Source organism: Roseomonas gilardii, from assembly GCF_001941945.1.
GTDB lineage: Bacteria > Pseudomonadota > Alphaproteobacteria > Acetobacterales > Acetobacteraceae > Roseomonas.
Window position 1 is genome coordinate 1,804,652 of the sequence record NZ_CP015583.1, and the last position, 56,027, is coordinate 1,860,678.

The window sequence follows — 56,027 nt, forward strand, 5'->3', positions numbered from 1 at the left end:
CCTGCGGCACCGGCTGGCGGTCTTCGGCCTCGCCGTGATCGTGCTCTTCGTGCTGGCGGCCCTGCTGGCGCCGCTGGTCGCGCCCTATGACCCGGCCGCGACCTCCTGGTCGCTGATCCGCAAGCCGCCCTCGCTGGCGCACTGGTTCGGCACGGACGAGAACGGGCGCGACGTGCTCTCCCGGGTTCTCTGGGGCGCGCGGGCCTCGCTGATGGCGGGCGGGCTTTCCGTGGCGGCGGCGCTGATGGTGGGCGTGCCGCTGGGGATGCTGGCCGGGCTCGCGGGCGGCTGGGTCGATGCGCTGATCTCCCGCATCACCGATGCGATGCTCTCGGTGCCCTTCCTGATCCTGGCCATCGCGCTCGCAGCCTTTCTCGGCCCGGCGCTGGAGAACGCGATGCTGGCCATCGCCATCTCCGCCGCGCCGATCTTCGTGCGGCTGGCCCGCGGCATGGCGATGGAGGCGAAGGCCACCGAATGGGTGGAGGCGGCGCGCGCCCTGGGCAACCCGCCCTGGCGCACGGCGGTGGTGCATGTGCTGCCGAACATCGTGCCGCCGCTGCTGGTGCAGGCGACGCTGGCCATCGCGGAGGCCATCATCGCCGAGGCCTCGCTCTCCTTCCTGGGCCTGGGGCAGCAGCCGCCGGCGCCCTCCTGGGGCTCCATGCTGAACGCGGCGCAGCGCTTCCTGAGCCAGGCGCCCTGGATGGCGGTCTATCCCGGGCTGGCGATCTTCCTGGTGGTGCTGAGCTTCAACCTGCTGGGCGACGGGCTGCGCGACGCGCTGGACCCGCGGGCGCAGCGGCGTTGAAGGCGCCGGTCACCGCTTGAAGACAGGGGCAGGGGTCCGCATCTTTTCCGCTGAAATGACCCCGAACCGCCCACTCCCGGCCGTCAGGCCCTTCCAGGTTCCCGCCCGCCGGATCGCCGGGGCGGCGCTGATGCTGGCCAGCCTGGGGCTTGTGTCGGTGCTGACCCTGGTCCAGGCCATCATCCGCATCTTCCACTGACGGCGCCCCGCTGATGCTCCCCGAGACCTATCGCAAGGCCCTGCGTGGCCTCGCCCTGCCGGTCATGGCGCTGCCCATGCTGCCGGCGCTGCTGCTGGCCCTGGCGAGCGGCCAGTCGCGGACCATCCTGGGCCTGCTCGCCGGGCTGGCGGGCACCGGGGTGACCGTGGCCCTGCTGCGCCGGGCGAAGCATGGCGACCGGCGCCGGGCCATGGCCGCGCTGGGGCTGGGCACCGGCTTCGCGGCGGCGCTGGCGGGCGGCACGGGCAATGTGGGGGCCGTCCTGCTGGGGCTGGCGGCGGCCTATGGGCTGCGCCTCGCCTATGAGGGGCTGCGCGAGGAGCCACCCGAGCCCTATCTGGGCGATGCCGGGCTGGAACCCTTCGCCCGCCGCCTTGCCGTGCTGGAAGGCACTGATACCCGCCTCGCCGGAGCGGTCCTGGCGCTGCGCGGGCTGCTGCGCGAGATGGCGCTGCGGCCCAGCCTGGCGGGGCAGGCGCGTGGCCTGCTGGTGCTGGGGCTGGACGGGCTGGAGCGCATCGCCCAAAGGCTTTCCGCCGGCGCCGTCGCGCCGCGCGAGCTGACGGCGGCCATGACGGACGTGGAGCGGGCCGCGGCGCAGGCGGCGGATCGGCTGCGTGCCTCCGAGACCGAGGCGCTGGACGTGCAGTTGACCGTGCTGCGGCAGAGGCTGCGGGAGGAGGGGGTGGCATGAGCGATCCATCGGAGGCGCAGCAGCGCACGGTTCCGGCGCGGGCGGCGGAGCTGGCGCGCCAGATCGACCTGGCCGATCCTTCCTCCATCCTTCGCTTTGGGCAGGAGGCGCAGCGGCAGGCCACGGTGGCGGCGGATGCCATGCTCGGCGCCTCCCGCAACGACGCGACCGGGCAGGCGGGCGATGCGCTGTCCGGCCTGCTGTCGCATCTGCGCGGCTTCGATCCCGGTGGCGGGGAGGAGAGGCCGGGGCTGCTGTCCCGTCTGATGGGGCGGGCGAGCAGCGGCACGGTCGGCATCCTGCAACGCTATGAGAGCGTGCGCGGACAGGTCGAGGCGGCGGGCGACCTGCTGCAGGGCCACCGCACCCGGCTGATGGAGGATGTGGAGCGGCTGGAGCGGCTCTATGGCGCCACGCTGGAATGGTTCCACTCGCTCGCGGAGCATATCGAGGCTGGCGAGCAGGTGTTGCACCGCACGGATACCGAGACCGTGCCGAAGGCCGAATGGGAGGCGGAGGTCGCCAAGGACCCACTGGCGCCGCAGCGCCTCCGCGACCTGCGCGCGGCGCGGGACGAGCTGGACCGGCGCATCCACGACCTGCGGCTGACGCGGCAGATCGCGATGCAGGCCCTGCCGGGTATCCGGCTGATCCAGGAAAACGACAAGGCGCTGGCCTCGAAGATCCATTCGGTGCTCGCCAACACGGTGCCGCTCTGGCGGGCGCAACTCGCCCAGGCGCTGGCGATCCAGCGGATGCGGGAGGCTGGCGGGGCGCTCCAGGCGGCGACCGACCTGACCAACAAGCTCCTCACTGCGAATGCCGAGGCGCTGCGCCAGGGCAATGCCCAGGTGCGGGGCGAGATCGAGCGCGGCGTGGTGGACATGGATTCGCTGAAGCAGGCGAATGCGGCGCTGATCGGCACGATCGAGGATTCGCTGCGGATCGCCGAGGAGGGACGCAACCGGCGCCTCTCGGCGGCGGCCGAGCTGGAGAAGGCCGAGGCCGAGATCCGCCGTGCGCTGATCGCCGCGAAGGTGCCGCCCAGGAACGGTGGTTCACCATCTTCCGACGACGCCGTGCCGCAGGGGAATCCGCGGCACGGGTGAGGGGGCCGGGCCGGCTGGCCGCTCGGAAGACCCGTTCAGCCGCCGCGCTGGCCGCCCAGCACCGAGCGCAGGAGGCCGCCCACGATATCACCGGCCGAGCTGCCTTGCCCGGCGGTACCCTGAGGGCCGCTCTGGGGATGGCTGGAGGTGGAGCCGCCCCCCAACCCGCCCAGGATGCTGCTGAAGATGCTGCCCAGGCCGCCTTGCAGCCCGCCCTGGGGCATCTCGGCCTCGCTGGTCGGCACGCTGCCTTTCGGGGTGAGGTAGTTCAGGATCATCGGCAGCGCCATCACCAGAAGGGAGACGAGCTGCTGGTGCGTCATCCCGAAGCGGGAGGCGACATTGTCGATGGTAGAGCTGCCGAAGGCCCGTTCGATGGAGCTGCCGTCGGCGGGCTGGTTCTCGCCCGTTCCGACCCAGGATTCCACCTGGCTGTGCATGCCGCCCTGGCGCAGGCGGTCCACGAGATCCTGCACGCCGGCGCTGTCCGTTCGTCCGCCCATGAGGGAGGACATGATCTCGTGGATCTGGGAGATGCCGGCACCGCCAGCCGGGGTGTCGCTAGGCGTCGTTCCACTCATGGCCGTCCTCCTGGAAACCGATGTGCCGGCAACATCGTGGCCGGCGCGAAGGTTTCCCGAGGATAGGCCCGCAGGGAGAGGAAGGCGAAACTTTAAAGGAGGAGCGTCGGCCGCCGCTCAGCGGCCGGTGTTGCGCACCGTGATGTCCAACGGGCGGTTCGAGGCGGGCGCCTCGGCCACTTCCTCGAAGCCCTGGGAACGGGCGTAGTTGATGCGGGGGGAGGCGCCGATCGGGCGGTTGTGGATGAAGCCGTAGGTCGGATAGACGCGGCCGAAGCTCTCGTCGCTGCGGCCGACCTGCACCCGCACGGCGGTCCAGTCATTGCGCGGAGAAACGTCGATCACCGAGACGTTGCGCATCACCGTGCCCTTGCGGATGCCGGGGCCTTCCCAGTTCGCGTGCTCGATCTCGATCTCGCGCCCGTTCACGATCCGCTGCACCACCGCCACATGGCCGAGGCGCATGCCGCCGGAGGAGCGGAAGGCCAGGACAGAGCCGGGCTCGGGGCGCTGGCCGCGCTCGTAGAGGCCCGCCGCATTGCCCCACCATTGGTAGCCGTTCCCGGTGACCTGGATGCCCGACACCATCCGGGCATAGGGGACGCAGGAGATGCTGCCGGTGAACATGGCGTTGCGGACCGTGCCCTCATGGACACGGGAGGAACGCGCCTTCAGCGACGTGTTGCGGAAGTTCGGGGTGACATTCAGGGTCTTGGCGACATGCGCCGTGGTGCCGTGGCGGGCGGCTTTCGCGCCCTTCTGCTGTGCCGCTTCCGCACCACCCGGAAGGGTGAGGGCCAACGCTCCGCAGAGTGCCGTGACAGTAATCGCCGAAGACCTGAACCGCATGACCCCCCCACGGATTGGCCCGACGGGCCGGTAACCCATTGCTAATCCTGGCCCCACCCAGGAACCGGCATCACGGATGCCGGTGCGGAGCCGGTACCGGAGGGTTGCGTCCTCGCCAATCCGTGACAGCAATGTGTGTGCGGAATTGGTGTGATTTGTCATGAGCATAGCTGGCAAGCGGTGCCGATAGAGAAGATAGTCCTATACGTTCCATGGCAACGCTGCCAAAGTCACACTGTGGCGGTTGTGCCGCCACAGCGATTCACACAGCCGGAACGCCGCGCCGCCGCTTCAGCGGCAGGCTGTGATCATGATCTCCACGAGATGGCGCGGGTCGGCCATGTTGGCTTCCACGCAGGCGCGGACCGGTGCGCCGCCTTCCGGCAGCCACGACACCCACTCCTTGTTCAGGGCATCGCGGTCGCGAATGTCCTTCAGCCACACCTGGGCCTGAAGCAGGCGGGTCTTGTCGGTGCCGTACACTTCCAGCAGCTCGTCGATCCGGGCCAGGATCTGCTTGGTCTGTCCGACCACGTCCTGGGAAAGGTCATCGGCGGTGACGCCGGCCAGGAACACGAAGTTGTGGTACTCGACGGCGTTGGACAGCACCGGGTTGTTGCCGTGGCGGTTGATCTTGCTCATCGCGGAGCCTTCTCCTCGTCTCATGGTCGGGACGGAGGGTGTCCTAGAGCAGATCGGCGGCCAGGGGAATCACGCCAGGGGCGCACAGCCGGGAATCATATCGAGGAATCGCCGCGGCGCGTGCCCGTCGCCGGAGGCGGGGCAGGCCGCAGCGGCACACCCCCGGGCCGGGATCAGCGTGTGGCGGGCGCCGCGCCTGACGGGCTCCCGGCGGCACCGGCCGCATCCGGCGCGTTGTCGCGGGCACAGGCAGCGGCCATCCGGTTGCGCTCGAAGGTGGCGCCCAGGCGGTCCGTCTGGTTGCGGATGCCGAGATAGCTCTGCACCCCGGAACTCGCATCCAGCTCGTCACTGCGCATGGTCTGGCCCCGGTCGCGGAACAGGATGGCCCGCTCGGCATCGCGACGGCAGGCGGCCAGCCTCGCCTCGTCCTGGCGCTGGTCGCTGCTGCGTTCGGGCGCGCTGGCACAGGCTCCCAGGATGGGGAGGAGGAAGGCAAGGGCGAGGAATCGGTAATTCATGAACGGGCTCCGGCCGGCAGCCGCGAGAGTCGGCGCCGCAGGCTGGTTTCGTCCAGTCTGGCGGCCGGGTCCAGGGGGAGCTCGGCCGCCGCCCCGAGGAGCGCGGGGTGGAGCTCGGCCTCGCCGGCGCTGATCTCGAACATGCCCCGCAGCCAGGGCAGGCGCCCCATGGCATCCAGCAGCGCCAGCAGCCGCAGCAGCACCGCCATGCCGGAAACCGTGCCGAGGCCGAGGGTCAGGTCGATCGCCTCCGCCCAGCAGCGCGCATCGGGATCGGACAGGTCCAGCCGCACCGAATCCGGCGCCGCCCGGTCCCCGGCGGCGAAAAACAACGCGCGTTCGGGGCCACGCAACCCGAGGGCGGCACCCTCCCGCGCGCTGTCCCAGGCCGCCAGCAGCACGCGGGGCGGGACGGGCGGGATCGAGGCGGGGGTGAAGGGAAGCGCATGGGCCACCCGGCCATCCGGCCCCAGTGCCCGTTCGACGAATGTGCTCACCTTGTGAAGATGGTGTCTGCCGTGAAGCGGCGTAAGCCCCTGGCGGCGTCGGGCGTTGGAGGGTGATGCGGCCGGCGCGCTCTTGATGTTTTCCGAACGACGCCCAAAACGACAGGACTTCCGCCGTCGATGCGTCACCGCGGGGCTGGCCAACCGGGAACCTGTCGGAGACGACCGGGCCTTTCGTGAAGGGTGAGACAGGGTGGGAACGACTGCGGCACGGCCGAGGATCTGCGTATGCCTTAGCGGCCAGATGCGGCGTTTCGAGGGTGGGCTCGGCTGGCTGCATGCCTTGCGGGAGCAGGCGGAGGTGAGCGTGGTCGTCGCCACCTGGCGCGAGCGCGGGGCCAAGGTCAGCGGCCCGATGAATGCCAGCCGCCTGGATCTCGTCCTGCCGCCGGGCCTGCTTCGCGCCCTCCCGGCGGAATGGAAGTCGCAGCGCTTCTTCGAGGTGTTTCCCGCGCTGCGCCGTCATCTGGCCGAACGGGCGGAAAGCGAGACCGTGACGCGGGAGGCGATCGAGGCGGCGGTCGGCCCGGCGCGCATCCATATCGAGGATGCCTTTCCCTTCGGATTCTACGAGAACCGCCAGCGCCACCCGGATGGCGCGCCGCATGGCACCGACCCCTATACGCTGCGGCAGTTCTACAAGGTCTTCCAGGCGGGGGTGATGAAGCGCGACCTGGAGCAGGAGCAGGGCGTGCGCTTCGACGCCGTGCTGCGCCTCCGCCCGGACAAGGCGCTGCACCGGGCGGACCTGCCGCTCCTTCTCTCCGCCGGGCCACGCGACCTTTTCACCGACCATTTCCGCGAGGGCGCCGCGGGCGACCAGCTCGCCGCGGGTTCGAGCCTGGCCCTGGATGTCTATGCGGAGTTCTTTCTGCACGCCTTCCGCAAGGCGACAGAGGGAAGCTGGCGCGAGGTCCATGGCGAGCTGCATGACTGGCTGGTCGGGGCGGGGCTGACGGTCCGGCCCATGACCTCCCAGCTCGGCCTTGCGCCCGATGGGCTGCTGTCGGCGGAGGAGGTGATGGCGGTGCTGCGTGAGGCCGCCGCCGGCCCGGCGCCGCTCGGCCCCCAGGCCGCCTATGTGCTGCGGACGCTGGAGGCGGACGAGGCACTCCAGGCCGGGGATACGCGCCGCGCCCTGGCCCTGGCGCGGCAGGACCTGCCGGCGCCCGAGGGGATCGGCATGAGCGGGCGGCTGCTGCTCATGGGACGGGCCTTGCAGGCGCTGGGCAACCGGCGCGCCTCCTTCCTGGCCGCGGCGCTGAGCCTGGTCGGCCAGCCGGAGAACGCGCTGATCTGGCAGGGGCCCGGCAGCGCCAACGAGGAACTGAACCTTCTGCTGGAGAACGCGCCGGGGCTGCTGCGGCCGGGCATCCAGCCCTGGTCCGTGGTGACCGACGTCGCCGCCGAGATCACACGCCATGGCGGCGAACTCCTGCCGCTCGCGGCGCTGCTGGACGAGCCGGGCTTCCGCCGGGAGGCCGAGGCGGCGCTGGCGGATGCCATGACCCGCGCCGCCCGGAATGGTGGGCTCCAGGCGCATCTCAGCCGGCTCTTCGAGGAAGGGGGCTGCCCGGTGGAGGCGGAACTGGCCTGTGCCGCCGCGGTGGAGCTGCTGCCGCACGACATGGCGCTGCGGCAGCGGCTGGAAAGCCTGCGCGAAGGCTGAGGCCTCCCCGGGGGGGGGAGGCTCCCTCGGGAGGTGTTCCGGCTTCAGTCCTGCTTCAGGAAGGCCAGCACATCCTCGCGGCGTGGCATCGGGGCGACTGCGCCATAGCCGGTGGTGGAGAGCGCTGCCGCCGCGTTGGCATAGCGCGTCGCCTCCTCCGGCCCGTCGCCGGCCAGGAGCCGCGCCAGGACATTGCCGGCGAAGGTATCGCCCGCGCCGGTGGCGTCCACGGCCTTCACCGGCCGTCCGGGGACGCGGGTCCGGCCGTCCCGCGTCGCGACGATGGAGCCGTCCTTGCCGAGCTTCAGCAGCACCAGCGGGCAGAGCTTCAGGTAGAAATCCGCGATGGCGTCCGGATCCTCCAGCCCGGTGAGATGCGTCGCATCGTCATAGGAGGGCAGGGCGATGTCGGCCCGCTCGATGGCGGCGTGGATGATCGCCGTGGCACGGGCCAGTGGCCAGAGGCGCAAGCGGAGGTTGGTGTCCACCGAGACCTTCACCCCGGCCTCCCGTGCGATCTCGGCGGCCTGCAGCGCCGCGTCGCAGGCGCTGGACGAGATCGCCAGGCTGATGCCGGTCAGGTGCAGGATCTTCGCGGCGCGGATCGCCTGCTCCGGAAGGTCCTCCGGGCGGTAGCGGGCGGAGGCGGAACCGCTGCGGTAATAGGTGAACTCGTGTCCCGTCTCGCCATGCGTGACGATGTAGAGGCCGGTCGGCGCCTCGGGGCTGCGCAGCACCGTGGAGGTGTCGATGCCCTCGCCCTGCCAGAGCGCCATGAAGCTGTCGCCCGGGCGGTCCTGGCCGATGGCACCCAGGAAGCCCACCGAGGCACCGGCGCGCGCGGCCGCGATGGCGGCGTTGGAGGCATCGCCGCCATGGCCTTCCAGATAGAGCGGGCGGCCGTCGGTGGCCTTGGATTGCTGGTTGAGCTCCCACATCGGCTCGCCCAGGCAGAGGAGTTCGGCGGCCATGGGCGTCAGGCCTGGATGATGCCGAGCGCGGCGCGGGCGGCGTCCTGCACCGCCGCACGATCGCCCTTGGCGATCAGGGACTCGTCCACGAGCTTTCCGCCCATGCCCACGAAGGCCGCGCCGGCCGCCAGATAGTCCGGCGCGTTTCGGGCATCGACACCGCCGGTCGGGCAGAAGGTGACCTGCGGGAAGACGGAGCGCAGCGCCTTCACATGGCCGGGGCCGCCCGAGGAGGCCGCAGGGAAGACCTTCACCACATCCGTCCCGGCGGCCAGGGCGGCGCGCACCTCGGTCGGCGTCACCGCGCCCAGCATCAGGCAGGCGCCGGCCTCGCGGCAGGGCGGGGCGAGGCTGGAATCGACCCAGGGCGCCACGATGAAGCGTGCCCCGGCGGCGAGGCAGGCCTCGGCCGTGGCGGCATCGGGCACCGTGCCGGCGCCGACCAGCAGGCCGGGTTCCGCCGAGAGCTCGCGGATCAGGTCCACGGCGCCGGGGACGGTCATGGTGATCTCGAAGACGGTGATGCCCGTCTCCCGCAGCCAGGCGACTGCCGTGGCCGCGTGGGCGGTGTCGCGGGTGCGCACCACGGGCACGATCCGGGCGGCTTCGAGCTGGGCGATCAGGGGATGGCTCATGGCGGGGGCACACCTCGTGGGACAACGCTTCCACCAACGAGATAGGCCCAGGGCGGGATCGAGTCATCCCTGCCTGGAGGGCCACGCGCCGCCAGGGCGTCATTTCACGCCGCAGGCGGGGTTCCGGAGGGCATGCGATCCAGCCCTTCCAGGCTGGCAGGACCGGTTCTCAGAGGCGTCCGGCGGTGTGTTCCAGCGTCAGGGCCGCGGCATGGGCGCGCCGGGCCTCCTGGCCGAGCTGCCGCAACTCCTCGTCGAAGTCCCGGACGCTTTCGCGCAACAGGGTGGCCTGGGTGCGGAGCTGGGACACGGAGTCCTGGAAGGCCTGGACAGCCCGGCGCTGTTCCTCCTGGGCCTTGACCAGGTTCTGCATGGCGTTTTCGAGGCGCCGCATCGGGGTGACAGGGAAGGGGATCACCTCGGCATCCGGCATGGGACCTCCAAAGGAGCGAAGCGGACAGGAACCATGCTATAGACGTTTAAAATTATGGAATCAATCTCATAATAGAAGCAGCGCGCCGAAGAGGAGCGAGGCCGAGGCGCCGATCGACAGCAGCCAGCGCAACCGGAGCCAGCTTCGCGGCGCGATGGCATGGAAGCGCGCCGCCCAGGATTCCACGATCACCGTGAGCATCAGGCCGAGGATAAGGAGGAGGGCCATCCAGTAGGGCGGCAGCAGCAGCGCGATCCAGGCCAGCAGCGGCGGCAGGACCCCGAGGGTCAGGCGTGGCCAGTCCCACCCCGCCTCGCTCTCGGGGGCCCGCAGGGTGGCACCCCAATGGATGGCGCCGAGGAAGGACAGGATGGTGGCGCCGTAAAAGAGCAGCGGTGGCCGCGCCCAGGCCTCGCCGGACAGCGAGAGCATGGCCAGCCCGAAGAAGGGCACGAGACCGGCCAGCCCGAGAATCCGGGCGGCCGGCGGAGCCCGCCAGCCGCCCGATGTACGTATCCTTGGCCTATTCAGCCGCTGTGCGGGCAACGGCATGGCCGGCCGTGGAGGTGGCTGCGAGGGCGCCCGGCACGCCCTGCACCCGGGCGGGAGAGGGCAGGGCGGCCACCGCCGCCATGGAGACGGCGGCCAGATAGGGCACCGACTGCACCAGCAGGATCACGGTCCACAGCACGGCCTCCCAGGTTCCGCCACGATGCACCAGGGTAACGCCCAGCGCGGCGGTCCAGAGCAGGCCCATCAGGATCAACTCTTCCCGCGCGGTGGCGAAGGCCTGCACCAGTGCCGGGGCGTTTTCCATCTTCGGCGTGCGGGCGAAATGGGCGCGGCGCTTGAAGAGCCCCTGCCAGACCGCCTTGCCGATGGTGTGGGTCAGCGCAAGTCCGCCCAGCGCCGCCGCCAGCCGGTCGCCCGCGCCGCAGGCGACGCGCGCGGCATAGAGCGTCCAGATCTGGAACAGCTTGAAGGCGAAGAGCCCCAGGCTCGGCAGCATGAAGAGCAGGATCGGGAACTCGTTGGACAGGCCCACTCCCTGCAGCACCGCCCGCAGCGCCAGCCAGAAGCCCTCGCCCAGGCCGAGATGCTGCAGCACCCAGGCATGCAGGCCCGCATAGTGCAGCTCGTTGGTCAGGGGCAGCAGGGTCAGGCCGAGCGACCAGAACAGCCCGCCGATCACGAAGGCCAGGCCCAGCGCGTCGCCGAACCAGGGCATCCAGCCCATCACGAAGTGGAAGCGCTGGCCCTGGGTCAGCGAGCGGTCGAAGGGGTTCAGCAGGGCGCGCCAGTGGCCCTTCACGATCTGCACCGCGCCGAAGGCCCAGCGATGGCGCTGCTTGCGGTAGGCGGCGAAGTCGTCCGGCATCACGCCGCGGCCCATGCTGTCGGGCACGTAGACGGCCTCCCAGCCCTGGCGCATCAGCCTGAGGCCGAGTTCGCTGTCCTCGCAGATGCACCACTCCGCCCAGGCCTTGCCGTCCACCGCCGCGCCTTCCAGCGCCGCGCGGCGGATCAGCGTCATGGTGCCGTGCTGGATGATGGCATTGCGCTCGTTGCGCGTGACCATGCCCGCCTTGAAGAAACCGGCATACTCCCAGAACATGATCCGCTTGAACCAGCCCTCATGCCCGTCGCGGTAGTCCTGCGGCGACTGGGTGAAGCCGACCTCCGGCCGGTCGAAGAAGGGCACCATGCGCCGCAGCCAGTCGGGGCGGACGAGGTAGTCGCTGTCCAGCACGCCGATCACCGCGGCATCGGGCGCGGTCTCGCGCAGGGCGAAGTTCAGCGCGCCGGCCTTGAAGCCCGGCCAGCGGCCGAGATGGAAGAAGCGGAACTTCGGGCCGAGGCGCGCGCAGTGCTCGGCCACCGGCTCCCACACCGCCGGATCGGTGGTGTTGTTGTCCACCACCAGCACCTCGAAATTCTCGTAGTCGAGCGCCGCCAGGGCATCGAGGGTCTGGCGCACCATCTGCGGCGGCTCGTTGCAGATCGGCAGGTGTAGCGAGACCTTGGGCATCCGGCTGGTATCGGCGGCCGGCAGGGCGGGCCACTGGCGCTTCGCGACGCGGCCGAACACCGTCTCGGCCAGCTCGAAGCTGTCGGAAAGCAGCAGGGCGAGCAGCAGGAGCTGGCCCAGGATCAACGCGCCCCAGACCGCGGCGGCGGCGGGGGAGAGATAGGTCTCCGACATGGCCAGCACCACCGCGACCACGCCGGTCACGGCGAGCTGGGCGAGGCCGGCCATCATCAGCTTGCCGGCGGGGCGGATGTCCGGGCGGCGGGCGAGGAAGAAGAAGCTGGCAAGGAAGGCGGCGAGGCTGCCGCCCAGTGCCCAGCCGGCCCAGCCGGGATTCTCCTGCACCGCGCCGGTCAGCGGCCACTTCGCCTGCCGGTCGAGGTCCAGCATGCCCCAGTAGCCGGCGGCCCGGCCCTCGAAGCTGGCCTTCCAGGGCTGGTCGAAGGCCTCCATGACGAAGTAGTCGAGGTTCTCGCGATCGGCGATGCGGAAGAACTTGCGCATGAACATCGCCTGGTTCACCCGGCTCGCCCGCGCCGCGCCCTGGGCCACGCCGTCGGACGGCCAGCCGATCTCGCCGATCAGCACCGGCTTGTTCGGGAACATCGCCTTCACCTGCCGGTACTTCTCCATGGAGAAGCGCAGCGCGTCATCGACCGGCAGGCCCTCCCAGTAGGGCAGCAGGTGGATGGTGATGAAGTCCACGGCCTGGCCCAGCTCCGGATGGTCCACCCAGACATGCCAGGGCTCGGCGGTGGAGACGGGCTGGCGCACCTGCCGCTTCACCTGCCGGATATAGCCGGTGAGTTGCGGCACGGTCAGGTCGCCGCGCAGGATGGATTCGTTGCCCACCAGCACGCGGTCCACGTTGCGGGCCTCGCGCGCCGTCTGGACGAGGTTGCGGATCTCGGTGGCGTTGCGGTCCAGGCGCTTGTCCAGCCAGGAGCCCATGGTGACGCGCAGGTCGAGCCCGGCCTGCCAGGCGAGGTCGGGGATGCGCTCCAGCCCGTTCGAGGCGGCATAGCTGCGGATGCGGTCCGTCATCGGGGCGACGCGCCGCAGGTCGCGCAGGATGTCGGCGGCGCTGGGCTGGTTGTCGCCCTCGGCGCTCTGGCCGCGCTGGTAGGGGGCGAAGGCGAAGCCTTCCACCCGCCCGGTGAAGTCCGGCATGGCGACCGGCCGGTTCCAGGCCCACCAGGCGCCCAGATGCGCGACCGCCACCAGGGCGAGCACGACCAGCGTGGTGGCCTGCCGTGACAGGAAGGGGTGGGGCGGGCGCTGCCGCACCGGGGTGGCGGTGGAAGCGGGCGGGGTGACCGGGCGGGGTGGCCAGTCCTGTCCCATCGGGCTCGCGTTCATGCTGTGTCCGGCGTCTTGCGGCCCCCGTCCCGGGCGACGCGCCGCCCGGCCGTTCCGGGCGGCGCGGCCGAATCCGGGGCCGCGTCTCGCCGACCATGAAGGGCCGCCCCTGCGGCGCGGGTCGGCCGCAAATAGGGCATTTTCGCGGCGGAACAAATGGGAGCCGGAACGGCATGGCGCTATCGCTGGCCCCGATCCTCCCCTACAAGATGCGCCATCATGTCCGTCCTGATCGAAATCGGCATCATCATCCTGCTGGTGCTGCTGAATGGCGTCTTCGCGATGGGCGAGCTCGCGGTGGTATCCTCCCGCCGGGCGCGCCTGCAGGGGCTGCAGAAGAACGGGGTGAAGGGGGCCGCCACCGCCCTTTCCCTGGCCGAGAACCCGGAGCGGATGCTGCCCACGGTGCAGATCGGCATCACGCTGGTGGGCATCCTGGCCGGTGCCTTCGGCGGCGCCCGGCTCGCCTCCACGGCGGAGCCGCTGGTGGCGAAGGTGCCCCTCCTGGCGCCCTATGCGGACGACATCGCCTTCGGCGTGGTGGTGCTGCTCATCACCTATCTCTCGCTGATTCTGGGCGAGCTGGTGCCCAAGACCCTGGCGCTGCGGAACCCGGAGGTCGTCGCGAGCCGCCTTGCCGCGCCGCTGCTGCTGATCTCGCGCATCGCCTCGCCCGCCGTCTGGCTGCTCTCCTCCTCCTCCGCCCTGGTGCTGAGGATGCTCGGCGCCTCCCAGGCCACCGATACCTCCGTGACGGAGGAGGAGGTGAAGGCCGTGGTGGCGGAGGGCGCCGAGGCCGGGGCGCTGGAGCGCGAGGAGCGCCAGATGATCGAGCGTGTGCTGCGCCTCGCCGACAAGCCGGTCCGCGCGCTGATGACGCCGCGCAACGAGGTCATCTGGCTGGACCGCAGCGAGACACCGGAGGAGCTACGGACCCGCGTGCGCGAGGGCGGTGTCTCCCGCTACGTCGTGGCCGATGGCCGCGTGGACAACGTGGTCGGCGTGGTCGCGGTGAAGGATCTGCTGGACGAGCTGCTGGCCGGCCATGCGCTCTCGCTGTCCGAGGCGATGCGCCAGCCGCTGGTCCTGCCCGACTCCCTGCCGGCGCTGGATGCGCTGGAGCGCATGCGTACCGACAAGATCGGCATGGCGCTGGTGATGGACGAATACGGCTCCTTCGAGGGTATTGTCACCGATTCGGACCTGCTGGAGGCGATCGTCGGCGAACTGGGCGAGCCCGAGCCGGAGCCGGCCGAGGGTGCGGTCGAACGCCATGACGGATCGCTGCTGGTGGACGGCATGATGCCGTCGGACGAACTGAAGGCGCGGCTGGACCTGCCGACCCTGCCGCAGGAAGGCAGCTACCACACCGTTGCCGGGCTGCTGCTGGCGCTGCTGCAGCGCGTGCCGAAGGAGGGCGACCGGATCGCCTGGTCCGGCTGGCAGTTCGAGGTGGTGGATATGGACGGTCGGCGCGTGGACAAGGTGCTGGTCTCGCCCGAGACCGTCGCCGGCTAACGATCCCGGCCGCGAAGCATCCTTCGCGGCCGGAAGCGGGATCAGGCCGAGCGCATGTAGCGCACGGCGCGCAGCCGGGGCGTGGCGATCAGCCCGAGGTGATAGGCCGACTTCATCAGGCTCTGGCCCTGGCGGTAGTAGCGGGAGAAGAAGATGTGCAGCGCCTTCTTCCGCCGCCGGCCCATGGCATGCTCCACCACGGATTCGGCTGCGATCTGGTGCATCAGCCGGTCCCGTGCCGCCATCTCGGCGGGCGAAAGGTTGGGCAGGGCCTCCAGCACGTCGTAGATCTTGCTGCTGACATTCGCCCCCGTTTCCCGTAGCCCTTCCGGGGAGAGGCGGTAGAGCGAGGTCTTGCGGTCCAGGAAGTAGAAGGCCTTGCCGGGGAAGGCCTGCGACAGGCGGATGCCGAAATCCGTGTCGAGCTGAAGCCCCACCAGTTCCATGCTGCGGTAGCCGATCTGCCGCGCCGCCTGGGTGTCGATCAGGAAGCCGTCGCAGGGAACCTGCCGCCACAGGGCGCGCACCAGAAGGTCATAGTGCAGGCCGCTATACTCGGACGTCCGGTTGCCGACCTTGCTATGGGTCTCCGTGTCCTTCGGCGAGACCATGCCGAAGGGGGTGATGCATTCCTGGATGCCATAGGCGCAGATCACGTCGGGCGAGGAGCGGTAGGCTGCGTCCAGCGCCTCGATAGCCCCGGGCAGCAGGGCGTCGTCGTCGTGCAGCACCAGGATCCGCTCGCCGCGCGCCTCGGCGAAGAGCTTGTTGATGTTGCCCACGAGGTTCGAGGCGGGGACGTTCCGCCAGTAGCGGATGGTGATCCCTTCCGGTGGCGTCAGGTCGGCGATCAGCTGCTCCGCCTCGTCGGTGGAGGAGTTGTCGCTGACATCGATCTCCAGCGGTCGGTAGTCCTGCTGGAAGACGGAGTGCAGGCACTGCAGCAGCAGGGATGGGCGCCGGTAAGTGGGGACCGAAACGGTGATCAGGGGGGCGACCATTGCTCTCCTTTTCGTGTCTTCCTTGGGGGAGGGGAAGGTCGCAGGACCGTCCCTCAGCCCGTTTTCCATCGTGGATTGGGGCTATAGCGGATGCTTACCCGGCAACGATACACAAGAACTATCCATCTTATGAGATAATTTTTAAACTCACGGAAATTTTTGATACGAATTGGCGCGACATGAGAGATCGCCGAGCCCGCTCCGGAGGGTCCGCGAAGCCATGAACGCGGAAGGCGGGCCCGCGAACGGACCCGCCTTCCGGGAACGGATCTGGAAGGAGACGGCGTGAGAGGCCGGTAGCCGGTTCAGCCCTTCGCGCTCTTGGCGATGGGGGCCACGAACTGCGGCTCGGTGTCCCAGGGGAAGAGGATCCAGGTGTCCTGGCTCACCTCGGTCACGAAGGTGTCCACCAGAGGCTTGCCGGCCGGCTTGGCATAGATCGTCGCGAAATGCGCCTTGGGCAGCATGCCGCGCACCACCCGGGCGGTGGTGCCGGTGTCCACGAGGTCGTCGAGGATCAGCCAGCCATCGCCGTCGCCCGCCGCCTCCGGCATCTTCACGACGCTTGGCTTGCCGCGCTCCTCCTCGTCATAGGTGACGATGGAGACGCTCTCGATCAGCCGGCAGTCCAGCTCGCGGGCCACGATGGCGGCGGGGATCAGCCCGCCGCGCGTGATGGCGACGATGCCGTTCCAGGGGCCGCCCTTCGGCCCCTTGTCCACGAGGCGCCAGGCCAGGGCCTTGCCGTCGCGATGAAGCTGGTCCCAGGAGACGGTGTAGTAACGGGGGGCGGCCATGGACCGGTTCCTCAGAACATGCGCGCCCCGTCCGGCACGGGCGTGTCGGGGCGCAGGAGAACGACATCGCCATTCTCGTCCGGCACGCCGAGCACGAGAACCTCGCTGGCGAAGCCGCCGATGCGGCGGGGTGGGAAGTTGACGACGGCGATGACCTGACGCCCGGCCAGGCCGTTGGGATCGTAGTTCACGGTGATCTGGGCGGAGCTCTGCTTCACCCCGAGCTCCGGGCCGAAATCGACCCAGAGCTTGATCGCGGGCTTGCGGGCCTCCGGGAAGGCTTCCGCCCTGGCGATGGTGCCGGTGCGGATGTCGAGCTTCGTGAAGTCGTCGATCGTCGCCGTTGCGTCCATGCCCCCGTGCCTAGCCGAGCCTGTCCGGCAGCGAAAGAGGCCGCGGCACGCCGGCTGCATGGTTGCCGTCGCGCGGGGGCCATGCCAGCGTCCGCCGCGACACGCGCGGCCGCATCCCGGCGGCCGGCTGCCAGGAGTGTTCCCCGCCGTGATCCGTGACTTCCATCGCCCCGGCCGCAGCCCGGCCATCGCCACCCACGGGATGGCGGCCACCTCGATGCCCGCCGCCACCCTGGCGGCGATCGATATCCTGCGGGCGGGCGGCAATGCGATGGACGCGGCCATCGCGGCCCATGCGGTGCTGGCGGTGATCGAGCCGCAGAGCACCGGTATCGGCGGTGACTGCTTCTGCCTCTATGCCCCGGCTGGCACCGGCAAGGTCGTGGCGTTGAACGGCTCGGGCCGCGCTCCGGCCGGCGCGACGCCGGAGGCGCTGCGCGCCGCCGGGCTGACGGCGATGGTCAACACCTCCGCCCATTCGGTGACGGTGCCCGGCGCGATCTCCGCCTGGGACCTGCTCTCTCGCACCCATGGCCGCATGGGACTCGATGCGGTGCTGCAACCGGCGATCCGGTGGGCGGAGGAAGGGCATCCGGTCACGCCGCGCGTGGCCCATGACTGGGAGCTGGGCACCGAGAAGCTGAGCAAGCAGCCGGCCACGGCACGGCGCTTCCTGAAGGATGGCCGGCCCTATAGCGTGGGCGACGTGTTCCGCCAGCCGGAGCTTGCCGAGACGCTGCGCGTGATCGCGCGGCAGGGCGCGGCCGGGTTCTACACCGGTGCGGTGGCGGCCGACATGGTGGCCGTGCTGCGCGAGGCCGGCGGCACACATACGGAGGAGGATTTCGCCGCCGGGCAGACGGTGGCGGAGTTCGTCGAGCCGATCCGCACGAGCTGGCGCGGCATGGATGTCTATCAGTGCCCGCCCAACGGCTCCGGCATGCTGGTGCTGATGATGCTGAACATCCTGGGCGGCTTCGAGACGCCGGCCGGCGGCCCGCTCTCGGCGGAGCGCATGCACCGGCATATCGAGGCGGCGCGCTTCGCCTATCGCGACCGCGACGCCTTCCTGGCCGATCCCTCCCAGGTCGAGGTGCCGGTCGGGCACCTGACCTCGCAGGCCTATGCCGACGCGATCCGGGCACAGATCCGCGACGACCGCGCCCTGCCGGAACTGCCTCCCCCGGGCGAGGCGGACTGGGCGAAGCACAAGGATACGGTCTATCTCTGCGTGGTGGACAAGGACGGCAATGCCTGCTCCTTCATCAACTCGCTCTTCGAGGGCTTCGGCTCCGGAATCCTGGCGGAGAAGAGCGGTGTGATGCTGCAGAACCGGGGCTTCGGCTTCCGGCTGCAGGAAGGCCACCCGAACTGCATCGCGCCGCGCAAGCGCCCGATGCACACGATCATCCCCGGCATGGTGATGAAGGATGGCCGCGCAATCATGCCCTATGGCGTGATGGGCGGGCATTTCCAGCCGATGGGCCAGACGCTGTTCCTGTCCAACCACTTCGAGTTCGGGCTGAACCCGCAGGATGCGCTGGACCTGCCGCGCCTTTTCCCATTGGGCGGCAAGGTGCAGGTGGAGCGAGGCATTCCCATGGAGCTGGTGGAGAGGCTGCAGCGCATGGGCCATTCCTGCTGCCCGATCCACAGCCCGCATGGCGGCGGCCAGGCGATCCTGATCGACCATGAGCGCGGGCTGCTGATCGGTGGCTCCGACCCGCGCAAGGACGGCATCGCGCTGGGGTACTGAGGGCCGGACCGCCAGGGGAGGTCATCGCCTTCCCCTGGCATCGTTCCGGTTACTTGCTTCCGGGCGTCCGGGTCAGTGCGCCGTGGCCAGGGCGCCGTGGCCAGGGCGCCGCGGCGGGAGGTGCCGGCCCCGGTCCGCGTGAGCAGGCCGGTCACCGAGAAGGGCGCGATCCCGGCATAGCAGAGGGCCGGCACCAGGAAGGCGATGTTCGGGCCCGCGCGGTCCGCCAGCAGGCCGGTCGCCAGCGGCACGCGACCGACCAGCAGCGCGGCGGGCAGGGAGACGGCACCATAGGCCAGGAAGAAGGCGAACTGCGTCAGCATCGCCTCGGTGAAGCTAAGCGAGAAGACCGAGCGCACCATCGGCACGAGCGTGTCGATGATCGAGGTTGCGAAACCCCAGGCGAAGAAGAGCGTCGTGACAGAGACCAGGGCGGGAAGGCTGGTCCGCCCGCTGGATGAGGATAGCGGGGAAGCTGTGCTCATAAGGGTCTCTCGGTTGGTTCCGCCAGCGGAGGACGGACCGCCGGGCATCGTATCAGCCGAGGTGCCCGGCCTCATCTCGCAGTGCAGCAAAAAACGCTGACATTTGGTGAAGTTTGACGCGCGGTCAGGGCCGGCCCCCGGGGCGGCCGTCGGCCAATGGGAGGACGAGATGGGCATGCGGGCGGAACAGGGGGACATCACCACCTTGGCGGTGGATGCGATCGTGAACGCGGCCAACAGCGCGCTCGCCGGGGGCGGTGGGGTGGATGGGGCGATCCATCGCGCCGCCGGGCCGGAACTGGTTCGTGCCTCCCGCGCCCAGGCGCCCTGTCCGGCCGGCGAGGCGCGGATCACCCCCGGCTTCCGCCTGCCGGCCCGCCACGTGATCCATACGGTCGGCCCTGTCTGGCATGGCGGGGGTCAGGGGGAGGCTGCGTTGCTGGCAGCCTGCTACCGGAACTCGCTCGCCCTGTTGCGGCAGGCGGGCGGGCACAGCATCGCCTTCCCGGCGATCTCCACCGGCATCTACGGCTATCCGCCGGGCCCGGCTGCCCGCATCGCCGTGGCCACGGTCCGTCAGGCACTGGAGGAAGGCGATCTGGAAGTCGTCTTCGCCTGCTTCGACACGGCCACCCTGGAACTCTACCGCCGCGAGCTGGCCGGCTGAACCGGGCGGCCTCTCAGGCCGAGAAGGCGTTGAAGGTCTGGATCGTATAGGTGTCCTTCACCCCCGGAACGGTCTGCACGCGATCCACCACGAAGAGGCCGATATCCTGGTCGGGCTCCAGGTAGAACTTGCCCAGCAGGTCATACTGCCCGGAGGTCGAATGCATCTCCGACAGTTCCGGGATGCCGTCCACCATCTCCCGCGCCACGCGGTAGGACTGTCCCATCTCGCATTTGATCATCACAAAGATCGCGCGCATCGCACCCTCCGTCGCGCCGGAAGATGAACGCCATGGCGCGCGGCGGGAAGGGTGGAGGCGCGGGAAAACACTTTATGCTCATATGCTCGCGGCAGGGACAGTTGATCCTGGTTTAGGCATGACGGTCGGTTTTTACTCGGTGAAGCACCATCTATGGGCATTATGGCGCTCTGGGTCTATGTGGAGCCGAAGGATGCCCTTTCGTTGGGCAATCCTCCGTTCTGCGAGGGAAGAAGAGCAATGCAGCGTCGGGATCTTCTGAAGGGCACGGGAGCGGTTATGGCCACCGCCATGCTCGCCATGCCACGCATCGCGCGCGCCCAGGGCAGCGGTGGAGGCGGGACGCTCCGCTTCGTGCCCCAGGCCGATCTGCCGAACCTGGACGCCGTGGCCGGCACCCAGCTCGTGGTGCGCAACGGCGCGCTGATGGTGTTCGACATGCTCTACGGCCTGGGCGCGGACCTGCAGCCGAAGCCACAGATGTGCGAGGGGCACGAGGTTGCGGACGGTTTCAGGACCTGGACCTTCCGCCTCCGCCCCGGCCTGAAGTTCCATGACGGGGAGCCCGTGCGCAGCGCCGACGTGGTCGCCAGCGTGAACCGCTGGATGGCGCGCGACACGATGGGCCAGATGATCAAGGCCCGGCTGGACGCACTGGAGGCGGTGGACGACCGGACCTTCCGCTTCCGGCTGAACAAGCCCTTCCCGAAGCTGCTCTTCGCCCTGGGCAAGAGCAACACGCCGCTGCTGGTGATCATGCCGGAACGGATTGCGAAGACGGATCCGTTCCAGCAGATCAAGGACTATGTCGGCTCCGGGCCATTCCGCTTCAAGCGCGATGAATGGATGGCCGGGTCGAAGGCGGTCTTCGAGCGCAACCCTGACTACCAGCCGCGCGAGGAGCCGTCCGACTGGCTGGCCGGCGGCAAGAAGGTGCTGCTCGACCGGGTGGAGTGGATGACCATGCCTGACCCGGGCACCGCCGCCGGTGCCTTGCAGAGCGGCGAGATCGATTGGTGGGAGAACCCGATCGCCGACCTCGTGCCGGTGCTCAAGGGCGTGCGCGGCCTGAGCGTCGAGATCGCCGATCCGCTCGGCAATATCGGCGCCATGCGGATCAACCACCTGCAGCCGCCCTTCGACGATGTGCGCGTGCGTCACGCCTTGCAGATGGCGGTGGACCAGGAGGACTACATGCGCGCCATCGTCGGTGACGACGAGGCGCTGTGGAAGCGCCTGCCAAGCTTCTTCACCCCCGGCACGCCGCTTTACACCGAGGCCGGAGCGGAACGGCTGAAGGGGCCGCGCCAGATCGAGGCGGCGAGGAAGCTGATCGCCGAGGCGGGCCATGCCGGAGCCAGGGTGACGATGCTGGTGGCCTCCGACGTGCCGATCACCAAGGCCCAGGGCGACGTGACGGCGGAGGTGCTGAAGAAGCTGGGCTTCCAGGTGGACTACCAGGCGCTGGACTGGGGCACGGTCGGCTCCCGCCGCACCAGCAAGGCGCCGCCGTCCCAGGGCGGCTGGAACATCTTCTTCTCCTGGCATTCCGGCGTCGATTGCATCAACCCGGCGCCCTACAAGGGCGTGGATGCCAGCGGCGACGGTGCCTGGTTCGGCTGGCCGAAGTCGGACAAGGTGCAGGCCGACATCGCGCGCTGGTTCGACGCACCGGACCTGGCTGCCGAGAAGCAGGCGATGGATGCCATCAATGCCGGCTCCATGGACCTCGTGACCTATGTCCCAACCGGCTTCTTCCTGGGCTACTCCGCCTGGCGGGGCGGGTTGAAGGGCGTGGCCAAGGCGCCGTTCCCGCTCTTCTGGGGCGTGAGCAAGGCCTGAGGACATGAAAAGGGCCGGCGGAGCTTCCTCCGCCGGCCCTCTCCCGGTTCACGGTCCGGGGCGGGTTTCCGCCCCGGCCGGATCGCGTCAGCCCTTGGCCAGGGTCGCGTTGATCGACTGCAGCCGCAGCTCGTCGTAGCGGCCCTTTTCCACCGGCTGGGCATTCGCCTGTCCCAGGTCGTTCATGTGGATACGGTAGGTCTCGCGGGCGCTGTAGGCGGCGATGGCCGCGATGGCGGTGATGCCCAGGGTGACCGCCCCGATGGTCAGCGGGATATTGGCCGAGCCCGGGGGCGCGATGGTGGCGAAGAGCGCGGGCAGCAGCGCGGTGATGGTGGTGCCGACATTCTGCGAAATCGCCATCGCCGAAACGCGGGTGCGGGTCGGGAAGAGCTCCGGGAAGAAGCTCGGGAAGATGGCGTTGTAGCCCTGGTAGACCAGGCCCCACATCAGCAGCGACATGATGATCGCCATCGGCACGTTGTGGATGCTGATGGCATAGAGGTAGCCGAAGGACAGCAGCCCGGCGCCGAGCGAACCGACGATGATCGGCGGACGGCGGCCGATCCTGTCGGACAGGTTGCCGATGAAGGGGATCACCAGCACCGCCAGGATGTTCCCGAGCACGGGGATCCACAGATAGACATCCGCGTGGAAGCCGATGCCGTAGGCGGCCTGCACCGCATAGGCGCCGCCGAAGACCGTGGCCACGACGGGGATCACGTTCATCAGCGCCATGCAGACGACGCGGATCATGTCGGGCCAGTTCTCGCGGAAAGCCTCCTTGATCGGCGCACGGGGGGCACCGGTCTTGCTCTCCTCCTCGGTGAAGGCCGGGGTTTCCTCGACCTCGCGCCGGATGATGAAGCCGACCACGATCACGAAGAAGCTGAGCAGGAAGGGAATGCGCCAGCCCCAGCTCTGGAAGGCCTCGGTCGGCATGTAGTGGGCGAGCGGCAGGAACACGGCGGCGGCCAGGATCTGCCCCGCCTGCACGCCCTGCAGGGTGAAGCTGCCGTAGAAGCCACGGCGGCCGAAGGGCGCGTGCTCCAGGATCATGGAGCTGGCGCCCGAGATCTCGCCGGCCACGGCGAAGCCCTGGACGAGACGCAGGATCACCAGCAGCACCGGGGCGAGGATGCCGACCTGATGATAGGTGGGCAGCAGGCCAACCAGCATGGTCGAGATGCCCATCAGGAACATGCAGAAGATCAGGACGCGCTTGCGGCCGATGGTGTCGCCCATGTGGCCGAGCACGAAGGCACCGATCGGGCGCGCGACATAGCCGACGCCATAGGTGGCGAGCGAGGCGACGATGGCTACGGTCGGGTTACCGGCCGGGAAGAAGATCTGCGGAAAGATCAGCGCCGCGGCGGTGGCATAGATGAAGAAGTCATAATATTCGAGCGCCGAGCCGATCCAGCCGCTGGCCGCCGCTTTCTTGGATTGATGCCGGCCATGCGGCTCGTGTTCTTGAGTCCCGCTCATTCTTGTTTCCTCTCGACTGGTCCGTCGGCTCATGGCCTGGGCGCCACTACTCGCAGTGGCGTCCGGTAGGGTCAGGGTGATGTCGACAGGCCGGCGCCTGCGCGATGGCGATATGGGCGAAGGGATCGAACGGGACGGATCGGCGGCACGGAATGCCGCTGTGCGGTGCGGCCTTGCCCGTCTGCCGGACAGGTGGGCCCGCCCCAGATGACGCCCGGACGTCCAGGCCCATGGAATCCCGCCATCCTGTCCTCCCTCAACACCTGTTGAATCGGGTGCTCGTTGCGCAAGCACTCTATGCGGCTCTTTAGACCTACCGTACGGTAGATTTAAAGAGTTATTTTTTACATGACCGGGTGACGAAGCATGGTCCGGTGACGGGCCCCGGTTGCGCTAAACCTTGCGGGAGGAACGTCGATGGAGCTCGTCTTGGAAAAGCCCCCGCGGCCCCGCGGCCGGTCGGCCGGATCGCAGCGGACGCGGCAGAACATCCTCGACGCCGCGCGCGCCATCTTCGCCGAGAAAGGCTACAGCGGCGCCAATGTGGGGGAGATCGTCGCCCTGGCACGGACGACCAAGCCGATGGTCTATTACCATTTCGGCAGCAAGGAGGAGCTCTTCTCCGCCGTGCTGGAGGAGGTCTATGCCGAGATGCGGAGCATCGAGCAGGCCGTGGCCCCCTCGGCCCTGCCTCCGCTGGAAGCGATCCGCCGATTGGTGGAGGTCACCTTCGACTATCACAACGAGAACCCCGACTGGAGCCGGCTGATCTCGGTGGCCAATATCTATGCCGCCCAGCACGTCTCCTCCTCGCCCACCATCGCCTCGCGCAGCTCGGTGGTGCTGGGCCTGCTGGAGGAGGTGCTGGCGCGCGGCGTGCGGGAAGGGGTGTTCCGCGGGGATGTGGACCCGCTGCACCTGCACCTGCTGATCGTCTCGACCTGCTTTTACCGGATCTCCAACCGCCACACCTGGAAGGCGATCTTCGGCCGTGCCCTGGACGACCCTGCCGACGCGGCGGCGCAGCGGCGCATGGTGACGGAGGCCGTGCTCGCCTATCTCCAGCCCGAAACTCCCGCGCCCTGACGCAGCCGCTTCGACATGCGGCATGGAGATTGCGTCACATTTGCATGCTGATCCGGAGACGCGATTTTCCATGACAACCCGCCGCAGATTTGCCCGTGGCCTGGCCTGCATTGCCGTCGGCGCGGGCAGCGGCCTCGCCACCCCCTTCATCGGCCGCGCCTGGGCGCAGGGCAGCGGCGGCGCCGGCACGGCGCCGAACGTGACGCGTGGCCACTACCTGATCCGCGGCGGCGCCGTCATCACCGTCGATCCGGCGCTCGGGACGCTGCCGCGCGGCGACGTGCTGGTGCGGGACGGCGCCATCGTCCAGGTCGCGCCGAGCATCGATCCGCCCGCCGGCGCCGAGGTGATCGACGCCACCGACACCATCGTCATGCCCGGCATGATCGACACGCACTACCACATGTGGAGCGCACTCGGCCGGAACTTCATCGCCGATGGCGGGGTGGAGTACTTCCAGGCGAAGAACGCCTCCTCGCCGCACTACGCGCCGGAGGATTTCTACAACAGCCTGCGCCTCGGCCTCGCGGAGCTCCTGAACAACGGCGTCACCACCGTGCATAACTGGTGCAACAACACCCGCTCGCCCGCGCATGCGGATGCGGAGCTGCGCGCGCATCGCGACCTGCTGACCCGTGCCCGCTTCGCCTATGGCCATCGCGACCAGCTCGCGGGCGACGCGCTGATCGACTTCCCCGACATCGACCGCGTGCGGAAGGAGTGGTTCGGGGAATCCGGCCCCTTCGGCGGGCTGGTGCATCTGGGCGTGAACCTGCGCGGCATCGGCCAGAGCACGGCGGAGACCTTCTTCCGCGAGAGCGCGATGGTGAAGGAGCGCGGCATCCCCTACGCCACCCATGCCGGGCAGGCGCCCCCGAACCGGATCGACATCCTCGACTGGGAGAAGCGCGGCATCCTGCAGCCGGGCTTCATGCTCGCCCACTACATCAATGGAGCGTCGCCGGACTTCGAGGTGCTGGCGCGCAACGGCGTTCCCAATAGCTTCTCGACCCTCTCCGAGTTCCGGTTGGGCAATGCGGGAGACCCGCGCGCGGCGCTGATGGCGCAGCGCAAGGCGGGGGTGCTGCTCTCGCTCTCGGTCGATGCCAGCTCGCTCGGCTCGCCCAGCCTCTTCGAGGCGATGCGCACCACCTGGTCGATGGGCATACCGTGGAAGGGCACGCCTTCGGAAGGCGAACGGCCGATCGGCCATGCCGAGATCATCCGCTGGACGACTCTGAACGCGGCGAAGACGCTCGGCCTGGGCGACGTCACCGGCTCCCTCACCCCCGGCAAGCGCGCCGACCTCATCCTGGTGCGGGTGGATGCGCTGAACACGGCGCCGATGGCGAATGTGGAGACGACCATCGTGCAGTCCGCCACGGCGGCAAACGTGGACACCGTGCTGGTGGACGGGCGCATCCTGAAGCGCGGCGGCAGGCTGACCGCCGTGGACACCGCCGAGATCGTGGCCAAGGCACGCGAATCCGCCTTCCGCATCCGCCGTACCACGGGCGGCGTGCTGGCGCCCTGCGCGGGTTGCAGCGCCTGAGGCCGGTCACCCGGGGCGGCTCGCGCCGCCCCATGACGCCGTATCAGCGGCCGACCGCGTATCCCTGCATGCCGCGCGGATTCGCGCCGGCCAGGATCTGCCCGTCCGGCTCCCGGCGGACGGCGCTGAGCCGTCCTTCCGACCAGTCCGGCCCGACCTCGACCTTGTGCCCGCGCGCGGTCAGCGCATCGGCCACCGCGGCGTCGTAGCGGCCTTCCAGCACCACCTTCCCTGGGCGCGCACCGCGCGGCCAGAAGGAGGAGATCCAGTGCTCCGTGTGGAAGGCCGGGGCGTCGATCGCCTGCTGGATGTTCAGGCCGTGATGCAGCATCCGCAGCAGCATGATCGGCTGCCACTGGTCCTGCTGCTCCCCGCCCGGCGTGCCGAAGCTCATCCAGGCCTTGCCGTCGCGCAGCGCCATGGAGGGGGAGAGCGTGGTACGCGGCCGCTTGCCAGGCCGCAGCCCGTTCGGCAGCGTCTCGTCCAGCCAGAACATCTGCCCGCGCGTGCCGAGGCAGAAGCCCAGCTCCGGGATGGCCGGGGAGGATTGCAGCCAGCCGCCCGAGGGTGTGGCCGAGGCCATGTTGCCCCAGCGGTCCACCACATCGACATGGCAGGTGTCGCCGCCCGAGGCGCCGAGGCGCGAGACGGTCGGCTCGCCCCCGCCCAGCGCCTCGTGGGCCGCCTCCGCGCGGGCCACGGCGGCGGCGTAGTCGGTGCGCGGCGCGATCCCGTCCGGCGAGCCCGGGCGGAACTCCAGCGAGGCCTCGGCGCCGATCAGGGCGCGCCGCGCGGCGTTGTAGGGTTCGGAGAGCAGCGTCTCCATCGGCACGGCGGCGAAGTCCGGATCACCGTAGAAGGCCTCGCGGTCGGCGAAGGCGAGCTTCATCGCCTCCACCACCAGATGCACGAATTCCTCGCCCGTGGCGTCGGTGGCGTTCAGGTCGAAGCCACGCAGCAGGGCAAGGGTCTGCAGCAGGGTCGGCCCCTGGCTCCAGGCACCGCATTTCAGGACGCGCACATCGCCGTAGTCCAGGGCGAGGGGCGCCTCCACCGGGGCGCGCCAGCGCGCCATGTCCTGCCCGGTCAGCACGCCCCTGTTGCGGCGGCCGGAGGCGTCCAGCACCTCGGTCCCACGCACAAAGCGGTCGATCGCCTCGGCCACGAAGCCCTCGTACCAGGCGCGGCGCGCCGCATCGATCTGCGCCACGCGGTCCGGGCCGGCGGCCTCGGCCTCGCGCACCACGCGCCGGTAGGTCTCGCCCAGGGCGGGGTTCGCCCAGAGCCGGCCCGGCTTCGGCCCGCCGTCGCGCAGCCAGAGCGCGGCGCTGGTTGGCCATTCCTGCTCGAAGAGCGGCCGCATGGTCTGCACCGTGGCGCAGATGCGCGGCACGTAGTGGATGCCCCCCATGGCATAGCCGATGGCGTATTCCAGCACATCGGCGATCCGCCAGGTGCCGTGGTCGCGCAGCATGGTGGCCCAGGCGTCGAAGGCGCCCGGCACCATGGCCGGCAGGAGGCCCGTGCCGGGGATCAGGTCCAGCCCCAGCGAGTCCCGCACCAGCGCCACGTCCAGCGCCGCCGGGGCCACGCCCTGGCCGCAGATCACGCTCTGCGTGCCGGTGGAGGCATCATGGACGATGATCGGGCAGTCGCCGAGCGGCCCGTTCAGGTGCGGCTCGGCGAGTTGCAGGGTGAAACCGGCGGCGGCGGCGGCGTCGAAGGCGTTGCCGCCCCGCTCCAGCACGGCCATGCCGACCTGGCTCGCGATCCAGTGCGTGCTGGCGACGGCACCGAAGGTGCCGGCGATCTCGGGGCGTGTGGTGAACATGGCCGTGAGTCATAGACCCACGCCCCGCGCCGCGTCAGCAGGGGCGTGGCATGAAATCGCCTCAGCCGAGCAGCGGCAGGCGCTCCGCGATCAGGAAGGGCGCGCCGGGCGCCCGCTGGGTGAAGATGCAGAGCTCCCGCACCGGGCGCGGGCGGGCCGGGACATCGCCCAGATACCCTTCCAGCACAGGCCGGACCAGGGCCGCCTCCGGCTCCGACAGGCGGCGGGACAGGGTGACGTGGAACTTCCAGTCCTCGAAGACATCCGGATAGCCCCAGCGTTCCAGGTGCGCGCGGCGGCGCGGCTCCAGGCGTTCCGGACGGCGGCGGGTGAACTCGGCCTCGTTCAGCGGGGCGCGGAAACGGTCCAGCGATTCGATGCAGGCATCGCAGAAGCCTTGCAGCAACGCCGAGGGCTGCGATTCCCGCAGCGCCAGGAAGCCGCCGAAATTCTCCAGCGCCAGCGGCGGCAAGGCGAAGGGGCGCAGCCGTGCCGCCAGCGCCATCGCCCCCTCGCGGAACTCCGCATAGGTGGTGGCGAGGCGGAAGGGCGCCTTCAGCGTGGCGTGCAGGCCGTAGAGCCGCGCATCCGCCGTCGCTTCGGTCAGGTCGAAGCCCGGGATATGCGGCTGTTCCAGCGTGGCGCCGGTTTCCGGGTCGCGCCCGAGCCAGGAGGCGCCGAGGCGGTGCAGCGGATCGTCGCGCTCCGGCGCCCAGTAGAGGGCGACGCGGGCGGTCTCGGCAGAGGGTGTCACGCGATGCGCTCCCCCGCCAGCCAGACCGAGCGCACCATGGGCAGCGCGGCGCCCGACGGTGCGAGCGAGGCGGGCAGGGGGCGCACCCGCACCATGTCGCCGCGCAGCCCGGGCTCCAGCCTGCCGCGATCCTCCAGCCGCGCCATGCGGGCGGGGTTCGCGGTGACCAGGGCGATCGCGGCCGGGAGGCCGATACCTTCCCCCAGGCCGAGACGCCAGGCGGCCTCCAGCATGGCGGGGGGCACGTAGTCGCTGGCGATGCAGTCCGCCAACCCTTCGCGCACCAGGTCGATGGCCGCGACATTGCCCGAGTGGCTGCCGCCGCGCACGAGGTTCGGCGCGCCCACGATGACGTCCATGCCATGCGCGTGGGCGGCGCGGGCGGCCTCCTGGTTCACCGGGAACTCGCTGACACGGATGCCGTCCGCATGGTTCCGCGCGACCTCCGCGGAGCTCCAGTCGTCATGCGAGGCCAGCGGAACCCGCCCGCCCAGCGTTTCCAGAAGCGCGGCGCGGTTGCGGGGGGCATTCGCCGTGCGCAGCGCGGTCATCGCCTCGATATGCGCCTCGATCTCCCCGTCCTTCATCCCCTCGCGCCGCTTCATGGCACGATAGCGGTCCATGTCCACGAACTGACCCACGCCGGGCACATGGTCCATCAGGCTGGCGAAGCGCAGCAGCGGATGGGAGGCGACCTCGGCCAGCAGCGAATCCATGTCCGGCGCCGGCAGCTCGCAGCGCAGATGCAGGAAGTGGTCGCATTTCATCACCCCCGCCAGGCCGAGCGCGGCGAGGTCGGCCACCCCGTCCAGGAAGGTCCGGTGCCGCCCGCCGGTCGTGTTGATGTCGCCCACGCAGAGGGCATCGAAGACCGTCGTCACCCCGGCGGCCGCGGTCTGCGCGTCGTGCGACAGCATGGCGGAGCGCGAGGGCCAGCGCGCCCCGGCGCGCGGCAGGACCTGACGTTCCAGGTTGTCGGTGTGCAGGTCGATGATGCCGGGGATCAGGTAGTCCCCCTCCAGGTCCAGCGCGCCCGGTGCCTGGCTGCGGCCCGGGGCGATCTCCGCGATCAGGCCGTCGTGGAGGAGGATGGTGCCGTCGAGCAGGCGATCGGGCAGGACGAGGGTGGCATTGGTCAGGATCTGTTCGCGGGACATGGCCGGATTCTGCATGGCAGGCCCGGCCGCGCCAGCGGCGGGTTCATGACAACACGAAGAAAACAGCCAGGAAAAGCAACCGCCCGTACCGGGTCAGAGCATCTCCGGCCGGAACAGCGACCGGCGGCTGATGATCCGGCCCGACACCATGAAGACGCCATCCCCCGTATAGTGCAGCGTTTCCGGATGCCGGGGGGAGGGGGCGACATGCGCCTTCACCACCTCGAAGACGAAGAGATCGTATTTCCCGACCAGCGCATCGTCATGCAGCCGGCATTCGAAGCTGGCATGGCATTCGCCGATCAGCGGCGCCCGGACCTCGCGGGCCGGTTCGGCGGTCAGGCCGAAAGCGGCGAACTTGTCCGTCTCCGCCCCGCTGCAGTTGCCGATCCCGACGACCTCGTCGGTCAGGCGGGTGGTGGGCAGGTTGATCACGCATTCGCCGCTTTCGCGGATCATCCGGTGGCTGTGGTTGCCGCGCGAGATCATGCAGGCGACCAGGGAGGGCGAGAATTCCATCACCATGTGCCAGCCCAGGGTCATGATGTTGTTCCGCCCCTGCCATTGCGAAGAGACGAGCACGATCGGCCCGGGCTCAAGATAGCGGCGGACCCCGGCGGTCGGGAAATCCTCCTTGCGGACAGTCTTGGGCATGGGGGCTTCCTGACTGTGTCCCGGACGGGCCGGCCCTCCGGGGGATGCCGTTCCAACAGCCGCGCACCGCATCCGTTGCGGGTGAATCTCGGCGGGCCAGATGCCAAGCCGGAAGGGGCGAAGCGTGCCCCGGTCCGGGGAAAACTCCCGCACCGTCGCCGCATCATGCAGTCAGGAAAAATGGCTCCCCGAGTTGGACTCGAACCAACGACCTAGCGATTAACAGTCGCGTGCTCTACCAGCTGAGCTATCGGGGATCGCCGTGGTGGGGCTCATCTATCCGAGGGCGGCGGGGGCCGCAAGACAGGGGAGCCAGATTTTTTCAAACAATCGGGCATTCTCCGGAATATCGGCCCGCCGCTTCGCGCAAGACAGCAGGAACCAGCCACAAGCGGCTGATTTCACGGTATTCAGGATGAATGGGGGTGTGGAGGCTCCGGGCGGAATCGAACCGCCGTACACGGTTTTGCAGACCGCTCCCTAACCACTCGGGCACGGAGCCACGCCGCCCATCTACGGGGCGGGCACCGTCCTGTCCAGAGGGGTGGGGCGGGAAGCTGATACATTCGCGGCTGTAGGCTTGGCCCCATGCCCGCACGGACCTATAAGCGGCCCGAGATACGACCATCAGGGGGTCCAGAGGCGGCATGGATTACGTCGAGGCGCGCCGTTACATGGTGGACGGGCAGGTCCGCCCCAACAAGGTGACCGACACCCGGTTGCTGGATGCCATGCTGACACTGCCGCGCGAGCGCTTCGTGCCGCAGGGCATGGCGGACCGCGCCATGGTGGATGGCGACGTGCCGCTCGGCGAGGGGCGCTTCCTGATGCAGCCGATGGCCCTGGCGCGGCTGGTTCAGCTCATGAACCCGCGGGCGGGGGAGCGCGTGCTGGTGGTTGCCGCCGGCACGGGCTACGGCGCCGCGGTCCTGGCGGAGATGGGGGCCGAGGTCGTCGCGCTGGAATCCGATGGACGCCTGGTCGCCATCGCGCGCCGCGCCCTGGGCGACCTGACCGGGCTGCGCCTGAGGCTGGAGCAGGGCGATCTCGCCGCCGGCTGGCCCGAGGCCGCACCCTATGACGCCATCCTCATCGAGGGAGCGGTGCCCCAGGTGCCGGAGGCCATTTCCTCGCAGCTCGCCGAGGGCGGGCGACTCGTGACCGTGCTGCGGCCAGAGGGCCAGACCGGCCGGGCGGTGCTCGGCCGCCGGACCGGTGGCGCCTTCTCCGCGGTACCGGCCTTCGACTGCCAGACGGAGCGGCTGCCCGGCTTCTCCGCGCCCGCCGGATTCGTCTTCGCCTGACGGCAGGGGCCGCCCGGGCCCCAGGGGCGGAAGCCCCGCCTGGATGGCCCGGAAGACATCCCCGACCGGACCGGGCCCGCCAGACGGGCCCGGCCCAATGCCCGCCGGGGCCCACCCGCCTTCCCGCTGCCGCCCGTCCGCGACCATCCCTCCGGATGACGGCTCTTCTGGCCATGGGGCGGCGGGGCGGTCTAGGCTCCGGCAAAACCATCCCTCGAGACCTGGGCGCCCGGCCTTCGGGCCCGCGCAAGGAGTTCCGGTGCCGATGTCACGACGCCTCACCCTCGCTCTCGCCACCGCTCTTGCCCTTCCCGCCGCAGCCAAGGCACAGACGCTGCAGGAAGCCCTGGCGCAGACCTATGCCAACAACCCGACGCTGCAGACAGCGCGTGCCCAGTTGCGCGTGGTGGACGAGAACGTGCCGCAGGCCCTGGCGGGCTGGCGGCCCACCGTGTCGCTGAGCGGCTCGGCCGGCTATGTGGACGGCACGGCGCGCGCGCGACAGAACGACGTATCCTACTACAGCCACGTCTCCCGGAACACGATGACGCTGGCGGCGACGGCGTCGCAGCCGATCTATCGCGGTGGCCGTACCGTGGCCTCCACCCGCCGGGCGGAGAACCAGGTCCTGGCGCAGCGCGCCCGCCTCCTCGCCACGGAGCAGCAGGTGCTGCAGCAGGCGATCAACGCCTATGTCAACATGATCCTCTACTCCGAGGAGCTGCGCCTCAACGTCAACAACGTTCAGGTGCTGCAGCGCCAGCTCGATGCAACCAACGAGCGCTTCCGGGTCGGCGAGATTACCCGCACCGACGTGGCCCAGGCAGAGTCGCGGCTTTCCTCCGCCCGCGCCAACCGCGCCACGGCGGAAGGCCAGCTCCAGAGCGCCCGCGCCGTCTTCCAGCAGGTGATCGGCATGGTGCCGAACCGGCTGACCGCGCCGCAGCCGCTGAAGGCGCCGGTCCGCTCCTCACAGGAAGCGAGCCAGATGGCCGCCGTCAACAACCCGAACGTGGTGGCCTCGCTGTTCGACGAGGCCGCGGGGCGCGACTTCATCGACGTGCAGATGTCCACGCTTCTGCCACAGGCGAGCCTGCAGGCGCAGGGTTACCGCGCCGATAACTCCACGGCCGACGGCACGCGCTTCACGGGTGGGCAGTTCACCGCCAACGTCACCGTGCCGCTGTACCAGGGCGGTGCGGAGTATGCGAGCGTGCGCGCCGCGCGCCAGGACGCGTCGCGGCTGCGGCAGGTGGTGGACGACCAGCGCCGCACGGCCAGCCAGCAGGCGACCTCCGCCTGGGAAACGCTGGTGAGCAACCGCGCCACCGTCGAGGGCAACCGCTCCGCCATCCGCGCCGCCGAGGTCGCGCTGGACGGCGTGCAGCGCGAGGCGGTGGTCGGCAGCCGCACCACGCTGGACGTGCTGAACCAGGAGCAGGAGCTGCTGAACAACCGCGTGGCGCTGGTGCAGGCACTGGCAAGCAACGTGACCTCCTCCTACGCGCTCGCGGCGGCGGTGGGGCGGCTGACGGCGAAGGACCTCGCCCTGCCGGTGCAGATCTATGACATGACATCCTATTACAAGGCGGTGCGCGACCGCTGGATCGGCCTGGGCGACTACACGCCGGTCGCCGCCACGACGGAACGCTGAACATGTCCGGAACGCAGGGGCCCAACGGCCAGGACCCCAACATGGAGGACATCCTGGCCTCCATCCGCCGCATCCTGAACGAGGACGAGCCCACCACCAGCGCCCCTGCCGCCCCGGCGGCGGCGGCCATGCCCGGCACCCTGCCGCCCCGGCTGGCGCCGGTGGTGCCGGCACCCGCGCAGGCAGCGGGAGGGCCGGCGCCGGCCCTGCCGGGCTCGACGCCCCTGACCTCCAGCCCGGCCCCGCACCGGGCAGAGGAGCCTGCGGAGGAGGAGGCGCCGGCACCCGACCCGGTGCCTGCCACCGCTCCCGGCACCGAGTCCGGCCCCGAACCCCTGACCCTGACCGAGGCGATGATGGTCGCACCCGAGGCTCCGTCCGGGCCGCCCACCGTAGCGCCGTCGCCCGATGCGGTGCCGTCCAACGGCTCGCTGCTGGCGCCCTCCACGGCCGCCGCCGCCGCCGCCGCGCTGGGCGAGCTGGCGCGCGCCGTGGCGGCCGAGCAGAAGAGTGTCATCTCCCGCAACGGCCCGAGCATCGAGGACGTGGTGCGCGAGGAGATCCGCCCGCTGGTGAAGAACTGGCTGGACGCTCATCTGCCGGGGATGGTGGAGCGCATGGTGCGCGCGGAGATCGAGAGAGTGCTCGGCCGACCGGCCGCCTGAGGCCGGAACGCGGAAGGGATGTTCTGAGAAGGGTGTTCTGACCCGGGCGCAACCCTTCCGCACTTGACGTTCGGGCGTCTCCCGGCACAGGGATGCGCCATGCTCGAAAAGACCCTGACGCCCGCCGATTTCGAGGCGAAGCTCTACGAAGGTTGGGAACAGTCCGGGGCCTTCTCCGCCCGGCCGGACAGCCCGGCCCAGCCCTTCACGATCATGATCCCGCCGCCCAACGTCACGGGCAGCCTCCATATCGGCCATGCCCTAACCTTCACGGTGCAGGACATGCTGATCCGGTGGCGCCGGATGCAGGGGCGGGACACGCTGTGGCAGCCGGGCACCGACCATGCCGGCATCGCCACCCAGATGGTGGTGGAGCGCCTGCTGGGCACCCAGGGCCTCAAGCGGCGCGAGATCGGGCGCGAGGCCTTCACCCAGCATGTCTGGGAATGGAAGGCGCAGTCCGGCGGCACCATCACCCGGCAGCTCCGCCGCCTCGGTGCCAGCCTGGACTGGCCGCGCGAGCGCTTCACCATGGATGAAGGGCTCTCCGAGGCCGTCCGGGAGGTCTTTGTCACCCTGCACGAGCAGGGGCTGATCTACCGCGACCGCCGGCTGGTGAACTGGGACCCCGTCTTCCAGTCGGCGATCTCCGACCTGGAGGTCGAGAGCCGCGAGGTGAAGGGCCATCTCTGGCACCTGCGCTATCCCGTCGAGGGCCAGCCGGGCCGCTTCCTGACCGTGGCGACCACGCGGCCCGAGACGATGCTGGGCGACACCGCCGTCGCCGTGCATCCGGAGGACGAGCGCTATCGCGACCTGATCGGCCGGCATGTGATCCTGCCGCTGACGGGCCGGCGCATCCCGGTGGTGGCGGACGAGTACTCCGACCCGGAAAAGGGCACCGGCGCGGTAAAGATCACCCCGGGCCATGATTTCAACGACTTCCAGGTCGGCAAGCGGCATGGCCTCGCCGCCCTCTCGGTGCTGGATGCCGAGGCGCGGGTGATGCTGGAGGAGATCGAGGGCGATCTCGCCGCGGTCGAGGGCATCGCCGATCCGGATTTCGTGCGCTCGCTGGCCGGGCTGGACCGCTTCAAGGCGCGCGAGGCGATCGTGGCGGAGATGGAGCGGCTGGAACTGCTGGAGAAGATCGAGGCGCATGTCCATGCCGTGCCGCATGGCGATCGTTCCGGCGTGCCGATCGAGCCGCGCCTGACCATGCAGTGGTACTGTGACGCCGCGACCCTGGCGAAGCCCGCCATCGCCGCGGTCGAGGACGGGCGCATGCAGTTCGTCCCCAAGCAGTGGGAGAACACCTTCTTCGCCTGGATGCGGGAGATCGAGCCTTGGTGCGTCTCCCGCCAGCTTTGGTGGGGGCACCGCATCCCCGCCTGGTACGGGCCGGACGGCACCGCCTTCGTGGCGCGCGACGAGGCCGCGGCCCAGGCCCAGGCGCGCGCGCATTACGGACGCGACGAGACACTGACCCGCGACGAGGACGTGCTCGACACCTGGTTCTCCTCGGCGCTCTGGCCCTTCTCCACGCTGGGCTGGCCGCAGCAGACGCCGGAGCTCGCGCGCTACTACCCGACCGACGTGCTGGTGACGGGCTTCGACATCATCTTCTTCTGGGTCGCCCGGATGATGATGATGGGTATGCACTTCATGGGCGACGTGCCCTTCCGCACCATCTACATCCACGGTCTGGTCCGCGACGAGAAGGGCCAGAAGATGTCGAAGAGCAAGGGGAACGTGATCGATCCCCTGGAGCTGATCGACAGCTACGGCGCCGATGCGATGCGCTTCACCATCGCCGCCCTGGCCGGGCCGGGGCGCGACGTGAAGCTGGGGCGCTCCCGCGTCGAGAACGGCCGCTCCTTCATCACCAAGCTCTGGAACGCCGCGCGCTTCTGCGAGATGAACGGCATCCAGGCCGATCCGGGCTTCCTGCCGGAGGCCTGCACCACGCCGCTGGCACGCTGGGTGATCGACGCGGCGAATCTCGCGGTGCGGGAGGCCACGGCGGCGCTGCAGGCCTACCGCTTCGACGAATACGCCGCCGCGGTGCGCCGCTTCGCCTGGGATACCTTCTGCGACTGGTTCCTGGAATTCGCCAAGCCGGCGCTTGCCTCGGGCGACACGCCGGAGGCGCGCGAGGCCAAGGGCGCGGCGCAGCACGTGCTGGGCGTGCTGCTCAAGCTGATGCATCCGGTGACGCCCTTCGTCACCGAGGAGCTGTGGCACAAGATGGGCTACGGCCCGGAGCTGAGCCTGATTCACACCGCCTGGCCGGAGCCCGTGCGGGTGAGCGAGCCCGAGGCGGCGCGCGAGGAGATGGACTGGCTGGTCGGGCTGGTCTCCACCGTGCGCGGCGTGCGGGCGGAGATGAACGTGCCGCCCAGCCAGCGTTTCCCGCTGCTGGTGCAGGGGGCGGGGCCGGAGGTGCTGGCGCGCGGCCAGCGCTGGCTGGACACCATCGCCCGCATGGCACGGATCGAGGCGATCCAGCCGCTCGCCGGCGAGCCGCCGAAGGGCGTGGCGCAGGCGGTGCTGGGCGAGGCGACGATCATGCTGCCGCTGGCCGGCATCATCGACATCGATGCCGAGCGTGCCCGTCTGGCCAAGGAGCGCGGCAAGGCCGAGGCGGAGGCGAAGAAGATCGCCGCCAAGCTCGACAACGCCGATTTCGTTGCGCGTGCCAAGCCTGAGGTGGTCGAGGAGAACCGCGAACGCCTCGCCGCAGCCCAGGCGGAAATCGCCCGGCTGGAGGCCGCGCTGGGCCGCATTGCGGCCTGAGGCGGCAGGCGGAAGCATCCCACCCCATGCGGCAGGCCCATTGCTGCCGGTCTGCCGCATGGACAAGCCGCGAGCGACCGGCCTAGAAATTCCGAGTCCGGAAAGACATGCCGGATCGGGAGCGCTGTCGCGATGGCCGATGTCCTGGTGGTGGGAGCGGGACCGGTCGGGCTGACCATGGCGGCGGAACTGGCCCGGCACGGCCAGCGATGCCGCCTCATCGACCGGCTGACGCAGCCCTCGCCCTATTGCCGCGCCATCGGCGTCACGCCCCGGACCCTGGAGGTCTGGGACGACATGGGCATCGCCCGGGAGATGATCGGGGCGGGGCTGTGGATCCGCGGACTCCGCTCGGTCCTCCAGGGACGGCCGCCCATGGACGTGACGGTGGACGGCAGCGGTCTTTCCTATGGCCCGCTCGGCCTGCCGCAATACGAGACCGAGCGCGTCCTGACCCGGCACCTCGCCCGGTCGGGCATTTCCATCGAGCGCGGGGTCACGCTTTCCGGGCTCAGCCAGGATGCGGATGGGGTCTCCGTCAGCCTGACGCATGCCGATGGCAGCGTGGAGGCGGCGGGTTTCCGCCATGTCATCGGCTGCGATGGGGCGCACAGCGCCGTCCGCCGCGCCCTGGGCATCGGTTTCGAGGGCGAGGCCATGCCCATGACCTTCATGCTGGGCGATGTGCGGATCGGCTGGGATCTTCCCTACGGCATGACGTTCCGCGCCCTGCACATGAACGAGGCCGCGCCACCCGACATCTTCGTGGCCGTGCCGCTGCCGGAGCACGGCCGCTATCGCATCACCATGGTCGCGCCACCCTCCCTCGTGCCGGCGGGCGGCACCGCCCACGGCATCCAGGGCGAGACGGCGGGGCCGGGGCTGCACCATCTCCAGGAGGTGGCCGACGCGCTGCTGCCGGAGAAGCCGGTGCTGTCCGATCTGCGCTGGTCCTCCATCTTCCGGATCAGCATGCGTCTGGCCACGCGATACCGGCAGGGCCGGGTCTTCATCGCCGGGGATGCGGCGCATATCCATCCGCCCACCGGCGGGCAGGGCATGAACACCGGCATCCAGGATGCCTACAACCTTGCCTGGAAACTGGCCCTGGTGCTGGACGGCGCGGCGCCCGAGGCATTGCTGGACAGCTACGAGGCCGAGCGCCGGCCGGTCGGCGCCGATGTCATCGCCCGCACGGTGGCGGCCAGCATGAATTTCGGCCGGGAGGAAGGCGGCAAGCCCGATCGCTCGGCCGACACGCAACTCGGCATTTCCTACCGCGGCGGAGACTGGGTGCGGGATGACGGGCCGGCGGGGCAGGGGGTCGTGGCGGGCGATCGCGCCCCCGATGCCGGCGGCCTGAGGCAGGAGGGGATCGGCTTCCCGCTCCGTCTGCACGAGATGCTGCGGGGCCCGGCGCATGTGCTGCTGGCCTGGATGCCCGGAATGGAGAAGGGGGCGGGGAAGGCGGAACTGCGCGCCCTGTCGGACTTCGCCCTGGCTCTCGGCCCGGTCCTGGGCGACCGGCTGCGCTTCGTGGCGCTGACGGATGCGGCGGCGGGGCAACAGCCCGCCATCGGCATCCTGCATGATGCGGAGGGCGGCTTCGCCAAGGCCTATGGTCCGGCGGGGCGGGCCTTGCTGGTGCGCCCCGACGGGCATCTGGGCTGGACCGGGCCATCCTGGCGCGCCCCAGACCTCGCCGCCTATCTGCAGCGCCTCTTTCCCGATGCTGCTCTCACGGTGGCCTCTCCATGAACCTCCTTCTCAGCTTCGCGCCCTTCCTGGCCTTCGCGGTCCTGGCGCATTTCGGCCGGGCGGAGGCAGGTCTTTGGGCGGGCTTCCTGACCGCCGCCGCCCTGATCCTGCGCGACCGGTTCGTCCTGCGGCGCTCGGTGAAGATCCTGGAGGCCGGGACCGTGCTGCTCTTCGCCGCCCTGGCCTTCTGGACCACCGCGCGCGGCGCCGAATGGAGCATTCCCCTGGTCCGCCTGGCGGTGGATACGGGGCTGCTCGCGATCGTGCTGGCATCCCTGCTGATCGGCACGCCCTTCACCCTGCAATATGCGCGGGAGGAAACGCCGCCGGAAATCTGGGACCAGCCGGAATTCCTGCGGACCAACCGGGAGATCACCCTGGCCTGGGCGGCCGCCTTCCTCGCCATGATCGTGGCGGATGCCGTCATGGCCTTCCTGCCGCAGGTGCCGCATCAGTTCGGCGTGCTGGTGACCGTGGCGGCGCTCTATCTGGCGGTGCGCTACACCCGCATCCGTGCCGCGCGCGCCGCTTTCGCGGCCTGACGGTTCATCACCATAGGTTGGGTGGCCCGCCACGCCCGGCGACAGCATGACGCCGTGGTGGCAGAACGGGAGCGGGCCGCACCGACGGCGGCCCGACAGGGAAACGGACCATGACCCAGACAGGCCAGAAGTGGGACAAGTCCCGCCTGCCCAGCCGCCATGTGACGGTGGGGCCGGAGCGCGCGCCGCACCGTTCCTACTACTACGCGATGGGCATGACCGAGGACGAGATCGCCCAGCCGCTGGTGGGCGTCGCGACCTGCTGGAACGAGGCCGCGCCCTGCAACATCGCGCTGAGCCGGCAGGCGCAGAGCGTGAAGGCCGGGGTGCGGGAGGCGCAGGGCACGCCGCGCGAGTTCACCACCATCACGGTCACCGACGGAATCGCCATGGGGCACCAGGGGATGAAGTCCTCGCTCGCCTCCCGTGATGCCATCGCCGACACGGTGGAACTGACGGTGCGCGGCCATTGCTACGACGCGCTGGTCGGACTCGCGGGCTGCGACAAGTCGCTGCCAGGCATGATGATGGCCATGCTGCGGCTGAACGTGCCGAGCGTCTTCATGTATGGCGGCTCGATCCTGCCCGGCACCTACAAGGGCCGCGACGTCACGGTGGTGGATGTCTTCGAGGCGGTGGGCATGCACGCCGCCGGCAAGATGTCGGACGAGGAACTGCATGCGCTGGAATGCGTCGCCTGCCCCAGCGCCGGGGCCTGCGGCGGGCAGTTCACCGCGAACACCATGGCCACGGTGAGCGAGGCGATCGGGCTGGCGCTGCCCGGCTCGGCCGGGGCGCCGGCGCCCTATGAGGACCGTGACCGCTGGGCCGTGGAATCGGGCCGGGCGGTGATGGAGCTGGTGCGCCGCAACCTCCGCCCGCGCGACATCGTCACGCTGAAATCGCTGGAGAACGCGGCGGTGGTGGTGGGTGCCACCGGCGGCTCGACCAATGCCGGGCTGCACCTGCCGGCCATCGCGCATGAGGCGGGCATCCGCTTCACCATGGACGACGTGGTCGCGATCATGCGCCGCACCCCCTATATCGCCGACCTGAAACCGGGCGGGAAATACGTGGCGCTGGACGTACACAAGGTCGGCGGCATCCCGGTGATCATCAAGGCGCTGCTCGATGCGGGACTGATGCATGGCGACTGCCTGACGGTGACGGGGAAGACGCTGGCGGAGAACCATGCGGATGTGGTCTTCCCGACCGACCAGGACGTGATCTACCCGGTGTCGAAGGCGATCACGCCCACCGGAGGCGTGGTCGGGCTGAAGGGCAACCTCGCGCCGGACGGTGCCATCGTGAAGGTGGCCGGGATGAAGAACCGCCGCTTCGAGGGCACGGCGCTCTGCTTCGACTGCGAGGAGGATGCCTTCGCCGCCGTGGACCAGCGCGCCTACAAGTCCGGCGACGTGATCGTCATCCGCTACGAAGGCCCGAAGGGTGGGCCGGGGATGCGGGAGATGCTCTCCACCACGGCCGCGATCTATGGCCAGGGCATGGGGGCGGAGGTGGCGCTGATCACCGATGGCCGCTTCTCCGGCGCCACGCGCGGCTTCTGCATCGGCCATGTCGGGCCGGAGGCGGCGGTGGGCGGGCCGATCGCGCTGCTGCGCAACGGCGACCACATCGTGATCGACGCCGATGCCGGCACGATCGACGTGCTGCTGCCGGAGGAGGAACTCGCCGCGCGCAAGGCGGCCTGGAAGCCGCGCGGCACGGACTACAACAGCGGCGCGCTGTGGAAATACGCCCAGCTCGTCGGCCCGGCGCATCTGGGCGCGGTAACCCATCCGGGCGGGGCCGCGGAGACGCATTCCTACCCGGATCTCTGACGCGCGGGGCCGCCGGGGCCGGGCCGCGAAAGCCCCGATCCTTGCGGCCCGGCAACGGACAGGGCGGCGGTGCACCGGGAAAAGCACGCATCGTTTCCTGGCCGGTGGCCATGCCTTCCGCGAGGCGACAGGCGTCACGCTTTGAAACACCCTGCTGGCGGCGGGGCAGGCATGTTCCCGCTGCCGCTTTCCTTCCCGTCGCGACCTGCCTCATCTCAGCGGTCTCTCAGCAGCTCTGGCCGATCATGGACGCCGATACCCTTCCCCTGGCCCTGACGATGGGCGACCCCGCCGGTATCGGCGGCGAACTGACCCTGGCCGCCTGGGAGATCGCCCGGCATGGCGAAGGGCCGGTCTTCGTGGCCCTGGACGATCCGGCACGCCTCGCGGCGCTGGCGGCCCGGCTCGGCCGGCAGGTGGCGCTGGCGGAGGTCGCCGATCCCCGCGAGGCCGCCGCGCTCTTCCCCGAGCGCCTGCCGGTGCTGCCCATGCCACTCGCCGCGCCGGCGACGCCGGGACGGCCCGACAGGGCGCATGCGCCCGCCATCCTCGCCTCGATCGAGACGGCCGTGCGGCTCGCCCAGGCGGGCAAGGTCGGCGGCCTCGTCACCAACCCGATCAGCAAGGCCTCGCTCTACGGCGCCGGATTCGGCTTTCCGGGGCACACGGAATATCTCGGCGCGCTCACCGGCCTCACCGAGCCGCCAGTGATGATGCTGGCCTGCCCGGAGCTGCGCGTGGTGCCGGTGACGATCCATGTCTCGCTGCGCCGCGCGCTGGAGGAGCTGACCACGGCGGAGATCCTCCGCACCGGGCGCGTGCTGCACCGCAGCCTCCAGGCGGATTTCGGCATCGCCACACCGCGCATCGCCGTGGCCGGGCTGAACCCCCACGCGGGGGAAGGGGGTGCCATGGGCGACGAGGAAGGGCGCATCGTCGTGCCCGCCATCGAGGCCTTGCGCGCCGAGGGGATCGACGCCTTCGGCCCGCTGCCGCCGGACACGATGTTCACGCCCCGCGCCCGCGCCGGCTATGACGCCGCGCTCTGCATGTACCACGACCAGGCGCTGATCCCGCTGAAGACGCTCGACATGGATGGCGGCGTGAACGTCACCCTGGGCCTGCCGGTGGTGCGGACCTCGCCCGACCACGGCACTGCCTTCGACATCGCCGGTCGCGGCATCGCCGAACCTGGCAGCCTCCTCGCCGCCCTCCGCATGGCGGCGGACATGGCCGCCCGCCGCAACATCCTTCCCGGAGCCGCCCCATGAGTCTTCCCATCCGGCTGGGCGTGAATGTCGATCACGTCGCCACGCTGCGGAACGCCCGCGGCGGCACGCATCCCGACCCGCTGGCGGCGGCGGTCCTGGCGCTGGAGAACGGTGCCGACAGCATCACCGTGCATCTGCGGGAAGACCGGCGGCACATCCGCGACGCCGATGTCCGCATCATGCGGGAGAAGCTCCAGGCCCCGATCAACCTGGAGATGGCCGCGACGGAGGAGATGCGGGACTTCGCCCTGGCGATCCGCCCCCATGCCGCCTGCCTGGTGCCGGAGCGCCGGGCGGAACTGACCACCGAGGGCGGGCTGGACGCCGCCGGGCTGGAGGCGCAGCTCGCCCCCATCGTGGCGGCGCTGCGCGGGGCCGGGACGCGGGTGTCGCTCTTCCTCGACCCCGACCCGCGCCAGATCGAGGCCGCCGGGCGGCTCGGCGCCGGGGCGGTGGAGTTGCACACCGGCACCTATTGCGAGGCCGCCCCCGGCGCGGCGCGGGACCGCGAACGGCAGCGCTTGGCCGAGGCGGCGCGGCAGGTCGCGGCGCTGGGCATCGAGTGCCATGCCGGGCACGGGCTGGACTATGTCACCGCCGCCGAGATGGCCGCCGTTCCGGAGATCGTGGAGCTGAACATCGGCCACTTCCTGCTCGGCCAGGCGTTGTTCGATGGCCTGGGCGCCGCCGTGCGACGCATGAAGCAGGTGATGCTGGAGCACCGTCCATGACTGTGAATACCAGAAGGCGGGAGGATCTGGCGGAGGCCATCCGTGGGTCGGGCTATGTCTTTCTCCCCGGCCACGAGGTCACGCGCCTGCTGGACCCGGCGGGGGAGGCACTGGCCAGCGCCCCGTGGAAGGAGTTCGTGGCGAGTTGGAACGACCTGCGTCCCGACACCCACATGGCCGATGGCGGTCGCTATCGCCTGCGCCGCCATGCCGTCTTCGGCGCGGCGCAGGGCGAGCCCCTGACCCAGGGCCCGCACCAGCCGCATTACCAGACCCTGCACCACAATCCGCTGAATGGCGGGCATGAGCGATGGTTCGAGCCGGTGGAGCCCGGGATCGCGGCAGGGGCGCCGCTGTCGCGCCTGCTGAGCGGGGCGCGGGCGGTGTTCGAGCTCGCCGAGACGCCGCCGCCGCGCTGGCATGTGGAGATGCACCAGTTCCGCATCGAGGCGCGCCCCAACGCCGCTGGCAAGCCGACGCCGGAGGGGATGCACCGGGACGGCGTGGATTTCGTGCTGGTCACCCTGATCGGGCGTGAGAACGTTGCGGGCGGCGTGACCGGCATCCGTGTGGACGCACAGGAGGGTGCCCCTCCCGGCGAAGCGAGCTTCACCCTGGAGAACCCGCTGGACACGGTGCTGCTGGACGACCGGCGGGTCTGGCACGGGGTGACGCCCGTGTTGCCGATCGACCCGTCGCGGCCGGGGCACCGGGACGTGCTGGTGCTGACCTTCGCCCGGCACACGCCGCACCGGGAGTGATCCAGCGCCGCCGGAAGCGGGCTGTCTTTCCCGCTTTTCATCTGGCGACACGTTCCGGGCAGGATGGCCACGGTGCATCCTGCCCGCCCTTCGCGCGGAGTCCTCTCTCTTGCCGTCCCGTCCCGCCTTTCCCACCACCCTTTGCATGACGCGCCTGGCGGCTTCGCTGACCGTCTTGACGCTCGTTGCCGGCTGCGTGCCACCGCCTCCGCCGCCCGCGATGCCGCCCCATGCCTCGCGGCAGCCCTATCCGCCTGTCCCTGTCCTCCGTGTGGAGCCGGAGCCGCCGCGCCCACCCGGCGCGGAATATGTCTGGCAGCCGGGGCACTGGCAGTGGGACGGCGTCGCCTATCGCTGGGAGCCGGGCCACTACGTGCTCCGCCATGTCGTGGGCGGAGGCGCCTGGCGGCATGGCGAATGGGTCTGGACCCGTGGCGGCTGGGCCTGGGAGCCCGGCGGCTGGCGATGACGAATAGGCTACGGCGCCGCCACCTGCTCGGCGGTGCCATGGGCCTCGGCGCCGTGGCCCTGCCGCCCGGCTCCTTGCCGGCGCAGCCCGCGCCGCCACCGGCGGTTTCCGTGCGGGACGGTATCCCCGGGGAAGCGCCGCGCTATACCGGCCGCGCGCTCAGCGCCGTGCCGAACGAGGCGGCGATGGTCCGGCGTTTCTGGGCACCGGGGCTGAACGAGGCCTATGTGCCGCAGGGCCTGACCGTGCTGGGCGACGAGATCCTGGTCGCGGCCTATCGGAGCCTGACGCACGATCAGGCGGACGGCCCTTCGCGCGTCTTCCGGTTGTCACGCCGGGACGGCAGCCTGCGGGGCAGCTTCGCGCTGCCGGAGGAATTCGGCCATCCCGGCGGCCTCGCCAGCGACGGGCGCAGGCTCTTCGCGGCGAATTCCGGCGTGATCGTGGCGTTCGACGCCACCCGCCTCGATGCGCCGGACGGGCCGAGGCCGCTTTCGGCACGGCGGGTGGATCGGTCGATGGGGCCGGCCTTCCTGGCCTGCGACGGTCAATCCCTCTGGTTCGGCCCCTGGCGCAAGAGCGGCAACCCGCGTCTCCATGCCGTGCCGGTGGCCCGTTTCCTGGAGGGGGAGGGCCACCCCGTCACCCCGGCTGACGCGGTGCGCGACATCCCGCTGCCGCTCCGGGCACAGGGGGCAGCGGCGGATGCCGAGGGGCGGATCTGGATCGCCTGCAGCGCCGGCGCCGCGCCGGGCGAGCTGCACCGGCTGGACCCCGAGGATGGCACCCGGCTGGAAAGCCATGGCGCGCCCGGCGGGATCGAGGATCTGGGCTTCGACCGGGAGGGGCTGCTCTGGTCGGTCAGCGAGGCGGGATCGCAACGCTGGAACGGCTGGCCCACCTTCTTCCCGCTGGTCTTCGCCATGGATGTGACGCGGCTGCGATAGGCACCCCGCCGGAGCGGCGGGCGATGCTCAGTCCGCCAGGTCGCACAGCACCGGCGCGTGGTCGGAGGGGCTTTCCGCCGCACGGGCAGCGACATCCACCGAGGTGCCGGTCAGCCGCTCCGCCAGATCGGCCGAAAGCAGGGCATGGTCGATGCGCAGGCCACGGTTCTGCTCGAAGGCCGGGCCATAGTCCCAGTAGGTGTAGATCGTCTCCGCCGGATGCAGTGCCCGCACCGCGTCGGTCAGGCCCAGGTTCACCAAAGCGCGGAAAGCGGCACGGCTTTCCGGCCGCACCAGCGCATCGGTGGGCGGCAGGGCGCGCGGGGCGAGGTCGGCCTCGGTGGGGCAGACGTTGAAATCGCCCAGGATGGCGAGCGGCGCGAAGCGGTCCAGCCGCTCGGCGGCCAGGGCGCGCAGGCGCTCCATCCAGCGCAGCTTGTAGGCATAGCCTTCCTCGCCGCGGGAATTGCCATTGGGCAGGTAGATGCCGATCAGGTTCATCCCCGCCGCCCGCACCTCGACGAAGCGGGCATGGTCGTCTTCCGCCTCGCCGGGCAGGGTCTCGCCGAGCACCTCGAAGGGGATGCGGGAGAGCACCGCCACGCCGTTGCGGCCGCCGGGCTGGCCCACCGCATGGCAGCGATAGCCCAGCGCCTCGAACTCCATGGCCGGGAATTCCTCCGTCTTGCACTTCAGCTCCTGAAGGAAGACGAGGTCGGGCTGTTGCCGTTCCAGCATGTGGCGAAGGTTCGGCGCACGCTTGCGCGCCGAGTTCACGTTGAAGCTGCAAAGTCGCAAGGGAGGGGTGACGCCTTCTCAGCCGACCGCGAAGGAGACGCCGCAGCCGCAGCCCGAGACGGCCTGCGGGTTGCGGACAGCGAAATGCGCGCCCATCAGCGCATCGGCCCAGTCCAGCTCCGCGCCCTGGAGGAAGTCGAGCGAGACCGGGTCGATGAAGACCGGGGCACCCTGGCCGTCCTCGGCGCGGACGACCGTGTCCTCGCCCTCCGGCTCGTCGGCGAGCTCGAACTTGTATTGCAGCCCCGAGCAGCCGCCGGCCTCGACCGCGAGGCGCAACCCGGCCTGGGGGCGGCCCTCGCGGGCGGCGATCTCGGCGATCTGCCGGTGAGCGCGCGGCGTGGCGCGGAAGGGCTGGGGAGGGGGTGTCTGGCTACCGTCCGGCATGATCATCGGGACTCCATCGGTCCCCTAGATAGGACGTCCCGCCGCCGCTTTCCAACCGCCCCCGCCACATAGGCGCGGGCCGGGCGGGGGAGGCGGGGTTGCCGCGCCCGCATGGCCGGTGCTAGGGCCGGAACCCCTTTTCCCTCCGGACAGATCCGAGCCCATCCCCGTGCAGGACCCACAATCCGCGACCCGCTCCGGTTCGCCCGCCGGTCCCGACGGGGCGTCCGGCCTTCCTTCGGGCGGTCCCGTCTCCGGCTTGGCCCCTTGGGCGGTGAACCCGGCGGCGTCGCGCGGGCGGCTGGTGGCCGAACCCGGCAGCGGGGCGCGCTCCCCCTACCAGCGGGACCGGGACCGGATCATCCACTCCACCGCCTTCCGGCGGCTGCAGTACAAGACCCAGGTCTTCATCTATCACGAGGGCGACGAGTTCCGGACGCGGCTGACCCATTCCATCGAGGTCGCCCAGATCGCCCGCTCCATCGCCCGGCAGTTGCGGCTGGACGAGGATCTGGCCGAGGCCCTGGCCCTGGCGCACGACCTGGGCCATCCGCCCTTCGGCCATGCGGGGGAGGAGGCGCTGAACGGGGTGATGCGCCCCTGGGGCGGGTTCGACCACAATGCCCAGAGCCTGAAGGCGGTGACGGCGCTGGAACGCCGCTATGCCGATTTCGACGGGCTGAACCTGACCTGGGAAACGCTGGAGGGGCTGGCCAAGCACAATGGCCCGCTGCGCCGCCCGCCGCCCTATATCGCGGAATACGACGCGCGGCATCCGCTGGAACTGTCCACCCATGCCAGCGCCGAGGCCCAGGCGGCGGCGATCGCGGACGACATCGCCTATAACAACCATGACCTGGATGACGGACTGCGGGCCGGGATCTTCACGCTGGAGGAGATCGCGCACCTGCCGCTGATCGCCGAGGCGCTGGAGGATGCGCGGGCGCATGCGCCGGAGGGCACCTCGCGAAGCCGTCTGGCGGCGGAGATCATCCGCCGGGTCATCAACGCCATGGTCAACGACGTGGTGACCGAGGCGCAGCGCCGCATCGCCATCCTGGAGCCACGCAGCGCCGACGACATCCGTGCCGCCGCCGCCCCGGTGGTGGTGTTCAGCGCCCGCATGACGGCGCTGAACGAGGAGACCCGCGCCTTCCTGAGGGAGCGCATGTACCGGCACTGGCGGGTGAACCGCACGGCGCAGAAGACCCGACGCGTGCTGCAGGTGACCTTCTCCCTGCTGCATGGCGGGCCGGACATGCTGCCGCCGGAATGGCGCGCCCAGGCGGATGGGCCGGGCAGCGCACGCACCGCGGCGGTGGTCTGCGACTATATCGCCGGCATGACCGACCGCTTCGCGCTGGAGGAGCATCGGCGCCTCACCGACCCGAACATGCCCGGATAGGCGCAGCCGGAGGTTTCCCCCCGGCAAGCCATGACGCTAGAGAGACCCTTCTTGCCCCGCGGCAAAGCCCACTAGGAACTTCCATGTCACAGGACGTTTTCCAGACCCTGCGCGCCGAGGTCGTCGCGCAGCTCCGCGCCATCCTGCCGGACCTGCCGGAAGAGGCGCTCGCCCGCGTCCTGGTGGAGCCGCCGCGCGATCCGTCCCATGGCGACATGGCGACCAATGCCGCGATGGTGGTGGCCAGGCAGGCGAAGGTTCCGCCGCCGAAGCTGGCCGCCGATCTCGCCGCGCGCCTCGCCGCCTCGCCGCTGGTGGCCGAGGCCGCCCCGGCCGGGCCGGGCTTCGTGAACCTTCGGCTGAACGAGGCCGTGCCGAGGGCCCAGATCCCCCTCGTGCTGCGGGCCGGCGAGGCCTATGGCGATGGCGGGCTGGGCGGCGGCCGCAAGGTGGATGTCGAGTATGTCTCCGCCAACCCGACCGGGCCGATGCATGTGGGCCATTGCCGCGGCGCCGTGGTGGGCGACGCGCTGGCCAACCTGCTCGGCAAGGCCGGCTGGGACGTCACCAAGGAATACTACATCAACGATGCCGGGGCGCAGGTGCAGGCGCTCGCCTGGGCGGCCTACTGGCGCTACCTCCAGGCCCTCGGCACCACGCTGACCGAGGGGGAGTTCGCGGCCGGGGTGCCCGGCGGGCTGCAGTATCGCGGCGAGTACCTGATCCCGGTGGGCGAGGCGCTGAAGGCACGGTTCGGCGACAGCTTCGCGCCGGGTGCGGCCCCCGCTGATCCGGCGCTCTGGCTCGACACGGTGCGGTCCTTCACCATCGACGCCATGATGGCCGAGATCCGCGACGACCTCGCGGCGCTGGGCGTGAATTTCGACATCTACATCAGCGAGGCGCAGCTCGTCCGCGACGGCGTGGCGGACAAGGCGATCGCCGAGCTGGCGGCCAGGGGCTATGTCTACGAGGGCGTGCTGGAGCCGCCCAAGGGCAAGACCCCCGATGACTGGGAGCCCCGGCCGCAGACCCTGTTCCGCTCCACCCAGTTCGGCGACGACGTGGACCGGCCGCTGCGCAAGAGCGATGGCTCCAACACCTATTTCGCCAACGACATCGGCAACCATGCCGACAAGATCGCGCGCGGCTTCGACGAGCTGGTGCAGGTCTGGGGCGCCGACCATGGCGGCTACGTCAAGCGGATGCAGGCGGCGGTGAAGGCGCTGTCCGGCGACCGGCCGGTGCCGCTGGACGTGGTGCTGGCGCAGATCGTGAAGGTGATGAAGAACGGCGAGCCGGTGCGGATGAGCAAGCGCGCCGGCACCTATGTCACCCTGCGCGACCTGATCGACGAGGTGGGCAGGGACGCGGTCCGCTTCACCATGCTGACCCGCAAGGCCGATGCCCAGATGGAGTTCGACCTGGACAAGGTGGTCGAGCAGTCGCGCGACAACCCGGTCTTCTATGTCCAGTACGCCCATGCCCGCTGCCGCTCCGTGCTGCGCCAGGCGGGGGACCCGGCACAGGCGGAGCTGGCGGAAGCCCCGATGGATTCGCTCTCCGATCCCGCCGAGATGGCGCTGATCCGGCGCATCATGGCCTGGCCGCGCACGGTGGAGGCTGCTGCTGCGGCGCGGGAACCGCATCGGATTGCGTTCTATCTGGGTGACTTGGCGGCGGACTTTCACCTATTGTGGAACCGGGGCCGCGATGACGCGACCCTGCGCTTCATCCGGGAGGAAGACCCGGCCGCCACGCGTGCGAGGCTTGCCCTCGTCGCCGCCACGGCCCTGGTGATCCGCTCGGGCCTGCGCGTCATGGGGGTGACGCCAGTCGAGGAGATGCGGTGAGCGAGTTCCATACTGTCCCGTCCTATCGGGTTCAGCGCCAGAGCAGTGGGGGATTGCCCTGGCGCATGCTGGCCGTGGCCGGCGGGCTGACCGCCGTGCTGGGGGTTGGCGCGGCAGCCGTGTGGGGCGTGTCGCGTGCCGTCTCCAACGGCGTCCCGGTGATCGAGGCCGACAGCCGGCCGCTGCGCATTCGCCCGGACGATCCCGGCGGCCTGCGCGTCGCCAACCAGGGCGAGCGCATCTTCGAGACGCAGAACCAGCCACAGCGCGCGCGTTCCGCTCAGCCGGGCGTGCCGGCCCAGGCGCAGGTCGCCCCGGCGCCCGAGCAGCCGGACCTGGACGCCCTGCGGCAGGCGGCCCAGGCCTCGCGTCTGGCGCAGCGCAGCCAGACGCCCGCGGCGACCCCGGTCGTGCCTACGGCTCCGGTGGCCGAGGCGCCGGCATCCCAGGCCCCGGTGGAGGCAACGCCCGTCACCCCGCCGCCGGCCCCCGTGGCGCGGGCGCCCGAACCCGCTCCACGCCAGGAGCCGCGCCCCGAGCCCGCCAGGGCGGCGACGGGCGGCGGTGCCCTGGTGCAGCTTGGCGCCCTGGGCAGCGAGGAGGCCGCCCATACCGAATGGAACCGGCTGAAGGGGCGCCTCGGCGGGCTGCTGGCCGACCGGCGGCCCATGGTGGTGCGCTTCGAGCGCCCCGGCATGCCGACCATGTGGCGCCTGCGCACCAGCGGCTTCAGTGACGCCGCCGCCGCCCGCAGCTTCTGCGAGGCGGCCAAGGCCAAGGGCGCCCCGGCCTGCGCGGCGATCGGCGGATGAGCCGCGCCGCCATGCCCGCCGCCGCGATCCTCGGCATCTCCGGCACCAGCCTGACGCCGGAGGAGGCGGCGCTGTTCCGCCGCCACCGGCCGGCCGGGGCCATCCTCTTCGCGCGCAACGTCGCCGACCCGGCGCAGCTCCGCTCCCTGACCTCCGCGCTGCGCGAGGTGCTGGGGGAGGAAGCGCCGATCCTGGTGGACCAGGAAGGCGGCCGCGTCGCCCGGCTGCGTCCGCCGCACTGGCCAACCTTCCCCCCGGGCGCAAGCTTCGAGGGCCGCCCGGAGGCGGCGCTGGAGAATGCGGCGCTGCTGGGCGCCACCTGCCTGGAGATGGGGCTGGACGTGGTCTGCGCCCCGGTGCTCGACCTGCGCCATCCCGGCGCGCATGATGTGATCGGCGACCGCGCCTTCTCCGAGGACCCGGCCGAGGTGGCGCGGATCGGTGCGGCCTGGATCGCCGGGCTGCGGGCCGCCGGCTGCATCCCGGTCATCAAGCACATCCCCGGCCATGGTCGCGCCATGGCGGACAGCCATCTCGACCTGCCGCGCGTGTCCGCCACGCGGAGGGAGCTGGAGGCGGACCTCTTCCCCTTCCAGGCGATCTGCCGCCCCGATTCCGGGCGCGGCGCCTGGGCGATGACGGCGCATATCCTCTATGACGCGCTGGACCCGGACCGCCCCGCCACGCTGTCGCCACGCGTGATCGAAGGCGTGATCCGCGACGAGGTGGGCTTCGACGGGCTGCTCCTGTCCGACGACCTTGCCATGAAGGCACTGTCCGGGAAGCCGGAGGATCTGGCTGTGCAGGCGCTCGATGCCGGTTGCGACGTGGTGCTGCACTGCCCCGGCATCCTGGCCGAGAACGCCGCGTTGCTGGAAGCCTGCCCGCGCCTGACCGACCGCGCCGCGGAGCGGATGGAGGAGGCCCGCGCCACCGCGCTCGCTTCCCGCCGCCCGCTCGGCGCCGTCTCGGCTTCGGTCTGAGCCCGGTTCCGCTTCCCGTCATGCCCGAATGGCTTCCGGAACTCCTGGCGGCGGCGATCGCCGCCATCCTGGCGATCACCCTGCACGAGGCGGCGCATGGCTATGCCGCGCTCTGGCTCGGCGATGATACGGCGCAACGGGCGGGACGACTCAGCCTGAACCCGATCCGGCATGTGGACCCGGTGGGTACGGTGCTGGTGCCCGGCTTCCTGGTCATCTCCCAGCTCCTGACCATCGGCACGGTGCAGGTCATGTTCGGCTGGGCCAAGCCGGTGCCGGTGAATCCGTTCCGCCTGCGCAATCCCCGCTTCGGCATGGTGGCCGTCGCGGCGGCAGGGCCGGCGATCAACATGGTCCTGGCCTTCCTGGCCGCGTTGTCCGGCCATGTGGTGGATGCCGTGACGCTGCCACCGGAACTCTCCGCCTGGGTCTATCGCCTGCTTTCGCTGATGATCCTGTCCAATCTGCTGCTGGGGCTGTTCAACCTGATCCCCATTCCGCCGATGGATGGCGGCCGCATCCTGGGCGGGCTGCTGCCGCCCCGGCTGGGCATCCCCTTCCTGCGGCTGGACCGTCTGGGCCTGCTGCTGGTGGTGCTGGTGCTGTTCATCCTGCCGCAGCTTTCCTCGGCCTGGGACCCGATGGGCTGGCTGATGCGCTACGCGGTCGGCCCGGCCTTCAACGTCGTCATGCGCGCGGCGGGATACGGGCTGTGAGCGGCGCGTCGCCGGAGCCCCAGGCGCTCCTGCTGCGGCTGGAGGGCTACGAGGGCCCGCTGGATCTGCTGCTGGAACTGGCACGCGCGCAGAAGGTCGATCTGGCGAGGCTCGATATCCTGGCGCTGGTGGACCAGTACCTCGCGGTGATCGAGGGCGCGCGCCGGGTACGGCTGGAACTGGCCGCCGACTGGCTGGTCATGGCCGCCTGGCTCGCCTGGCTGAAGTCGCGCCTGCTGCTGCCCGATCCGGAGCCGGACGAGGATGCCGAGGCCGCCACCGTCTCGCTCACCGACCGCCTCCAGGGGCTGGAGATGCTGCGCGCCGGGGCCGCCTGGCTGGACGGACAGCCCATGCTGGGACGCGATTTCTTCGGACGCGGCCAGCCCGAATCCCTGGTGCAGCGACGGGACGGGGAGCTGGAGGCCGACCTGCCCGGCCTGCTGCATGCCTGGGCCACCGCCATCCGCCGAGCCGATTCGCGCCGGCCCTATGTCCCGAAGCCCCGCAAGCTCTGGACGGTGGGCGAGGCGCTGAGCCGGCTGGAACGGCTGATCGGCGCCGCCGGGCCGGATTGGGGGGCGCTGGAGCGCTTCCTGCCGGAAGGGCTGGCGCTTGATCCGGTGGAACGCCGCGCGGCCATCGCCAGCACGCTGATCGCCGGGCTGGAGCTGGCCAGGCATGGCGGGCTGGAGCTGCGGCAGGAGGCGGCCTTCGGCCCGATCCTGCTGCGCGCCGCCCGGATGAGCGAGGAGGACACCGCCGATGCTGCCTGAGGCCGCGCTGCGCATCGCCGAGGCGCTGATCTTCGCCGCCGACCGGCCAGTCACCACCGCCCGGCTGGCTCAGGCCCTGGGGATCGGCGGCGACGAGCGGGATTCGCTCGACCCCGCCGCGATCCTGCAGACGCTGCGCGACCGCTATGCCGGGCGGGGCGTGGAGCTGGTGGAGGCGGGCGGCGGCTGGAGTTTCCGCACCGCGCCCGATCTGGCGCCGTTGCTGACCCGGGTGGTGGAGGTGCCGAAGCGCCTGCCCCGCGCCGCCATGGAGGTGCTGGCGGCCATCGCCTGGCGCCAGCCGGTGACGCGGGCCGAGATCGAGGAGCTGCGGGGCGCTTCGGTCTCCCAGACCTCGCTGGAGGCACTGCTGGAGGCCGGGCTGGTCGCCCCGCGCGGGCGCAAGGAAAGCCCCGGCCGTCCGGTGCTCTGGGGCACCACGCCGCGCTTCCTGGAGCATTTCAACCTGCGCTCCCTGGCCGAGCTGCCCCGGCAGGAGGATCTCGTCGCCCGCGACGCGCCGGTGGTGCTGATCGAAACGCGGGAGGACGAGGTGGAAGCGGCGGGTTCCTGAACGCGGCTTCATCCGCCGAGGGGCCGGAGAAAGGGGGCAGGGGGGTTTCGCTCGGCCTGCCGCCGGTCCAGATAGGAGGCAGGCGCATTGGCGCGCCCGGGCGTTCCTGCTAACGGAGACAGCGCCTTTTCCGAACCCGGCGGCCTCCGGGACACGACCTCTATAGGGCTTGAGCGAAGCACATGTTCGACCTCGCCTGGTCCGAGATCGCGGTCATCGTCGTGGTGGCGATCGTCGTGATCGGCCCGAAGGACCTTCCGGACACCATCCGCACCGTGGCCAAGGGCATCGGCAAGCTGCGCCGCATGGCGGGCGAGCTTCAGGGTCACCTGGACGAGGTCGTGCGCGAGGCGAAGCTGGAGGATGTGCGCGACCAGATCCGCGACATCCGGAACTTCGACATCAAGGGCGAGATCCAGCGCGCCGTGGACAAGGACGGTTCGATCCGCTCCGCCCTCAACGACGATCCCTTCCGCGCCCAGCCCGCGACCCCGTCCGCCGATGCCGCACCAGCCGTCCAGGCCGCCCCGGTGGGCGAGGCGACGCCCGCGGGTGCCGGCACGGACGCCACCGCCGTGGCGGCGGACCCCGATCCGGCCCGGGCCGCGGATGCGCCTCTCTCCACCGCTCCGGTCCAGGAGGCTGCGGCCCCTGCCGGCCCCGGCGAGGCGATCCCGACCGAGCCGCTGACGCCGGTCCCGGCCTCCGCCCGGCTGCAGCCCTCACCGTCCGGCACACTATCCGTTCCTGACGCGACGACGCCCGCCCGTGACGCAGCGGCGCCCGCCGTGCCCCCGGCCCGGACCGTGGAAGCCCAGATCCCGCCGGCCACCGAGCCGGCCAACACCCACAAAGCCTGAAAAAGACCGCCTGTGCCCCGCGATCCGGACGATACGATCAACGACAAGCCGATGCCGTTGATCGAGCATCTGCTCGAACTCCGCACCCGTCTGCTCTGGTCCTTCGGGGCCTTCTTCGTCGCCTTCGCGATCTGCTACTACTTCTCCACGCAGATCTACGGCTTCCTGGCGCGGCCGCTGGCCGACATCCTGCAGCAGCAGGGCGCGGGCGAGCGGCGGATGATCTTCACCGCGCTCTACGAGGCCTTCTTCACCTATCTGCGGGTGGCCTTCTTCGGGGCGGTGTTCATCTCCTTCCCCGTCTGGGCCACGCAGCTCTGGCTCTTCATCGCGCCGGGCCTTTACCGCTCCGAAAAGCGGGCGGTGATGCCCTTCCTGATCGCCTCGCCGATCCTCTTCGTCATGGGCGCGGCGCTGGCCTACTACTTCATCTTCCCGCTGGCCTGGCGCTTCTTCATCTCCTTCGAATCCCCGGGGGGCGCCGCGGGCGGCCTGCCGGTGCAGCTCGAAGCCAAGGTGAGCGAGTACCTCTCGCTCGTCATGCACATGATCCTGGCCTTCGGCGCGGCCTTCCAGCTTCCGGTGGCGCTGACGCTGATGGCGCGGGTCGGCATCGTGACGGTGGACCAGCTCAAGAAGGGCCGCCGCTATGCCATCGTCGGCATGTTCATCGCCGCGGCGGTGCTGACGCCGCCGGACGTGATCAGCCAGGTCGGCCTCGCCGTGCCGCTGCTGCTGCTCTACGAGCTGTCCATCATCGCGGCGACCTGGATGAACCGCCCGAAGAAGACCCCGGCCGACAAAACGAAGACCTGACCGATGCATGATATCCGCGCGATCCGCGCCAACCCGGAAGCCTTCGACGCTGGCATGGCCCGCCGCGGCCTGCCACCCGCCGCGGAACGCCTGATCTCCCTGGATGCTGCGCGCCGCACCGCGACCACGGCCGTCGAGGAGGCGCGCGCCGCCCGCAACAAGAAGAGCCGCGAGGTCGGCGCGCTGAAGGGCGCCGGCCGGCATGACGAGGCGCAGGCGCTGATCGACGAGCTGGCGGCGAGCGAGCGTGTTTCCGGAGAGGCCCTGTCGCAGGCCGAAGCGGCGCTGCGCGATGCGCTGGCGGAACTGCCCGCCCTGCTGGCCGATGACGTGCCCGAGGGCGCGGACGAGAGCAGCAACGTGATGCTGCACCAGCATGGCGCGCCGCCCAACTTCCCCTTCCAGCCGAAGCAGCATTTCGAGCTGGGCGAGGCGATGGGGCTGATGGATTTCGCCGCCGCCGCCAAGCTGTCCGGGGCGCGCTTCACCGTGCTGCGCGGGGCGCTGGCGCGGCTGGAGCGGGCGCTGGGCAACTGGATGGTGAACCTCCATGCCGAGCACGGCTACGAGGAGATCTCGGTCCCGCTGATGGTGAATGACGAGGCGGTCTTCGGCACGGCGCAGTTGCCGAAATTCGCCGAGGACCTGTTCCGCACCACCGACGGCCGCTGGCTGATCCCGACTGCCGAGGTGCCGCTGACCAACCTCGCCGCCGGGGAGATCCTGACGGATGCCGTCCTGCCGCAGCGCTACACGGCGCTGAGCTATTGCTTCCGCTCCGAGGCGGGCTCGGCCGGGCGCGACACACGCGGCATGCTGCGGCAGCACCAGTTCATGAAGGCCGAGATGGTCTCCATCACCCGGCCCGAGGATTCGGCCGAGGAGCACGAGCGCATGACCCGCTGCGCCGAGCGCGTGCTGAGCGAGCTCGGGCTGGTCTGGCGGCGGATCGTGCTCTGCGCGGGCGATACCGGCTTCGCCTCCAGTAAGACCTATGATCTGGAGGTCTGGCTGCCGGGGCAGGGGGCGTGGCGGGAAATCTCCTCCTGCTCGAACATGCTGGACTTCCAGGCCCGGCG

The 56,027-nt window shown here is 70.5% G+C and carries 54 protein-coding genes and 2 tRNA genes (2 of these 56 running past the window's edge); 33 read left to right on the top strand and 23 right to left on the bottom strand.

The features are described from left to right. The 4 genes in view from RGI145_RS08140 to RGI145_RS08150 are tightly spaced (at most 55 nt apart) and all read left to right on the top strand, a layout consistent with a single transcriptional unit that may run on beyond the window. A protein-coding gene (locus RGI145_RS08140; protein ID WP_075797954.1) for an ABC transporter permease crosses the window boundary here: on the top strand, positions 1-811 show its 3' portion. It extends 92 nt beyond the left edge of the window; the window shows 811 of its 903 coding nt (coding positions 93-903); the start codon falls outside the window, past its left edge; it ends in the stop codon at positions 809-811. Between the two features lie 55 nt (positions 812-866). After that, positions 867-1,010, top strand: coding sequence for a hypothetical protein (locus RGI145_RS24980; RefSeq protein ID WP_155984495.1), 144 nt, complete (start codon positions 867-869; stop codon positions 1,008-1,010). Between the two features lie 13 nt (positions 1,011-1,023). Then, complete coding sequence (locus RGI145_RS08145) at positions 1,024-1,725, top strand: hypothetical protein (RefSeq protein WP_075797955.1); 702 nt, start codon at positions 1,024-1,026, stop codon at positions 1,723-1,725. Then, positions 1,722-2,834, top strand: coding sequence for a toxic anion resistance protein (locus RGI145_RS08150; protein WP_075797956.1), 1,113 nt, complete (start codon positions 1,722-1,724; stop codon positions 2,832-2,834). The genes RGI145_RS08145 and RGI145_RS08150 overlap by 4 nt, the downstream gene beginning before the upstream one ends. 35 nt (positions 2,835-2,869) lie before the next feature. On the opposite strand, the gene RGI145_RS08155 is transcribed toward RGI145_RS08150, so the two are convergent. The 5 genes from RGI145_RS08155 to RGI145_RS08175 form a co-directional block, all read right to left on the bottom strand. Beyond that, a complete protein-coding gene (locus tag RGI145_RS08155; protein WP_075797957.1) occupies positions 2,870-3,415 on the bottom strand; it encodes a YidB family protein in 546 nt (181 codons plus the stop codon). A 117-nt stretch (positions 3,416-3,532) separates the two neighbouring features. Then, complete coding sequence (locus RGI145_RS08160) at positions 3,533-4,216, bottom strand: CHAP domain-containing protein (protein ID WP_237183245.1); 684 nt, start codon at positions 4,214-4,216, stop codon at positions 3,533-3,535. Between the two features lie 339 nt (positions 4,217-4,555). Beyond that, the gene (locus tag RGI145_RS08165) at positions 4,556-4,906 is read right to left on the bottom strand and encodes a RidA family protein (RefSeq protein ID WP_075797959.1); all 351 of its coding nucleotides are present in this window, start codon (positions 4,904-4,906) and stop codon (positions 4,556-4,558) included. 173 nt (positions 4,907-5,079) lie between these two features. Further along, on the bottom strand, positions 5,080-5,427 hold the full coding sequence (locus tag RGI145_RS08170; protein WP_075797960.1) for a hypothetical protein: 348 nt from the start codon (positions 5,425-5,427) through the stop codon (positions 5,080-5,082). Continuing rightward, positions 5,424-5,924: a hypothetical protein gene (locus RGI145_RS08175; RefSeq protein ID WP_115353338.1), complete on the bottom strand. Its 501-nt coding sequence runs from the start codon at positions 5,922-5,924 to the stop codon at positions 5,424-5,426. The genes RGI145_RS08170 and RGI145_RS08175 overlap by 4 nt, the downstream gene beginning before the upstream one ends. Positions 5,925-6,177: 253 nt before the next feature. On the opposite strand from RGI145_RS08175, the gene RGI145_RS08180 reads away from it, so the two are divergent. Continuing rightward, entirely contained in the window at positions 6,178-7,602 is a 1,425-nt protein-coding gene (locus tag RGI145_RS08180; protein WP_075797961.1) for a hypothetical protein, read from the top strand. 44 nt (positions 7,603-7,646) lie between these two features. Here the strand turns inward: RGI145_RS08180 and RGI145_RS08185 are convergent, their stop codons facing one another. The 5 genes from RGI145_RS08185 to RGI145_RS08205 form a co-directional block, all read right to left on the bottom strand. After that, positions 7,647-8,573, bottom strand: a complete 927-nt coding sequence (locus RGI145_RS08185) for a sugar kinase (protein WP_075797962.1) — start codon at positions 8,571-8,573, stop codon at positions 7,647-7,649. A gap of 5 nt (positions 8,574-8,578) precedes the next feature. Continuing rightward, entirely contained in the window at positions 8,579-9,208 is a 630-nt protein-coding gene (locus RGI145_RS08190; protein ID WP_075797963.1) for a bifunctional 4-hydroxy-2-oxoglutarate aldolase/2-dehydro-3-deoxy-phosphogluconate aldolase, read from the bottom strand. A gap of 169 nt (positions 9,209-9,377) precedes the next feature. Continuing rightward, the gene (locus RGI145_RS24985) at positions 9,378-9,641 is read right to left on the bottom strand and encodes a hypothetical protein (RefSeq protein ID WP_075797964.1); all 264 of its coding nucleotides are present in this window, start codon (positions 9,639-9,641) and stop codon (positions 9,378-9,380) included. Positions 9,642-9,707: 66 nt separating this feature from the next. Beyond that, positions 9,708-10,094 (bottom strand): DUF3429 domain-containing protein, encoded by a 387-nt coding sequence (locus tag RGI145_RS08200; RefSeq protein ID WP_208863949.1) that lies wholly within the window; start codon positions 10,092-10,094, stop codon positions 9,708-9,710. 70 nt (positions 10,095-10,164) lie between these two features. After that, positions 10,165-13,029: a glycosyltransferase gene (locus RGI145_RS08205; protein WP_237183246.1), complete on the bottom strand. Its 2,865-nt coding sequence runs from the start codon at positions 13,027-13,029 to the stop codon at positions 10,165-10,167. A gap of 219 nt (positions 13,030-13,248) precedes the next feature. On the opposite strand from RGI145_RS08205, the gene RGI145_RS08210 reads away from it, so the two are divergent. Further along, positions 13,249-14,547, top strand: coding sequence for a hemolysin family protein (locus tag RGI145_RS08210; RefSeq protein WP_075797966.1), 1,299 nt, complete (start codon positions 13,249-13,251; stop codon positions 14,545-14,547). A 41-nt stretch (positions 14,548-14,588) separates the two neighbouring features. Here RGI145_RS08210 and RGI145_RS08215 read toward each other — a convergent pair whose 3' ends face one another. The 3 genes from RGI145_RS08215 to RGI145_RS08225 all read right to left on the bottom strand — a co-directional run bounded on the left by RGI145_RS08215 (position 14,589) and on the right by RGI145_RS08225 (position 16,698). Beyond that, entirely contained in the window at positions 14,589-15,548 is a 960-nt protein-coding gene (locus tag RGI145_RS08215) for a glycosyltransferase family 2 protein (protein WP_075797967.1), read from the bottom strand. Between the two features lie 305 nt (positions 15,549-15,853). Further along, positions 15,854-16,345 carry a xanthine phosphoribosyltransferase gene (gpt, locus tag RGI145_RS08220; RefSeq protein ID WP_027280946.1) on the bottom strand — a complete coding sequence of 164 codons (492 nt, stop codon included), beginning with the start codon at positions 16,343-16,345 and terminating at the stop codon, positions 15,854-15,856. Between the two features lie 11 nt (positions 16,346-16,356). Further along, positions 16,357-16,698, bottom strand: a complete 342-nt coding sequence (locus RGI145_RS08225) for a tRNA-binding protein (RefSeq protein WP_027280947.1) — start codon at positions 16,696-16,698, stop codon at positions 16,357-16,359. 151 nt (positions 16,699-16,849) lie between these two features. Here RGI145_RS08225 and ggt point away from each other — a divergent pair, with 151 nt between their 5' ends. Both ggt and RGI145_RS08240 read left to right on the top strand, forming a co-directional pair. Continuing rightward, positions 16,850-18,454 carry a gamma-glutamyltransferase gene (gene ggt / locus RGI145_RS08230; RefSeq protein ID WP_075799941.1) on the top strand — a complete coding sequence of 535 codons (1,605 nt, stop codon included), beginning with the start codon at positions 16,850-16,852 and terminating at the stop codon, positions 18,452-18,454. Positions 18,455-19,114: 660 nt separating this feature from the next. Next, positions 19,115-19,606: an O-acetyl-ADP-ribose deacetylase gene (locus tag RGI145_RS08240; protein WP_075799942.1), complete on the top strand. Its 492-nt coding sequence runs from the start codon at positions 19,115-19,117 to the stop codon at positions 19,604-19,606. Between the two features lie 13 nt (positions 19,607-19,619). Here the strand turns inward: RGI145_RS08240 and RGI145_RS08245 are convergent, their stop codons facing one another. Next, a complete protein-coding gene (locus RGI145_RS08245; RefSeq protein ID WP_075797969.1) occupies positions 19,620-19,865 on the bottom strand; it encodes an Lrp/AsnC ligand binding domain-containing protein in 246 nt (81 codons plus the stop codon). 240 nt (positions 19,866-20,105) lie between these two features. Between RGI145_RS08245 and RGI145_RS08250 the strand changes: the two genes are divergently transcribed. After that, on the top strand, positions 20,106-21,707 hold the full coding sequence (locus tag RGI145_RS08250) for an ABC transporter substrate-binding protein (RefSeq protein WP_075797970.1): 1,602 nt from the start codon (positions 20,106-20,108) through the stop codon (positions 21,705-21,707). An 87-nt stretch (positions 21,708-21,794) separates the two neighbouring features. Here the strand turns inward: RGI145_RS08250 and RGI145_RS08255 are convergent, their stop codons facing one another. After that, positions 21,795-23,195, bottom strand: coding sequence for an MFS transporter (locus tag RGI145_RS08255; RefSeq protein WP_075797971.1), 1,401 nt, complete (start codon positions 23,193-23,195; stop codon positions 21,795-21,797). A gap of 417 nt (positions 23,196-23,612) precedes the next feature. Between RGI145_RS08255 and RGI145_RS08260 the strand changes: the two genes are divergently transcribed. Next, a complete protein-coding gene (locus tag RGI145_RS08260) occupies positions 23,613-24,281 on the top strand; it encodes a TetR/AcrR family transcriptional regulator (RefSeq protein WP_075797972.1) in 669 nt (222 codons plus the stop codon). Positions 24,282-24,351: 70 nt separating this feature from the next. After that, positions 24,352-25,833 carry an amidohydrolase family protein gene (locus tag RGI145_RS08265; protein ID WP_075797973.1) on the top strand — a complete coding sequence of 494 codons (1,482 nt, stop codon included), beginning with the start codon at positions 24,352-24,354 and terminating at the stop codon, positions 25,831-25,833. 43 nt (positions 25,834-25,876) lie between these two features. On the opposite strand, the gene RGI145_RS08270 is transcribed toward RGI145_RS08265, so the two are convergent. From RGI145_RS08270 to RGI145_RS08295, 6 genes are all read right to left on the bottom strand, one after another. Continuing rightward, positions 25,877-27,664, bottom strand: a complete 1,788-nt coding sequence (locus RGI145_RS08270) for a gamma-glutamyltransferase family protein (protein ID WP_075797974.1) — start codon at positions 27,662-27,664, stop codon at positions 25,877-25,879. A gap of 61 nt (positions 27,665-27,725) precedes the next feature. Further along, positions 27,726-28,418, bottom strand: a complete 693-nt coding sequence (locus tag RGI145_RS08275) for a DUF1045 domain-containing protein (protein WP_075797975.1) — start codon at positions 28,416-28,418, stop codon at positions 27,726-27,728. Continuing rightward, entirely contained in the window at positions 28,415-29,575 is a 1,161-nt protein-coding gene (locus tag RGI145_RS08280; RefSeq protein WP_075799943.1) for an alpha-D-ribose 1-methylphosphonate 5-triphosphate diphosphatase, read from the bottom strand. Before RGI145_RS08280 ends, RGI145_RS08275 begins: the two co-directional genes overlap by 4 nt. Before the next feature lie 93 nt (positions 29,576-29,668). After that, entirely contained in the window at positions 29,669-30,229 is a 561-nt protein-coding gene (locus RGI145_RS08285) for a flavin reductase family protein (protein ID WP_075797976.1), read from the bottom strand. A gap of 181 nt (positions 30,230-30,410) precedes the next feature. Continuing rightward, positions 30,411-30,486 (bottom strand) — tRNA-Asn (locus RGI145_RS08290). 171 nt (positions 30,487-30,657) lie between these two features. Continuing rightward, positions 30,658-30,731: transfer RNA gene (locus tag RGI145_RS08295), tRNA-Cys, on the bottom strand. A gap of 145 nt (positions 30,732-30,876) precedes the next feature. Between RGI145_RS08295 and RGI145_RS08300 the strand changes: the two genes are divergently transcribed. From RGI145_RS08300 to RGI145_RS08355, 12 genes are all read left to right on the top strand, one after another. Further along, entirely contained in the window at positions 30,877-31,533 is a 657-nt protein-coding gene (locus RGI145_RS08300) for a protein-L-isoaspartate O-methyltransferase family protein (RefSeq protein WP_075797977.1), read from the top strand. A gap of 265 nt (positions 31,534-31,798) precedes the next feature. Then, positions 31,799-33,187: a TolC family outer membrane protein gene (locus RGI145_RS08305; RefSeq protein ID WP_083670553.1), complete on the top strand. Its 1,389-nt coding sequence runs from the start codon at positions 31,799-31,801 to the stop codon at positions 33,185-33,187. 2 nt (positions 33,188-33,189) lie between these two features. Beyond that, complete coding sequence (locus RGI145_RS08310; RefSeq protein ID WP_075797978.1) at positions 33,190-33,852, top strand: DUF2497 domain-containing protein; 663 nt, start codon at positions 33,190-33,192, stop codon at positions 33,850-33,852. Positions 33,853-33,951: 99 nt separating this feature from the next. Further along, complete coding sequence (locus RGI145_RS08315) at positions 33,952-36,648, top strand: valine--tRNA ligase (protein WP_075797979.1); 2,697 nt, start codon at positions 33,952-33,954, stop codon at positions 36,646-36,648. 132 nt (positions 36,649-36,780) lie between these two features. Then, positions 36,781-38,406 carry an FAD-dependent monooxygenase gene (locus RGI145_RS08320; protein WP_075797980.1) on the top strand — a complete coding sequence of 542 codons (1,626 nt, stop codon included), beginning with the start codon at positions 36,781-36,783 and terminating at the stop codon, positions 38,404-38,406. Further along, entirely contained in the window at positions 38,403-38,948 is a 546-nt protein-coding gene (locus RGI145_RS08325) for a hypothetical protein (RefSeq protein ID WP_075797981.1), read from the top strand. The genes RGI145_RS08320 and RGI145_RS08325 overlap by 4 nt, the downstream gene beginning before the upstream one ends. A 110-nt stretch (positions 38,949-39,058) precedes the next feature. After that, positions 39,059-40,789 carry a dihydroxy-acid dehydratase gene (gene ilvD / locus RGI145_RS08330; protein WP_075797982.1) on the top strand — a complete coding sequence of 577 codons (1,731 nt, stop codon included), beginning with the start codon at positions 39,059-39,061 and terminating at the stop codon, positions 40,787-40,789. A 245-nt stretch (positions 40,790-41,034) separates the two neighbouring features. Further along, positions 41,035-42,060, top strand: a complete 1,026-nt coding sequence (pdxA, locus tag RGI145_RS08335; protein WP_075797983.1) for a 4-hydroxythreonine-4-phosphate dehydrogenase PdxA — start codon at positions 41,035-41,037, stop codon at positions 42,058-42,060. Next, positions 42,057-42,791, top strand: a complete 735-nt coding sequence (locus RGI145_RS08340; protein WP_075797984.1) for a pyridoxine 5'-phosphate synthase — start codon at positions 42,057-42,059, stop codon at positions 42,789-42,791. Before pdxA ends, RGI145_RS08340 begins: the two co-directional genes overlap by 4 nt. Continuing rightward, a complete protein-coding gene (locus tag RGI145_RS08345; RefSeq protein WP_075797985.1) occupies positions 42,788-43,552 on the top strand; it encodes a 2OG-Fe dioxygenase family protein in 765 nt (254 codons plus the stop codon). The genes RGI145_RS08340 and RGI145_RS08345 overlap by 4 nt, the downstream gene beginning before the upstream one ends. A 109-nt stretch (positions 43,553-43,661) precedes the next feature. Next, positions 43,662-44,021, top strand: a complete 360-nt coding sequence (locus tag RGI145_RS08350; protein ID WP_075797986.1) for a YXWGXW repeat-containing protein — start codon at positions 43,662-43,664, stop codon at positions 44,019-44,021. Continuing rightward, complete coding sequence (locus tag RGI145_RS08355; RefSeq protein ID WP_156878476.1) at positions 44,018-44,968, top strand: NHL repeat-containing protein; 951 nt, start codon at positions 44,018-44,020, stop codon at positions 44,966-44,968. The genes RGI145_RS08350 and RGI145_RS08355 overlap by 4 nt, the downstream gene beginning before the upstream one ends. Positions 44,969-44,995: 27 nt before the next feature. Here the strand turns inward: RGI145_RS08355 and RGI145_RS08360 are convergent, their stop codons facing one another. Together RGI145_RS08360 and RGI145_RS08365 are read right to left on the bottom strand one after the other, a co-directional pair. Further along, positions 44,996-45,766: an exodeoxyribonuclease III gene (locus RGI145_RS08360; RefSeq protein WP_075797988.1), complete on the bottom strand. Its 771-nt coding sequence runs from the start codon at positions 45,764-45,766 to the stop codon at positions 44,996-44,998. Positions 45,767-45,784: 18 nt separating this feature from the next. Further along, positions 45,785-46,159, bottom strand: a complete 375-nt coding sequence (locus RGI145_RS08365) for a HesB/IscA family protein (protein WP_083670555.1) — start codon at positions 46,157-46,159, stop codon at positions 45,785-45,787. A gap of 253 nt (positions 46,160-46,412) precedes the next feature. On the opposite strand from RGI145_RS08365, the gene RGI145_RS08370 reads away from it, so the two are divergent. The 10 genes from RGI145_RS08370 to serS all read left to right on the top strand — a co-directional run. Beyond that, positions 46,413-47,558, top strand: a complete 1,146-nt coding sequence (locus RGI145_RS08370) for a deoxyguanosinetriphosphate triphosphohydrolase (protein ID WP_075797989.1) — start codon at positions 46,413-46,415, stop codon at positions 47,556-47,558. Between the two features lie 83 nt (positions 47,559-47,641). After that, the gene (locus tag RGI145_RS08375) at positions 47,642-49,411 is read left to right on the top strand and encodes an arginine--tRNA ligase (protein WP_075797990.1); all 1,770 of its coding nucleotides are present in this window, start codon (positions 47,642-47,644) and stop codon (positions 49,409-49,411) included. After that, positions 49,408-50,223, top strand: coding sequence for an SPOR domain-containing protein (locus RGI145_RS08380; RefSeq protein ID WP_156878477.1), 816 nt, complete (start codon positions 49,408-49,410; stop codon positions 50,221-50,223). The genes RGI145_RS08375 and RGI145_RS08380 overlap by 4 nt, the downstream gene beginning before the upstream one ends. Further along, a complete protein-coding gene (gene nagZ, locus RGI145_RS08385) occupies positions 50,220-51,206 on the top strand; it encodes a beta-N-acetylhexosaminidase (RefSeq protein ID WP_083670557.1) in 987 nt (328 codons plus the stop codon). The genes RGI145_RS08380 and nagZ overlap by 4 nt, the downstream gene beginning before the upstream one ends. A 20-nt stretch (positions 51,207-51,226) precedes the next feature. Continuing rightward, positions 51,227-51,922 carry a site-2 protease family protein gene (locus tag RGI145_RS08390; protein ID WP_075797993.1) on the top strand — a complete coding sequence of 232 codons (696 nt, stop codon included), beginning with the start codon at positions 51,227-51,229 and terminating at the stop codon, positions 51,920-51,922. Next, complete coding sequence (locus RGI145_RS08395) at positions 51,919-52,698, top strand: segregation and condensation protein A (protein WP_075797994.1); 780 nt, start codon at positions 51,919-51,921, stop codon at positions 52,696-52,698. Before RGI145_RS08390 ends, RGI145_RS08395 begins: the two co-directional genes overlap by 4 nt. Then, positions 52,688-53,272: an SMC-Scp complex subunit ScpB gene (gene scpB, locus RGI145_RS08400; protein WP_075797995.1), complete on the top strand. Its 585-nt coding sequence runs from the start codon at positions 52,688-52,690 to the stop codon at positions 53,270-53,272. Before RGI145_RS08395 ends, scpB begins: the two co-directional genes overlap by 11 nt. A gap of 182 nt (positions 53,273-53,454) precedes the next feature. Next, positions 53,455-54,132 carry a Sec-independent protein translocase protein TatB gene (gene tatB / locus RGI145_RS08405; protein WP_075797996.1) on the top strand — a complete coding sequence of 226 codons (678 nt, stop codon included), beginning with the start codon at positions 53,455-53,457 and terminating at the stop codon, positions 54,130-54,132. A 51-nt stretch (positions 54,133-54,183) separates the two neighbouring features. Further along, positions 54,184-54,948, top strand: coding sequence for a twin-arginine translocase subunit TatC (tatC, locus tag RGI145_RS08410; protein ID WP_075799946.1), 765 nt, complete (start codon positions 54,184-54,186; stop codon positions 54,946-54,948). 3 nt (positions 54,949-54,951) lie between these two features. Further along, positions 54,952-56,027, top strand: the 5' portion of a protein-coding gene (serS, locus tag RGI145_RS08415; protein WP_075797997.1) for a serine--tRNA ligase. 205 nt of this gene lie beyond the right edge of the window; the window shows 1,076 of its 1,281 coding nt (coding positions 1-1,076); its start codon is at positions 54,952-54,954; the stop codon falls past the right edge of the window.

Coding starts and splice junctions, on each gene's coding strand:
- RGI145_RS24980 (WP_155984495.1), top strand. CDS start 867: ATGACCCCGAACCGCCCACTCCCGGCCGTCAGGCCCTTCCAGGTTCCC.
- RGI145_RS08150 (WP_075797956.1), top strand. CDS start 1,722: ATGAGCGATCCATCGGAGGCGCAGCAGCGCACGGTTCCGGCGCGGGCG.
- RGI145_RS08285 (WP_075797976.1), bottom strand. CDS start 30,229: ATGCCCAAGACTGTCCGCAAGGAGGATTTCCCGACCGCCGGGGTCCGC.
- RGI145_RS08300 (WP_075797977.1), top strand. CDS start 30,877: ATGGATTACGTCGAGGCGCGCCGTTACATGGTGGACGGGCAGGTCCGC.
- RGI145_RS08215 (WP_075797967.1), bottom strand. CDS start 15,548: ATGGTCGCCCCCCTGATCACCGTTTCGGTCCCCACTTACCGGCGCCCA.
- RGI145_RS08375 (WP_075797990.1), top strand. CDS start 47,642: ATGTCACAGGACGTTTTCCAGACCCTGCGCGCCGAGGTCGTCGCGCAG.
- RGI145_RS08355 (WP_156878476.1), top strand. CDS start 44,018: ATGACGAATAGGCTACGGCGCCGCCACCTGCTCGGCGGTGCCATGGGC.
- RGI145_RS08345 (WP_075797985.1), top strand. CDS start 42,788: ATGACTGTGAATACCAGAAGGCGGGAGGATCTGGCGGAGGCCATCCGT.
- RGI145_RS08190 (WP_075797963.1), bottom strand. CDS start 9,208: ATGAGCCATCCCCTGATCGCCCAGCTCGAAGCCGCCCGGATCGTGCCC.
- RGI145_RS08320 (WP_075797980.1), top strand. CDS start 36,781: ATGGCCGATGTCCTGGTGGTGGGAGCGGGACCGGTCGGGCTGACCATG.
- pdxA (WP_075797983.1), top strand. CDS start 41,035: ATGGACGCCGATACCCTTCCCCTGGCCCTGACGATGGGCGACCCCGCC.
- RGI145_RS08170 (WP_075797960.1), bottom strand. CDS start 5,427: ATGAATTACCGATTCCTCGCCCTTGCCTTCCTCCTCCCCATCCTGGGA.
- ilvD (WP_075797982.1), top strand. CDS start 39,059: ATGACCCAGACAGGCCAGAAGTGGGACAAGTCCCGCCTGCCCAGCCGC.
- RGI145_RS08155 (WP_075797957.1), bottom strand. CDS start 3,415: ATGAGTGGAACGACGCCTAGCGACACCCCGGCTGGCGGTGCCGGCATC.
- RGI145_RS08210 (WP_075797966.1), top strand. CDS start 13,249: ATGTCCGTCCTGATCGAAATCGGCATCATCATCCTGCTGGTGCTGCTG.
- scpB (WP_075797995.1), top strand. CDS start 52,688: ATGCTGCCTGAGGCCGCGCTGCGCATCGCCGAGGCGCTGATCTTCGCC.
- RGI145_RS08145 (WP_075797955.1), top strand. CDS start 1,024: ATGCTCCCCGAGACCTATCGCAAGGCCCTGCGTGGCCTCGCCCTGCCG.
- RGI145_RS08365 (WP_083670555.1), bottom strand. CDS start 46,159: ATGATCATGCCGGACGGTAGCCAGACACCCCCTCCCCAGCCCTTCCGC.
- RGI145_RS24985 (WP_075797964.1), bottom strand. CDS start 9,641: ATGCCGGATGCCGAGGTGATCCCCTTCCCTGTCACCCCGATGCGGCGC.
- RGI145_RS08280 (WP_075799943.1), bottom strand. CDS start 29,575: ATGTCCCGCGAACAGATCCTGACCAATGCCACCCTCGTCCTGCCCGAT.
- RGI145_RS08255 (WP_075797971.1), bottom strand. CDS start 23,195: ATGAGCGGGACTCAAGAACACGAGCCGCATGGCCGGCATCAATCCAAG.
- RGI145_RS08260 (WP_075797972.1), top strand. CDS start 23,613: ATGGAGCTCGTCTTGGAAAAGCCCCCGCGGCCCCGCGGCCGGTCGGCC.
- RGI145_RS08340 (WP_075797984.1), top strand. CDS start 42,057: ATGAGTCTTCCCATCCGGCTGGGCGTGAATGTCGATCACGTCGCCACG.
- RGI145_RS08325 (WP_075797981.1), top strand. CDS start 38,403: ATGAACCTCCTTCTCAGCTTCGCGCCCTTCCTGGCCTTCGCGGTCCTG.
- RGI145_RS08315 (WP_075797979.1), top strand. CDS start 33,952: ATGCTCGAAAAGACCCTGACGCCCGCCGATTTCGAGGCGAAGCTCTAC.
- RGI145_RS08250 (WP_075797970.1), top strand. CDS start 20,106: ATGCAGCGTCGGGATCTTCTGAAGGGCACGGGAGCGGTTATGGCCACC.
- tatC (WP_075799946.1), top strand. CDS start 54,184: ATGCCGTTGATCGAGCATCTGCTCGAACTCCGCACCCGTCTGCTCTGG.
- RGI145_RS08270 (WP_075797974.1), bottom strand. CDS start 27,664: ATGTTCACCACACGCCCCGAGATCGCCGGCACCTTCGGTGCCGTCGCC.
- RGI145_RS08180 (WP_075797961.1), top strand. CDS start 6,178: ATGCGGCGTTTCGAGGGTGGGCTCGGCTGGCTGCATGCCTTGCGGGAG.
- RGI145_RS08165 (WP_075797959.1), bottom strand. CDS start 4,906: ATGAGCAAGATCAACCGCCACGGCAACAACCCGGTGCTGTCCAACGCC.
- RGI145_RS08305 (WP_083670553.1), top strand. CDS start 31,799: ATGTCACGACGCCTCACCCTCGCTCTCGCCACCGCTCTTGCCCTTCCC.
- RGI145_RS08205 (WP_237183246.1), bottom strand. CDS start 13,029: ATGAACGCGAGCCCGATGGGACAGGACTGGCCACCCCGCCCGGTCACC.
- tatB (WP_075797996.1), top strand. CDS start 53,455: ATGTTCGACCTCGCCTGGTCCGAGATCGCGGTCATCGTCGTGGTGGCG.
- nagZ (WP_083670557.1), top strand. CDS start 50,220: ATGAGCCGCGCCGCCATGCCCGCCGCCGCGATCCTCGGCATCTCCGGC.
- RGI145_RS08185 (WP_075797962.1), bottom strand. CDS start 8,573: ATGGCCGCCGAACTCCTCTGCCTGGGCGAGCCGATGTGGGAGCTCAAC.
- RGI145_RS08310 (WP_075797978.1), top strand. CDS start 33,190: ATGTCCGGAACGCAGGGGCCCAACGGCCAGGACCCCAACATGGAGGAC.
- RGI145_RS08390 (WP_075797993.1), top strand. CDS start 51,227: ATGCCCGAATGGCTTCCGGAACTCCTGGCGGCGGCGATCGCCGCCATC.
- RGI145_RS08245 (WP_075797969.1), bottom strand. CDS start 19,865: ATGCGCGCGATCTTTGTGATGATCAAATGCGAGATGGGACAGTCCTAC.
- gpt (WP_027280946.1), bottom strand. CDS start 16,345: ATGGCCGCCCCCCGTTACTACACCGTCTCCTGGGACCAGCTTCATCGC.
- RGI145_RS08265 (WP_075797973.1), top strand. CDS start 24,352: ATGACAACCCGCCGCAGATTTGCCCGTGGCCTGGCCTGCATTGCCGTC.
- RGI145_RS08225 (WP_027280947.1), bottom strand. CDS start 16,698: ATGGACGCAACGGCGACGATCGACGACTTCACGAAGCTCGACATCCGC.
- RGI145_RS08240 (WP_075799942.1), top strand. CDS start 19,115: ATGCGGGCGGAACAGGGGGACATCACCACCTTGGCGGTGGATGCGATC.